Annotated in this window: 60 protein-coding genes (2 of these 60 running past the window's edge); 26 read left to right on the forward strand and 34 right to left on the reverse strand. The window is 68.7% G+C overall.

What is annotated here, in order from left to right:
* Window positions 1–286: the end of a DedA family protein gene (locus ACIBG5_RS19670; RefSeq protein ID WP_396392900.1), read on the forward strand. Its footprint begins 419 nt before the window's first position; the window shows 286 of its 705 coding nt (coding positions 420–705); its start codon lies beyond the left edge, outside the window; it ends in the stop codon at window positions 284–286.
* Here the strand turns inward: ACIBG5_RS19670 and ACIBG5_RS19675 are convergent.
* The 6 genes from ACIBG5_RS19675 to pyrE all read right to left on the reverse strand — a co-directional run bounded on the left by ACIBG5_RS19675 (window position 276) and on the right by pyrE (window position 6990).
* The gene (locus tag ACIBG5_RS19675; RefSeq protein ID WP_396392901.1) at window positions 276–1127 is read right to left on the reverse strand and encodes a hypothetical protein; all 852 of its coding nucleotides are present in this window, start codon (window positions 1125–1127) and stop codon (window positions 276–278) included. The genes ACIBG5_RS19670 and ACIBG5_RS19675 overlap by 11 nt on opposite strands.
* 86 nt (window positions 1128–1213) lie before the next feature.
* Complete coding sequence (locus ACIBG5_RS19680) at window positions 1214–1624, reverse strand: hypothetical protein (protein ID WP_396392902.1); 411 nt, start codon at window positions 1622–1624, stop codon at window positions 1214–1216.
* A gap of 89 nt (window positions 1625–1713) precedes the next feature.
* The gene (locus ACIBG5_RS19685) at window positions 1714–4689 is read right to left on the reverse strand and encodes an AfsR/SARP family transcriptional regulator (RefSeq protein WP_396392903.1); all 2976 of its coding nucleotides are present in this window, start codon (window positions 4687–4689) and stop codon (window positions 1714–1716) included.
* Window positions 4690–4905: 216 nt separating this feature from the next.
* Window positions 4906–5664 carry a LemA family protein gene (locus ACIBG5_RS19690; protein WP_396392904.1) on the reverse strand — a complete coding sequence of 253 codons (759 nt, stop codon included), beginning with the start codon at window positions 5662–5664 and terminating at the stop codon, window positions 4906–4908.
* Between the two features lie 64 nt (window positions 5665–5728).
* Window positions 5729–6445, reverse strand: a complete 717-nt coding sequence (locus ACIBG5_RS19695) for a DUF3137 domain-containing protein (RefSeq protein ID WP_396392905.1) — start codon at window positions 6443–6445, stop codon at window positions 5729–5731.
* The gene (gene pyrE / locus ACIBG5_RS19700; protein WP_396392906.1) at window positions 6445–6990 is read right to left on the reverse strand and encodes an orotate phosphoribosyltransferase; all 546 of its coding nucleotides are present in this window, start codon (window positions 6988–6990) and stop codon (window positions 6445–6447) included. The genes ACIBG5_RS19695 and pyrE overlap by 1 nt, the downstream gene beginning before the upstream one ends.
* A gap of 159 nt (window positions 6991–7149) precedes the next feature.
* Between pyrE and tdh the strand changes: the two genes are divergently transcribed.
* The 7 genes from tdh (at window position 7150) to ACIBG5_RS19735 (ending at window position 13093) form a co-directional block, all read left to right on the forward strand.
* Window positions 7150–8199, forward strand: a complete 1050-nt coding sequence (gene tdh, locus ACIBG5_RS19705; protein WP_396392907.1) for an L-threonine 3-dehydrogenase — start codon at window positions 7150–7152, stop codon at window positions 8197–8199.
* A gap of 11 nt (window positions 8200–8210) precedes the next feature.
* Window positions 8211–9380, forward strand: a complete 1170-nt coding sequence (locus ACIBG5_RS19710) for a glycine C-acetyltransferase (protein ID WP_360450221.1) — start codon at window positions 8211–8213, stop codon at window positions 9378–9380.
* Window positions 9381–9487: 107 nt separating this feature from the next.
* Window positions 9488–10321 (forward strand): SAM-dependent methyltransferase, encoded by an 834-nt coding sequence (locus tag ACIBG5_RS19715; RefSeq protein ID WP_396392908.1) that lies wholly within the window; start codon window positions 9488–9490, stop codon window positions 10319–10321.
* A gap of 62 nt (window positions 10322–10383) precedes the next feature.
* Window positions 10384–10659, forward strand: coding sequence for a ribbon-helix-helix protein, CopG family (locus ACIBG5_RS19720; RefSeq protein ID WP_396392909.1), 276 nt, complete (start codon window positions 10384–10386; stop codon window positions 10657–10659).
* The gene (locus tag ACIBG5_RS19725) at window positions 10659–11069 is read left to right on the forward strand and encodes a type II toxin-antitoxin system VapC family toxin (RefSeq protein WP_396392910.1); all 411 of its coding nucleotides are present in this window, start codon (window positions 10659–10661) and stop codon (window positions 11067–11069) included. Before ACIBG5_RS19720 ends, ACIBG5_RS19725 begins: the two co-directional genes overlap by 1 nt.
* Window positions 11070–11120: 51 nt before the next feature.
* Window positions 11121–12209, forward strand: coding sequence for a winged helix DNA-binding domain-containing protein (locus ACIBG5_RS19730; protein WP_396392911.1), 1089 nt, complete (start codon window positions 11121–11123; stop codon window positions 12207–12209).
* A gap of 59 nt (window positions 12210–12268) precedes the next feature.
* A complete protein-coding gene (locus tag ACIBG5_RS19735) occupies window positions 12269–13093 on the forward strand; it encodes an aldo/keto reductase (RefSeq protein ID WP_396392912.1) in 825 nt (274 codons plus the stop codon).
* A gap of 8 nt (window positions 13094–13101) precedes the next feature.
* Here ACIBG5_RS19735 and ACIBG5_RS19740 read toward each other — a convergent pair whose 3' ends face one another.
* Window positions 13102–14037, reverse strand: a complete 936-nt coding sequence (locus ACIBG5_RS19740; RefSeq protein ID WP_396392913.1) for a LysR family transcriptional regulator — start codon at window positions 14035–14037, stop codon at window positions 13102–13104.
* A 99-nt stretch (window positions 14038–14136) separates the two neighbouring features.
* On the opposite strand from ACIBG5_RS19740, the gene ACIBG5_RS19745 reads away from it, so the two are divergent.
* Window positions 14137–14457 (forward strand): hypothetical protein, encoded by a 321-nt coding sequence (locus tag ACIBG5_RS19745; protein WP_396392914.1) that lies wholly within the window; start codon window positions 14137–14139, stop codon window positions 14455–14457.
* Window positions 14414–15313 (forward strand): LysR family transcriptional regulator, encoded by a 900-nt coding sequence (locus tag ACIBG5_RS19750; RefSeq protein ID WP_396392915.1) that lies wholly within the window; start codon window positions 14414–14416, stop codon window positions 15311–15313. Before ACIBG5_RS19745 ends, ACIBG5_RS19750 begins: the two co-directional genes overlap by 44 nt.
* Window positions 15314–15345: 32 nt before the next feature.
* Here the strand turns inward: ACIBG5_RS19750 and ACIBG5_RS19755 are convergent, their stop codons facing one another.
* Window positions 15346–16110, reverse strand: coding sequence for an SDR family oxidoreductase (locus ACIBG5_RS19755; RefSeq protein ID WP_131363716.1), 765 nt, complete (start codon window positions 16108–16110; stop codon window positions 15346–15348).
* 50 nt (window positions 16111–16160) lie between these two features.
* On the opposite strand from ACIBG5_RS19755, the gene ACIBG5_RS19760 reads away from it, so the two are divergent.
* The 3 genes from ACIBG5_RS19760 to ACIBG5_RS19770 all read left to right on the forward strand — a co-directional run bounded on the left by ACIBG5_RS19760 (window position 16161) and on the right by ACIBG5_RS19770 (window position 19683).
* Entirely contained in the window at window positions 16161–16829 is a 669-nt protein-coding gene (locus ACIBG5_RS19760; RefSeq protein ID WP_396392916.1) for a pyrimidine 5'-nucleotidase, read from the forward strand.
* A 111-nt stretch (window positions 16830–16940) separates the two neighbouring features.
* Entirely contained in the window at window positions 16941–17645 is a 705-nt protein-coding gene (locus tag ACIBG5_RS19765) for a FadR/GntR family transcriptional regulator (protein ID WP_396392917.1), read from the forward strand.
* A gap of 79 nt (window positions 17646–17724) precedes the next feature.
* Window positions 17725–19683 (forward strand): glycosyl hydrolase family 28-related protein, encoded by a 1959-nt coding sequence (locus tag ACIBG5_RS19770; RefSeq protein ID WP_396392918.1) that lies wholly within the window; start codon window positions 17725–17727, stop codon window positions 19681–19683.
* Here ACIBG5_RS19770 and ACIBG5_RS19775 read toward each other — a convergent pair.
* Window positions 19643–21178, reverse strand: a complete 1536-nt coding sequence (locus tag ACIBG5_RS19775) for an MFS transporter (RefSeq protein WP_396392919.1) — start codon at window positions 21176–21178, stop codon at window positions 19643–19645. The two genes, ACIBG5_RS19770 and ACIBG5_RS19775, sit on opposite strands and share 41 nt — an antisense overlap.
* Before the next feature lie 95 nt (window positions 21179–21273).
* Here ACIBG5_RS19775 and ACIBG5_RS19780 point away from each other — a divergent pair, with 95 nt between their 5' ends.
* Window positions 21274–21702 carry a MarR family winged helix-turn-helix transcriptional regulator gene (locus tag ACIBG5_RS19780; protein ID WP_396392920.1) on the forward strand — a complete coding sequence of 143 codons (429 nt, stop codon included), beginning with the start codon at window positions 21274–21276 and terminating at the stop codon, window positions 21700–21702.
* Here the strand turns inward: ACIBG5_RS19780 and ACIBG5_RS19785 are convergent.
* The gene (locus ACIBG5_RS19785) at window positions 21699–22247 is read right to left on the reverse strand and encodes a maleylpyruvate isomerase family mycothiol-dependent enzyme (RefSeq protein ID WP_396392921.1); all 549 of its coding nucleotides are present in this window, start codon (window positions 22245–22247) and stop codon (window positions 21699–21701) included. The genes ACIBG5_RS19780 and ACIBG5_RS19785 overlap by 4 nt on opposite strands.
* A gap of 39 nt (window positions 22248–22286) precedes the next feature.
* On the opposite strand from ACIBG5_RS19785, the gene ACIBG5_RS19790 reads away from it, so the two are divergent.
* The gene (locus tag ACIBG5_RS19790) at window positions 22287–23438 is read left to right on the forward strand and encodes a pyridoxal phosphate-dependent aminotransferase (RefSeq protein WP_396392922.1); all 1152 of its coding nucleotides are present in this window, start codon (window positions 22287–22289) and stop codon (window positions 23436–23438) included.
* Window positions 23439–23561: 123 nt separating this feature from the next.
* Here the strand turns inward: ACIBG5_RS19790 and ACIBG5_RS19795 are convergent, their stop codons facing one another.
* The 3 genes from ACIBG5_RS19795 to ACIBG5_RS19805 form a co-directional block, all read right to left on the reverse strand.
* Window positions 23562–24161, reverse strand: coding sequence for a hypothetical protein (locus ACIBG5_RS19795; protein WP_396392923.1), 600 nt, complete (start codon window positions 24159–24161; stop codon window positions 23562–23564).
* Window positions 24162–24248: 87 nt separating this feature from the next.
* On the reverse strand, window positions 24249–24599 hold the full coding sequence (locus ACIBG5_RS19800; RefSeq protein ID WP_396392924.1) for an ArsC/Spx/MgsR family protein: 351 nt from the start codon (window positions 24597–24599) through the stop codon (window positions 24249–24251).
* 31 nt (window positions 24600–24630) lie between these two features.
* Window positions 24631–25203 carry a hypothetical protein gene (locus ACIBG5_RS19805; protein ID WP_396392925.1) on the reverse strand — a complete coding sequence of 191 codons (573 nt, stop codon included), beginning with the start codon at window positions 25201–25203 and terminating at the stop codon, window positions 24631–24633.
* A gap of 97 nt (window positions 25204–25300) precedes the next feature.
* Between ACIBG5_RS19805 and ACIBG5_RS19810 the strand changes: the two genes are divergently transcribed.
* On the forward strand, window positions 25301–25756 hold the full coding sequence (locus ACIBG5_RS19810; RefSeq protein ID WP_396392926.1) for a GNAT family N-acetyltransferase: 456 nt from the start codon (window positions 25301–25303) through the stop codon (window positions 25754–25756).
* Here ACIBG5_RS19810 and ACIBG5_RS19815 read toward each other — a convergent pair.
* Complete coding sequence (locus ACIBG5_RS19815; protein ID WP_396392927.1) at window positions 25753–26352, reverse strand: hypothetical protein; 600 nt, start codon at window positions 26350–26352, stop codon at window positions 25753–25755. The two genes, ACIBG5_RS19810 and ACIBG5_RS19815, sit on opposite strands and share 4 nt — an antisense overlap.
* 76 nt (window positions 26353–26428) lie before the next feature.
* Here ACIBG5_RS19815 and ACIBG5_RS19820 point away from each other — a divergent pair, with 76 nt between their 5' ends.
* Window positions 26429–26989 (forward strand): dihydrofolate reductase family protein, encoded by a 561-nt coding sequence (locus ACIBG5_RS19820; RefSeq protein WP_396392928.1) that lies wholly within the window; start codon window positions 26429–26431, stop codon window positions 26987–26989.
* Window positions 26990–27036: 47 nt separating this feature from the next.
* Here the strand turns inward: ACIBG5_RS19820 and clpB are convergent, their stop codons facing one another.
* Window positions 27037–29619 carry an ATP-dependent chaperone ClpB gene (gene clpB / locus ACIBG5_RS19825; RefSeq protein WP_396392929.1) on the reverse strand — a complete coding sequence of 861 codons (2583 nt, stop codon included), beginning with the start codon at window positions 29617–29619 and terminating at the stop codon, window positions 27037–27039.
* Window positions 29620–29769: 150 nt separating this feature from the next.
* On the opposite strand from clpB, the gene ACIBG5_RS19830 reads away from it, so the two are divergent.
* Both ACIBG5_RS19830 and ACIBG5_RS19835 read left to right on the forward strand, forming a co-directional pair.
* Window positions 29770–30495 (forward strand): PA domain-containing protein, encoded by a 726-nt coding sequence (locus ACIBG5_RS19830; protein WP_396392930.1) that lies wholly within the window; start codon window positions 29770–29772, stop codon window positions 30493–30495.
* Window positions 30492–30626, forward strand: coding sequence for a hypothetical protein (locus ACIBG5_RS19835; RefSeq protein ID WP_396392931.1), 135 nt, complete (start codon window positions 30492–30494; stop codon window positions 30624–30626). Before ACIBG5_RS19830 ends, ACIBG5_RS19835 begins: the two co-directional genes overlap by 4 nt.
* A 54-nt stretch (window positions 30627–30680) precedes the next feature.
* Here ACIBG5_RS19835 and ACIBG5_RS19840 read toward each other — a convergent pair whose 3' ends face one another.
* From ACIBG5_RS19840 to dnaK, 5 genes are all read right to left on the reverse strand, one after another.
* On the reverse strand, window positions 30681–31217 hold the full coding sequence (locus tag ACIBG5_RS19840) for a GNAT family N-acetyltransferase (protein WP_396392932.1): 537 nt from the start codon (window positions 31215–31217) through the stop codon (window positions 30681–30683).
* A 291-nt stretch (window positions 31218–31508) separates the two neighbouring features.
* The gene (locus ACIBG5_RS19845; protein WP_131363688.1) at window positions 31509–31964 is read right to left on the reverse strand and encodes a heat shock protein transcriptional repressor HspR; all 456 of its coding nucleotides are present in this window, start codon (window positions 31962–31964) and stop codon (window positions 31509–31511) included.
* The gene (dnaJ, locus tag ACIBG5_RS19850; protein ID WP_396392933.1) at window positions 31964–33133 is read right to left on the reverse strand and encodes a molecular chaperone DnaJ; all 1170 of its coding nucleotides are present in this window, start codon (window positions 33131–33133) and stop codon (window positions 31964–31966) included. Before dnaJ ends, ACIBG5_RS19845 begins: the two co-directional genes overlap by 1 nt.
* A gap of 27 nt (window positions 33134–33160) precedes the next feature.
* Complete coding sequence (gene grpE, locus ACIBG5_RS19855) at window positions 33161–33868, reverse strand: nucleotide exchange factor GrpE (RefSeq protein WP_396392934.1); 708 nt, start codon at window positions 33866–33868, stop codon at window positions 33161–33163.
* A complete protein-coding gene (gene dnaK / locus ACIBG5_RS19860) occupies window positions 33865–35733 on the reverse strand; it encodes a molecular chaperone DnaK (RefSeq protein ID WP_396392935.1) in 1869 nt (622 codons plus the stop codon). The genes grpE and dnaK overlap by 4 nt, the downstream gene beginning before the upstream one ends.
* A 282-nt stretch (window positions 35734–36015) precedes the next feature.
* Here dnaK and ACIBG5_RS19865 point away from each other — a divergent pair, with 282 nt between their 5' ends.
* Window positions 36016–36480, forward strand: a complete 465-nt coding sequence (locus tag ACIBG5_RS19865; protein WP_131363682.1) for a GNAT family N-acetyltransferase — start codon at window positions 36016–36018, stop codon at window positions 36478–36480.
* Here the strand turns inward: ACIBG5_RS19865 and ACIBG5_RS19870 are convergent, their stop codons facing one another.
* Window positions 36481–36873 carry a phosphoribosyltransferase family protein gene (locus ACIBG5_RS19870; RefSeq protein WP_396392936.1) on the reverse strand — a complete coding sequence of 131 codons (393 nt, stop codon included), beginning with the start codon at window positions 36871–36873 and terminating at the stop codon, window positions 36481–36483.
* Between the two features lie 678 nt (window positions 36874–37551).
* Here ACIBG5_RS19870 and ACIBG5_RS19875 point away from each other — a divergent pair.
* Window positions 37552–38094: an endonuclease domain-containing protein gene (locus tag ACIBG5_RS19875; RefSeq protein WP_396392937.1), complete on the forward strand. Its 543-nt coding sequence runs from the start codon at window positions 37552–37554 to the stop codon at window positions 38092–38094.
* Between the two features lie 61 nt (window positions 38095–38155).
* Here the strand turns inward: ACIBG5_RS19875 and hutI are convergent, their stop codons facing one another.
* The 9 genes from hutI to hutH all read right to left on the reverse strand — a co-directional run bounded on the left by hutI (window position 38156) and on the right by hutH (window position 48529).
* Window positions 38156–39319 carry an imidazolonepropionase gene (hutI, locus tag ACIBG5_RS19880; RefSeq protein ID WP_396392938.1) on the reverse strand — a complete coding sequence of 388 codons (1164 nt, stop codon included), beginning with the start codon at window positions 39317–39319 and terminating at the stop codon, window positions 38156–38158.
* The gene (locus tag ACIBG5_RS19885) at window positions 39316–40626 is read right to left on the reverse strand and encodes a formimidoylglutamate deiminase (protein WP_396392939.1); all 1311 of its coding nucleotides are present in this window, start codon (window positions 40624–40626) and stop codon (window positions 39316–39318) included. The genes hutI and ACIBG5_RS19885 overlap by 4 nt, the downstream gene beginning before the upstream one ends.
* Window positions 40623–41816, reverse strand: a complete 1194-nt coding sequence (locus ACIBG5_RS19890; protein ID WP_396393012.1) for an allantoate amidohydrolase — start codon at window positions 41814–41816, stop codon at window positions 40623–40625. Before ACIBG5_RS19890 ends, ACIBG5_RS19885 begins: the two co-directional genes overlap by 4 nt.
* Window positions 41813–42742, reverse strand: coding sequence for an ABC transporter substrate-binding protein (locus tag ACIBG5_RS19895; protein WP_396392940.1), 930 nt, complete (start codon window positions 42740–42742; stop codon window positions 41813–41815). The genes ACIBG5_RS19890 and ACIBG5_RS19895 overlap by 4 nt, the downstream gene beginning before the upstream one ends.
* A 99-nt stretch (window positions 42743–42841) precedes the next feature.
* Complete coding sequence (locus ACIBG5_RS19900; protein WP_396392941.1) at window positions 42842–43492, reverse strand: ABC transporter permease; 651 nt, start codon at window positions 43490–43492, stop codon at window positions 42842–42844.
* A 1-nt stretch (window position 43493) separates the two neighbouring features.
* Window positions 43494–44150, reverse strand: coding sequence for an ABC transporter permease (locus tag ACIBG5_RS19905; protein ID WP_396392942.1), 657 nt, complete (start codon window positions 44148–44150; stop codon window positions 43494–43496).
* Window positions 44147–45151 carry an ABC transporter ATP-binding protein gene (locus tag ACIBG5_RS19910; RefSeq protein WP_396392943.1) on the reverse strand — a complete coding sequence of 335 codons (1005 nt, stop codon included), beginning with the start codon at window positions 45149–45151 and terminating at the stop codon, window positions 44147–44149. The genes ACIBG5_RS19905 and ACIBG5_RS19910 overlap by 4 nt, the downstream gene beginning before the upstream one ends.
* Before the next feature lie 149 nt (window positions 45152–45300).
* Window positions 45301–46956 (reverse strand): urocanate hydratase, encoded by a 1656-nt coding sequence (gene hutU / locus ACIBG5_RS19915; RefSeq protein ID WP_396392944.1) that lies wholly within the window; start codon window positions 46954–46956, stop codon window positions 45301–45303.
* Window positions 46957–46972: 16 nt separating this feature from the next.
* Window positions 46973–48529 (reverse strand): histidine ammonia-lyase, encoded by a 1557-nt coding sequence (gene hutH / locus ACIBG5_RS19920; protein ID WP_396392945.1) that lies wholly within the window; start codon window positions 48527–48529, stop codon window positions 46973–46975.
* Window positions 48530–48633: 104 nt separating this feature from the next.
* Between hutH and ACIBG5_RS19925 the strand changes: the two genes are divergently transcribed.
* The 4 genes from ACIBG5_RS19925 (at window position 48634) to ACIBG5_RS19940 (ending at window position 51833) form a co-directional block, all read left to right on the forward strand.
* Entirely contained in the window at window positions 48634–49530 is an 897-nt protein-coding gene (locus tag ACIBG5_RS19925) for a GNAT family N-acetyltransferase (protein ID WP_396392946.1), read from the forward strand.
* Window positions 49527–49721 (forward strand): hypothetical protein, encoded by a 195-nt coding sequence (locus ACIBG5_RS19930; RefSeq protein ID WP_396392947.1) that lies wholly within the window; start codon window positions 49527–49529, stop codon window positions 49719–49721. The genes ACIBG5_RS19925 and ACIBG5_RS19930 overlap by 4 nt, the downstream gene beginning before the upstream one ends.
* Window positions 49722–49745: 24 nt before the next feature.
* Window positions 49746–50504 carry an IclR family transcriptional regulator gene (locus ACIBG5_RS19935; protein WP_396392948.1) on the forward strand — a complete coding sequence of 253 codons (759 nt, stop codon included), beginning with the start codon at window positions 49746–49748 and terminating at the stop codon, window positions 50502–50504.
* Between the two features lie 117 nt (window positions 50505–50621).
* Window positions 50622–51833, forward strand: coding sequence for an SGNH/GDSL hydrolase family protein (locus tag ACIBG5_RS19940; protein ID WP_396392949.1), 1212 nt, complete (start codon window positions 50622–50624; stop codon window positions 51831–51833).
* Here the strand turns inward: ACIBG5_RS19940 and ACIBG5_RS19945 are convergent.
* The 3 genes from ACIBG5_RS19945 to ACIBG5_RS19955 form a co-directional block, all read right to left on the reverse strand.
* Window positions 51830–53251 carry an aromatic amino acid lyase gene (locus ACIBG5_RS19945; RefSeq protein ID WP_360449996.1) on the reverse strand — a complete coding sequence of 474 codons (1422 nt, stop codon included), beginning with the start codon at window positions 53249–53251 and terminating at the stop codon, window positions 51830–51832. The genes ACIBG5_RS19940 and ACIBG5_RS19945 overlap by 4 nt on opposite strands.
* 117 nt (window positions 53252–53368) lie before the next feature.
* Window positions 53369–53617: a type B 50S ribosomal protein L31 gene (locus tag ACIBG5_RS19950; protein ID WP_360449994.1), complete on the reverse strand. Its 249-nt coding sequence runs from the start codon at window positions 53615–53617 to the stop codon at window positions 53369–53371.
* Window positions 53614–54717, reverse strand: a complete 1104-nt coding sequence (locus ACIBG5_RS19955) for a CobW family GTP-binding protein (RefSeq protein WP_396392950.1) — start codon at window positions 54715–54717, stop codon at window positions 53614–53616. Before ACIBG5_RS19955 ends, ACIBG5_RS19950 begins: the two co-directional genes overlap by 4 nt.
* A gap of 74 nt (window positions 54718–54791) precedes the next feature.
* Here ACIBG5_RS19955 and rpmG point away from each other — a divergent pair, with 74 nt between their 5' ends.
* Window positions 54792–54959 carry a 50S ribosomal protein L33 gene (gene rpmG / locus ACIBG5_RS19960; protein WP_131363661.1) on the forward strand — a complete coding sequence of 56 codons (168 nt, stop codon included), beginning with the start codon at window positions 54792–54794 and terminating at the stop codon, window positions 54957–54959.
* A gap of 63 nt (window positions 54960–55022) precedes the next feature.
* Here the strand turns inward: rpmG and ACIBG5_RS19965 are convergent, their stop codons facing one another.
* Window positions 55023–55183 carry the end of a hypothetical protein gene (locus ACIBG5_RS19965; RefSeq protein WP_396392951.1) on the reverse strand. Its footprint extends 682 nt past the window's final position, so the window shows 161 of its 843 coding nt (coding positions 683–843); the start codon falls outside the window, past its right edge; it ends in the stop codon at window positions 55023–55025.

Consider the following 55183-nt stretch of genomic DNA (forward strand, 5'->3'; position numbering starts at 1 on the left):
CGTGGCGGGCGCCGGCAAGATGGACCCGCGCAAGTTCTTCCTCTGGACCGGCATCGGCGCGGTCCTCTGGGCGACCGGCATCACCCTGCTCGGCCACGCGCTCGGCCGGGTCAAGTTCATCCACGACCACCTCGAGTCGGCGCTGATCCTGCTGGTCCTGATCTCGCTGATCCCGATGGTCGTCGAATACATCCTGGCCAAGCGCCGCACCCGCCGCGCCCAGCCCGCCGACGAGACCCCAGCACCCCCGAAACACGCCGCCACCACCAACCACATCAACGACTGACGATCAGCCCCAGGCACATTTCCAGCGGGACCGATGGCGCTCCGAGGCCGAGTGCTCCGAACCGCTCCCCCGCCAGCAAGCGCGCGACGTCCGCGGGTGAGATGGGTTCGTGCCGGCCGACGTAGTCGAGCTCGGACTCGTGGATGCGTAGGTCGAGGTCGGACATGGCGGCGTTGATTCGGGTGGTGCCGTAGAACTCGGGTTTGCCGCCCTTGTCGAGCCAGCGGGCGAAGCCGAGGACGGTGGTTTCCATGGGAATCTTGCGCATGGCGGGTGTGAGGAGGCCCAGTTCCTCGCGGAGTTCGCGTTCCATGCCGGTGGAGACTGCCTCGGACAGGCGGGTCTTGCCGATGATGTCCTTCGGTTCCAGGCTTCCGGAGCCGCTGGGGGCGACCAGACCGGGTGAAGATCGCGAGCCCATGCCCTGGTGGAGCAGGAGCATCCAGCCGTCGGAGGTGAGGGCGACTGTCGAGACGCCGATCTGGTTGCTGAGGTCGTTCTTGCTCAGTGGGATCAGCCGGCCGTCAGCAGTGAAGAGGTGGTGCGTGATGTCGGCGCTGACTCCGGCCGGCGTGCCGGTCCGCCACTGCTCTCCGGCGAGGTAGGTGGACGCCATCGTGTCGAAGTACCGGACCGGCTGCAGGCGGATCTCGCCGCCGGCAGGATCAAGGTCTTCGCTGAGGCCGGCGTTCAGACCGTTGAACGACGGCGCACCCGGACCTGACCGATCCAGCGCGAGGACCTCGGGCTGGATCGCCGCCAGGTCTGGCGGCAGGACGTACGGCTGCTCAGCAAGTACGACGGGCCTGTCCAGGCTGCGGTCGATCGACCGGCTGGTCACCACCGTGCCGCGGCCGCACCGCACGACGCGCCAGTCACCGTCGACGGTGACTGGCTGGTTGATCGGAGTACTCCTCGGTGGCCGAATCAGTGGGCGAACGGGAAGTGCGGGTCCGACCATACCCAGTCGGTGCTCAGGTCGCTGAGCGTAGCGACCTCCACCGACCCGGCGGGCAGCGGACCGACCACCTGACCGGAGCCGACCGCGCAGGCGACCCGGATCCAGTCAACCGCCTGGTACCAGACCAGCGCCCCCCGTGGCGCCGTCCCTTCGTGCAGAAGTGCATGGTGGTCGAGCCACCGCACCGCGTCGGCCGAATCCTGCCAGCCACTGTCGTGCGCATAACCGAAGGCCATCCGCTGGAACTTCAGCGTCCAGTCCTGCCACGCCGTCGATCCCACCCGTTCCAGCTGCCAGTTCAGCGCCGCCTCGGTGTCCCGCGGGTTCGCCACCCGCGGGACGATCCGGCGCTCCACAACTGCCTCCCCCCAGGCCATAGGTTCCATCCCCCGATTCCCCCGAACCCGCCGGCCTGTGCCGTCGTGTGCAAGCGAGTCTGCCGAAGCCGGATACAGCCGCCGTACATTCAGCCGGCGGCTACTCCGGTGTCGAAGGCAGCCAGTTCGCGGCGGCACTCGGCTGCCTGCTCGTCGTTGCCGGCCTGCTGCCACACCCGCGCGGCGCGGTCGAGTGTACGCCGGGCCGAGTCGAGATTGCCCGTGGACACATAGAGTTGTCCGAGTTGCTGCGCGGCCTGACCCTCGACGCTGCGGTCGCCCAACCGGTGTCCGATATCCATCGCATCCAGCAGCATCTTCCGCGCTGCCGCGACTTCACCGCGCGCCACCAGCGCTTTACCGAGCTCGGCCCGCGTGTACGCCGCACAGTGGTCGTCACCCATGCCGTTGAAGATCTCCAGCGCACGCCTCAACTGACGCACAGCCTGGTCGGACCGCCCTTGTTGCGCCCGCAACGCCGCGATCCGGCGCCGTACCTTCGCCTCACGGTGGCTGTCGACCCGCCGTACTGCGAGCAGGAACGCCTGGGCGAGATAACGGCCGGCGGTGTCGGTGTCGTCGCGGCGCAGCCACATGTTGGCGGCTGCGGTCCGCGCCAGTGCCTCGCCGTTCGCGTTGCCTGCCTCGAGGAACGCCTCGATCGCGGCCTCGTACTGCACCAGTGCTTCATCGCCCCGGCCGCGTTCGCGCAGCCAGGTGCCCATCCCCACCGCGGTGACGCCGGTCCCGAGCCGGTTCCCGATCTCGTCGAACACGCGCGCGGCCTCGTCGAGATGGTGCCAGGCGGTGTCCCAGTCGTCCTGATACAGCGCGAGCTGGCCGAGATTGCGGTGCATGATCGCCTCGCCGCGCCGATCCCCACAGGAGATCGCACTGAGCAGGCCCTGATGGTGCGACCCATGCCAGTCGTCGAACCCGGCCCGCATGTCCAGGTACGGCGCCCACGCGCAAGCGATCCGCCAGGCGTAGTCATGCAGACCGTTCTGCGCCGCCGCACGGATCGACGGCACGAACGTGCTGCGCTCGCTGTCGAACCAGGCGATCGCGTCCGTCTCGGTGAACGGCGCGGGATCGGGAGCGTCCAACGGGCCGTAGTGCTCGAGGACACCGAAGTACTCGAAGTTCAAGGCGGCGTTGGCCCGGCGGATCTTGTTCAGGATCGCGTCGAGCACAATCTCGACATCCCGGACCGCCCGCGCCTTCTGCTCGTCGTCGCCGACACCGATCGCATGCAGCCGGAGCAGGTCGTGGACCCGGTAACGCGCCGTACCGCGGTGGTCGACCGAGCTGATCCGGACCAGGTTGACCTCGATCAGGCGATCCAGGCTGCGGCGGACCGAGGCCGGCGAGGCCACCGCCTCCAACGCGCGAGCAGAGAAGACGCCGACGGCGAAGTGACCGATCAGCCGGTACAGCCGGGCCTGTTCCGGACTGAGTGCGTCGTAGCTGAGGTCGGCGCTGGTGCGGACGGCGAGCTCGCCGATGCTCAGCTCGTCCAGGCGCGAGGTCTCGTCGCCCAGCCGCCGGGCGAGCTCACGCAGGCTCAGGTCCGGCCGCTGCGCCAGCCGGCTGCCGGCGATCCGGATCGCCAGCGGCAGGTTCCCGCAGGCGGTCAGAATCTCCTCGGCGGCAGTCGACGTACGGTCGACCCGGCCGGCACCGGCGACCAGTTCGAGCAGCTCGGCCGCCTCGCCGTCGTCGAAGGTGTCGAGCGGCAGACTGTCCGCGCCGGCCAGATCCATCAGCCGGTTCCGGCTGGTGACGACCACCGCGGACGCACCGGTACCCGGCATCAGCGGAGTCACCTGGCCGGCCGTCGCGACGTCGTCGAGGATGATGAGCACCCGCCGGCTGGCCAGCTCGGACCGCAGCATCGCCGACCGGCGCTCCGGGTCGGCCGGGATCGCGAAGTCAGGCAGGTTGAGGCTGAGCAGTACATCGGTGAGTGCTCCGGCCGGATCACGCGGCTGCGTCGCGCCATGCATGTCCAGATAGATCTGCCCGTCCGGGAACGAATCCCGGACCAGATGACCCAGCCGGACGGCCAGAGATGTCTTCCCGGTGCCCGGCGCTCCGGAGATGACGGCGATCGGCGGACGGACCGGATCGCGGCCGCAGACCAGGTCGCGCAGCTGCTCCAGGTGCTCCTCCCGGCCGCTGAAGTCGGCCAGGTCGAGCGGCAACTGACTCGGCGGCCGCTGCGGATCGGTCAGCTCGGGCGCCGCCATCGGACCCGGTTGTGCGATCTCGGGTTCCGCCGTACGGACCGAGGGGATGCCCGGGTTCGGCCAGTTGGCGGAGCGGCCGTTCTCGGCGCGGGCGCCGGCGGCTTCGAGCTCAGGGCCCGGCTTGATGTCGAGCTCGTCGGCGAGGGTCTGGACCGCCTTGCCGTACGCCGCCCGCGCTTCGCCGACACGACCGGCGGCCAGGAGCGCGTCGACGAGCCGACGCCACAGCTGCTCGTCGTACGGGTCCTCGGTAAGTCGCGCGCTGAGCAGGACGGCCGCACCACTCGCGTCGCCGTGCTCCAGGCGCAGGTCCAGCAGGGTGTCCACCAGGCCGCGATGCTGTGCTTCCAGGCGGGCGATCGAGCCCTCCCAGGCGGCGGGAATCGGCAGGCCCTCGAGTGGTCGTCCGCGCCAGAGCGAGTAGGCGCGGGACAGGACCTGCATGGCATGGCGGCTGTCGCCGGCGTCGCGGAGGTGGCCGCCTTCGGCCAGCAGCGTCTCGAACAGGCTGGCATCGAGCTCGTCGACGCCGACCTCGATGCTGTACCCGGCGGCCGAGGTGTCGATCGGCGCCGGCAGCCCGGCCTCCTGCAGGACGCCGCGCAGCGCCCGGACGTACGTCCGGATGTTCGCCACGGCCGACCGCGGCGGGCTGTTCTCCCAGAGCGCGTCGGCGATCAGATCGGTCGAGACGAACCGATTGGGGTGCAGGAGCAACGTTGCCAGCAACTGCCGCGGCTTGGCGGCGCGCAGCGGCTGGCCCTGGACGTGAACAAGGCGCAGGGGTCCGAGGATTGCGTACCTCAGACTGTCCACTGCTGTGCCCTCTCCGTGATGAACCGACCTATGGTGTCATCCCCTGTGCCCGGCGTGAAGGCCGATGTACGCCGGATGTATCTCAGTCGGTCACAGTTGACTCAGGTACCGGGGGGAGGCAGGGCTCGGGAGTGGCGACTTGACCGCCGTCGCACCCGAGCCTGGCACTGGTAGGGAGTCCTGGTTCGGGGGTCCTGGACTACGGGGAACCGGTGCCTAGTGGCCACCGGTGAACGGCGGCTGTCCGTCCTGCGGGCTGGGGGAACCCGCAGGCGGGCCGCCCACCGGTGGCTGCGGCTGGCCCTGATAGTTGCCCTGCTCACCTGGAATCTCCGGCTGGATCTGGCCCGACGACTGCGGCCCGGCCTGCATCTGCGGCGGCGCCTGCTCACCGGCGACCGAGCCGATGGTCCCGAACGACACCTGCGGCACCGACCGCACCTGCTCGTCGCGGACCTCGAAGTACCCGGCCTTCTCGAACTTGAAGCCGTTCGCGATCAGGTTCGACGGGAACGCCTCGACCCGGGTGTTGTAGTCGCCGACGTTCGCGTTGAAGAACCGCCGGCCGGCCGCGATCCGGTCCTCGGTGTCGGTCAGCTCGCGCTGCAGGTTCAGGAAGTTCTGGTTCGACTGCAGCTGCGGGTACGCCTCGACCGAGATCATCATCTGACGCAGCGCACCGGACAGCTCGCCCTCCGCGGCGGCCCGCTGCTCCGGCGGCGCGCCCTGCACGTTCACCGCCTGGGTCCGCAGCCGGGCGACCTCCTCGAACACGTGCCGCTCGTGCGCGGCGTACGCCCGGACGGTCTCGACCAGGTTCGGGATCAGGTCGTACCGGCGGTGCAGCTCGACGTCGATCTGCCGCCACGACTCCTGGATCAGGTTCCGCTGCTTGACGAAGCGGTTGTACGAGACCATCAGCGCGATTCCCAGAATCACGATGATCGCGACGACCGCGATGATGACGAAGGTCATGCCCTGCTCCCGAGTGTCGGTGATGCTGCGTGCGACTCTACGGGTCCTCGGGTCCGCCGTACTGTCAGTAGCCTTGTGGTGGCTGTACGCGAGGGTCGACGCCGGCATAGTCGCGCCAGACGTACGGCGGGACCTGCTCGAGCACCTGTTGCAGCAGGGTGAGGCGGTTCATCACCTCAGTCGGGTTGTGATCGCCCTTGTCCCAGCCGAGCAGCGAGTTGCCCTCGATCCGCCAGCCGATCTCGCCGCGGGCCAGCAGGAGCTCCATCATCCGCGGCGTCACCACCGCGTGCCCGTACCGCTCGTCGTCCGCCTTCACCCGGAACGCGCGGTTGAACTGCTCGCTCTCGAACTGGATGTCACGGAACCCGAGTGCGTTCGCCACCACGCCGCCGAAGATCCCCTCGTGGGTGACCTCCAGGTGCGGCAGCGCGCCCGGCAGCTGCACCACGACCACGCCGAACTTGTGGGTGGTCGTCGTACGACGGCCCTTCGAGTCGGTGGAGTGCGTCTGGTAGCTGTAGTCGAAGGCAACCATCTGATGGCCGTTGTACGCACCGGACAGCACGTTCTTGACCCGCCAGTTGTCACCGGTCTGGAACGGCGTACCCGACCACTGCCCGGCCAGCGCGTTGTTGTCGGGCAGGTAGGACCAGCCCTGCTGCGAGGCGAACCCGGCGAACAGTTCGCGCCGCTTCTTCGCGGCCAGGTAGTTGAAGTAGAAGATGCCGCCGGCGACGACCAGCGCGACCAGGACGATCAGGACCGGGCTGATGTTCATCAGCCGAGGCCCAGGTCCTCGAGCCCGAACACCGCCCGGTACGGCAGCCCCTCCGACTCGACCTTCTCCTTGGCGCCGGTCGAGCGGTCGACGATCACCGCGACCGCGACCACCTCGGCCCCGGCCTCGCGCAGCGCCTCGACCGCGGTGAGCACCGAACCGCCGGTGGTGGACGTGTCCTCGACCGCGAGCACCCGGCGGCCCTTCACCTCCGGCCCTTCGATCCGGCGCTGCAGGCCGTGCGTCTTCTCCGCCTTCCGTACGACGAAGGCGTCCAGCGTCCGGCCCTGCTGCGCAGCCGCGTGCAGCATCGACATCGCGACCGGGTCGGCGCCGAGGGTCAGTCCGCCGACGGCGTCGTACTCCAGGTCCTTGGTCAGCTCGAGCATCGCCGGGCCGATCAGCGGCGCGGCGGCCGCGTCCAGCGTGATCCGGCGCAGGTCGACGTAGTAGTCGGCTTCCTTCCCCGACGCCAGCGTCACCCGGCCGTGCACGATGGCCTTCGACTTCACCTGTTCCAGCAGCCCGTCCCGGTCGTAGCTCATAGGCGTCGAGCTTAGATGACGCGGCAGTTCACGATTTCTCGCTGGCCTTCAGGCGGAACAGTATGCAGTTGAACTGCACAGGCTGTGTACGACGTGTCGATGGACGCCGGTGGTTGCCCGGGACGACGATGTGGACGATCGTCGTCAGTGGAGGTGCGCGTGAAGGCGCTGGTGAAGGCTGAGGCCCGGCCCGGTCTGTGGTTGCAGGACGTCCCGGAGCCGAAGATCGAGGCCGACGAAGTACTGATCAAGGTGCTCCGCACCGGTCTGTGCGGCACCGATCTGCACATCCAGAGCTGGGACCCCTGGGCACAGAAGAACGTGCCGGTGCCGATGGTGACCGGGCACGAGTTCTGCGGCGAGGTGGTCGAGATCGGCGTCGGTGTCCGCGACGTCGCGGTCGGTGACCTGGTCAGCGGCGAGGGCCACCTGGTCTGCGGCCGCTGCCGCAACTGCCGCGCCGGCCGCCGGCACCTGTGCATCAAGACCCGCGGCCTCGGCGTCCACGTGCCGGGTGCGTTCGCCGAGTACGTCGCCCTGCCCGCGAGCAACGCGTGGGTCCACAAGGACCCGGTCGACCTGGACGTCGCGGCGATCTTCGACCCGTTCGGGAACGCCGTACACACGGCTCTGTCCTTCCCACTGGTCGGCGAGGACGTCCTGATCACCGGGGCCGGACCAATCGGAGTGATGGCCGCGGCAGTCGCGCTGCACGCCGGTGCGCGCAACGTGGTGATCACCGACCTGTCGGAGTACCGGCTGGATCTGGCCCGCAAGATCGGCGTCACCCGGGCGGTGAACGTGGGCTCGGAGACCATCGCCGACGCGCAGCGGAGCCTGGGCATGCGCGAGGGTTTCGACGTCGGCATGGAGATGTCCGGGAAGCCGGCCGCGCTGCGGGACATGCTGGCGAACATGACGCACGGCGGCCGGATCGCGATGCTCGGGCTGCCGGCGGACGAGATCGCGATCGACTGGAGCACGGTGGTGCTCAACATGCTGACGATCAAGGGCATCTACGGCCGGGAGATGTTCGAGACCTGGTATTCGATGTCGGTGATGCTGGAACGCGGCCTGGACCTGACTCCGGTGATCACTCACCGCTTCGGGTACGCCGACTTCGAGCGGGCCTTCGACGTAGCCCGGCAGGGGCACTGCGGCAAGGTGATCATGGACTGGACCACTGAATCCCTGGAGGAGAAGCACTGATGTTCGGGCGGATGCGGGACGACCTGACGGCGGCCATCGGCGAGATCCGGGATGCCGGGCTGTACAAGTCCGAGCGGGTGATCACCTCACCCCAGCAGTCCCTGATCTCGGTTGCCTCGGGCAAGGAGGTGCTCAACTTCTGCGCGAACAACTACCTCGGCCTGGCCGACCACCCCGAGGTGATCGCGGCGGCTCGCGCGGCGCTCGACCAGTGGGGCTTCGGGATGGCGTCGGTCCGGTTCATCTGCGGGACGCAGCAGATCCACAAGGACCTGGAAGGTGCCCTGAGCACCTTCCTCGGCACCGAGGACACGATTCTCTACAGCTCCTGCTTCGACGCGAACGGCGGCCTGTTCGAGACCCTGCTCGGCGCCGAGGACGCGGTCATCTCCGACGAGCTCAACCACGCCAGCATCATCGACGGCATCCGGCTGTCCAAGGCCAAGCGCTACCGGTACAAGAACCGCGACATGTCCGACCTGGAGGCGCAGCTCAAGGACGCCGCCGACGCCCGTTACCGGCTGATCGCCACCGACGGCGTGTTCTCCATGGACGGGTACGTCGCTCCCCTCGACGAGATCTGCGACCTGGCCGAGCGGTACGACGCCCTGGTGATGGTCGACGATTCGCACGCGGTCGGCTTCGTCGGATCGGACGGCGCGGGTACGCCGTCCCTGTTCGGCGTGAAGGACCGGGTCGACGTCGTCACCGGCACCCTGGGCAAGGCGCTCGGCGGCGCATCCGGTGGTTACGTGTCCGGCCGGCGCGAGATCGTCGAACTGCTCCGGCAGCGGTCCCGGCCGTACCTGTTCTCCAACTCCCTCGCACCGTCGGTCACAGCGGCCTCGCTGAAGGCCCTCGAACTCATCGGCGGCTCGAGCACGCTGCGCGACAAACTGGCCGCCAACACCAAGCTCTTCCGCACCAAGATGACCGAGGCCGGCTTCGACGTACTCCCGGGCGAGCACCCGATCTCGCCGGTGATGATCGGCGACGCCGCTCAGGCCGGTCGCCTCGCCGACAAGCTTCTCGACCTCGGCATCTACGTGATCGGTTTCTCCTACCCCGTCGTACCGCACGGCAAGGCCCGCATCCGCGTCCAGCTGTCCGCCGCGCACTCCACCGAGGACGTCGAACGCGCCATCGCCGCCTTCATCGAAGCCCGCGCCGCGCTGGCCTGAGGACTACCTTCGATTCAGGAAAAGGTTGACACGCTGCCAATCACGTACTGTCGCAGATCAGCTACGATCGCTCCGTACTCGACAGCACCGGAGTAGGGAGTTTTTGGATGGCCGAGAGCGACGAATCCACCCTGACCGAACGGCTTGGGATGGACCGGCCGCACCCGGCCCGCGTCTACGACTATTTCCTGGGCGGCAAGGACAACTTCGCGGTCGACCGGCAGGCCGCGGAGCATCTGCTGGAGGCGTTTCCCGGGTTCCGTACGGCGGCGATGTCGAACCGGATGTGGATGCACCGCGCGGCTCGCTACGTGGCCGAGCAGGGCGTCACGCAGTTCCTCGACATCGGCACCGGCATCCCGACCAGCCCGAACCTGCACGAGGTCGTGCAGGAGACCGTGCCCGCGGCGCACATCGTCTACGCGGACAACGACCCGATCGTGCTGTCCCACTCCCGCGCCCTGATGACGAGCCGGCCCGAGGGCAGGACGGCGTACCTCGACGCCGACGTGATCGACCCGCAGTCGATCATGGGTTCGGACGAGGTGAAGGACCTGCTCGACCTGAGCAAGCCGGTCGCGCTGAGCCTGGTCGGCGTCTTCCACTACCTGCCCGACGCGCTCAAGCCGTACGACCTGGTCAAGGAGCTGCTCGAGCCGCTGGCGTCGGGGTCGTACCTGATCTTCTCGCACTGCACTCCGGACTTCGCCCCCGACCTGTGGGAGCAGGCGATCCAGGTCTACAAGGCCGACGGCGGCGATGCCCAGGTCCGCAGCAAGGAGGAGGTCTCCCGCTTCTTCGACGGCCTCGAAGTGGTCGAGCCCGGCGTGTCCGCCCCCTTCCGCTGGCACCCCGACGACGAAACCGACGCCCTCGTCGCCAAGGGCGTGTTCACCGACATCTCCTGCAGCCTCTGGGTAGGCGTAGCCCGCAAACCCTGACACCCAACTCAGGTAGAGCTGACCTGGTACCACGGGTATACCACTCGCGGTACCATGCAGTCATGGCGATGAACCTGAGGCTGACCCCGGAAGCAGCGGCAGCGCTCCAGGCGGAGGCTGAGCGCACCGGCCGATCCCAACAGGAGATCGTCCGGGAAGCCGTCGGCCGTCATCTGCACCTGATCGGGGACGAGACTGGAACGACCGATCGAGAGCAGGCGAGGACTTCGCAGGCAGTACGTCCGGCACGAGTGCCCTATCGCAAGGTGATGCCGCGACTCCGCCTCCCGAAGGGCACCACCAGCCTCGACCTGCTCGATCGGGACGATCGCTTCTGATGCGCGTCTACCTCGACAGCAGCGCCCTGATCAAGCGAGTGATCGCCGAGGAGGAGTCCGGCGATCTGGTGGATTTCCTCGACACCCGGCATGCGGAGGGCGACCTGCTGGCGTCGTCGTCGCTCGCCTGGGTCGAGGTCTCCCGTGCGGTCCTCGCGCGGGTCAAGTCGCCGACCGGCGCCGGCACCTTGATCGACGCCGCGATGTCCGGTGTCGACGAACGTCCGCTGACGTCAGATGTTGTCAGCGTTGCCCGGCGGATCGAGCCGCTCGTCCTGCGCAGCCTCGACGCCATCCACCTCGCGACGGCTGTGCTGATCGACGTCGATCTCGTTGTGACGTACGACGATCGGCTGGCGGATGCTTGTCGTCGCAACTCCCTCGCGGTCGAGTCGCCCGGTCGCGGCTGACGCGCCCGGTGGTCGACTGACTTTGTCGATGGGGTCCGGCAGGATGCGGGCATGGTGGTGATGAGTGGGCGGGCTGTGAATCGGGCGACGTTGGCTCGGCAGATGCTGGTTGAGCGGGCGGACGTGTCGGTGGTGGACGCGGTCGGGCGGTTGGCGGGGATGCAGGGGCAGGAGCCGAAGCATCCGTACGTCGGGTTGTGGTCGCGGGTCGGTGGGTTCGAGGAGGGGCAGCTCGACGCGGCGGTGCAGGGGCGTGAGGTGGTGCGGGCGACCATGTTCCGCGGGACCTTGCATCTGGTGACTGCGGCGGACTACCTGCGGTTCCGGACCACCGTCGCGCCGGTGCTCGAGGCGGGGCTGCGGATGCTCGGTGATCGGGGCGAAGGACTCGAGCCGGACAAGGTGGTCGCGACGGCGCGGAAGCTGCTCGCGAAGGAGCCGCTGACATTCACCGAGGTGCGGGACGCACTGCAGCAGAAGTTCCCGGCGGTGAACGAACGGGCACTCGGGTTCTGCACCCGGATGCTGGTCCCGCTGGTGATGTACCCGACCGACGCCCGCTGGAGCTGGCCGGCGAACGCACGCTTCACCCCGGCCGAGGACTGGATCGGCGGGAAGCTCCATGCGAAGGCAGAAGCTCAGGGGCTCGTCACCAGATACCTGCAAGCCTTCGGTCCGGCCACACCCGCCGACTTCCAGACCTGGTCAGGACTGCAGAAGGCGAAGCCACTCTTCGACGCGCTCGACCTGGAGACGTTCACCGACGAGGCCGGCAAGACGCTGTACGACGTACCGGATGCGCCGCGACCGGACCCGGACACCGCGGTCCCCGTGCGGTTCCTGCCGGAGTTCGACAATCTGCTGCTGGCACACGCGAAGCGCGAGCGGATCATCGCCGACGAGCACCGGCCGGCCGTGTTCACCAAGAACCTGCGGATCAAGTCGACGTACACGGTCGACGGCCTCGTCGCCGGGCTGTGGAATGCCGAGAAGAAGCGTGGTGTGGCCACTCTCACGCTGACGCCGTTCGGCCGGACGCTGAAGAAGACGCTGACCGAGCTGGAGCGGGAAGGGACCGCGCTGCTGCGGTTCCTCGAGCCGGAGGCGAAGACGTATGAGGTGGTTACGGCGGGTGAATGAGGTTGTTGTCACACGTCGGATGACTGGGCCAGAACCAGTGGACCCGGTGGAATAGACAAATGAACACAGTCCCCACCATCACTCTGGACAACGGCGTCGAGATCCCGCAGCTGGGCCTGGGGGTCTGGCAGGTCGAGGACGAGATCGTCACCGACGTCGTCACGACCGCGTTCGAAGCCGGCTACCGGCACATCGACACCGCGGCCGCCTACGGCAACGAGGCCGGCGTCGGGCGAGCGATCGCCGCGTCGGACCTGCCGCGCGACGAACTGTTCATCACCACCAAGCTGTGGAACAACGACCAGGGCTACGACACCACCCTGAAGGCGTTCGACAAGAGCATCGACCTGCTCGGCCTCGAGTACGTCGACCTGTACCTGATCCACTGGCAGTCGCTGAAGCGGGACAAGTACGTCGACACCTGGAAGGCGTTCGAGCAGCTGTACGCCGACAAGCGGGTGCGCGCGATCGGCGTCTCGAACTTCCACGAGCCGGCACTGCGGCGGCTGTTCGACGAGACCAGGATCCGGCCCGCGGTCAACCAGATCGAGCTGCACCCGGCGCTGCCGCAGGACGAACTGCGCGCGTTCAACGCGGAGAACGACATCGTCACCCAGGCGTGGAGTCCGCTGGCGCAGGGCGAACTGCTCTCGCAGCCGGCTCTGCGGACGCTGGCGGACAAGCACGGCAAGACGCCCGCGCAGGTGGTCATCCGCTGGCACCTGCAGCTCGGCAACGTGGTGATCCCGAAGTCGAAGACGCCGAGCCGGATCCAGGAGAACTTCCAGGTCTTCGACTTCCAGCTGGACAACGACGACATGGCCGCGATCGCCGACCTCGAGACCGGCGTACGCACCGGCGGCGATCCGGACGTCTTCGGCTGAGCCTGCTCTCAGAGCACTTCCAGGAACCGGGCCAGCGCCGGCGATCGGTTGTCCGGCGACCAGACTACGGAGAGTTGCCAGGGTGGTAGGTCGTCGGACAACTCGCGGTACACGACCGAATCCGGGTTCGAGGGCGGGGTCGGACTGATCAACAACGAAACGCCGAGCCCGGCCGCGACGAGCGAGACGATCGTCTGCACGTCGGCCGCCTCCTGCTCGACCCGCGGCGTGAACCCGGCCGCCCGGCAGAAGCTGACGATCGTGTCGTGCACCGCCGGTCCGCTGGCCCGCGAGTAGAACACGAACGAATCCCCGGCGAGCTCCTCCAGGCGCAAACGCTTGCGCGTGGCCAGCCGATGCCGCGCCGGCAGCACCGCGACCAGCGGATCCGACGACACCACCCGCGACGACAGCCCAGGAGCCAGCTGTACAACGGCCGTCCCGGCAACTCGCTCACCTGACGTTCGGTGCGACGTACCTGCCCCAGCCGCCGGGGTGTTCGGACGCAGCAGGCCGACGTCGATCCGGCCGTCACGTAGCGCCTCGGTCTGGCGCAAGGTCGTCAGCGACTCCAGGTCGAGCACGACCTCGGGGTACGCCGCGCGGAAGGCGCCCAGGATCCGCGGCAGCACTTCGAACGTCGCCGACTGCACGAATCGGAATCGCAGCGTCCCGAGCTCTCCACGTTGCGTGCGTTGCGCTGCCCGCACCGCCTCATCGGCGCGCCGGAGCAGATCCTTCGCCTCGGCCAGGAACGTCTCCCCCGCCGCCGTCATCACGAAGCGCCGCCGGACCCGGGCGAACAACTCGACGCCCAGATCGTGCTCGAGCGCCGCGATCTGCCGGCTGAGCGACGGCTGCGTGAGGTGAAGCCGGATCGCCGCCCGGCCCACGTTCATCTCCTCGGCGACGACCACGAACGACCTGAGTTGGCGTAGCTCCATAAGGAGATCATGCACCAAACACATCAACTCTGCGAAAAGAATCCATTGGACGTATAGAGGGTCTGGTTTCTACCGTTGAAGGGTCGAAAGGAACTCACCATGCACTACGTCCCCTTCTCCGTGGTCAAGTCGATCCACGAGCAGACCCACTCAGCAATGCCGAACGCACCGGTCGTCCCGCACATACGGCGCGGTCCACGCCGGCACCCGCTGCGCGCCTTACGGCGGCTGATGCAGCGGCCGACCACCGTGACCAAGGCGGCACCCGTCGCCGAGGTGGCGCCCGCCGCCAAGGTGGAGGCGCCGGCGTTGACGCTGGTCTCATCCACGGCCGGCCCGAACGGGTCTGCCATGGAGCTGTGCGAAGCTGAGGTTCGTGATCGAGGTACGACGACTGCGAGTGCTGCGCGCGCTTGCTGATCACGGCACCGTGACTGCGGCCGCCGAGGTGCTTCACCTGACGCCCTCGGCGGTCTCGCAGCAGCTGGCCGCACTGGAGTCCGAGGTCGGCCAGGAACTGCTCGAACGTCGCGGCCGCCGGGTCGCGATCACCTCGGCCGGCCGCCTGCTGCTGACCCACACCGACACGATCCTCACCGAGGTCGAGCGCGCCGAAGAGGCGATGCGGCTGCACGCGAACGGCAGCACCGGCGAGGTCCGCATCACCGCGTTCGCGACCGCGATCAGTCTGCTGGTCGCGCCCGCCCTCGCCCGGCTTCGCGCAACGAATCCCGGCCTCGACCTCGTCATCCGTGATGCCGAAGGTCATCAAGGCATCACCCAGTTGCTGGACGGCGACGTCGACATCGCGATCGCGGTCGAACACCGCGGCTCGCCACGCCCCGACGACCGGCGCCTGGTCCGGATCCCCTTGTACGCCGAGCCTTTCGTCGCGGTCCTGCCACCGTCACATCCGGCCGCGGCTCACGACACCATCGAACTGGCGATGCTCGCCGGCGACGACTGGGTGATGACCGCGCCCGGCAATCCGATCCGGGATGTGGTCGTGCTGGCGTGTGAGCAAGCCGGCTTCCAGCCGCGCGTCGTCCATCAGTCCGACGACTTCCGCGCCGTCGCCGCGCTGGTCGCCGCCGGCGCTGGTGTGTCACTGGTCCCACGCCTCGCCGTACCGGCTCCAACCCTTGCCCTCATCCGCCCGCTCCCCGACCCCGTCCCCACTCGGAGGGTGTACGCCGCAGTCCGCCCAGGTCGCGCCGACCACCCACTCGTCACCGCCACCCTCGCCGTCCTCACCGAGGTAGCCGAAAAACTCTGACGCCCCCGAGTCGTTGCCGCAGGCCACCAAAATCAGCGGCGACGGCCGTCCAGACCCACTGTGGAAAGGCGCGCGATGAGCGTGCGTGGGGTGTAGCGGGCGGCGGCCATCAGGAGCTTGTAGCGGAGGCTCGGGATCGAGATCGCCTTCCCGCGCATGAGGTCCTTCCAGGCGGCGTCGACCATGTCGGTCGCGTTCAGCCACATGAACGAGGGAATCACCGACTTGTCCATCCCCATCCGGTCGTGGAACTCGGTGTGCACCAGGCCCGGGCACAACGCCATCACGGCGACCCCCTTGGCGTGCAACTGGATCGCCAGGCCGGCCGAGAAGGTCGTCACCCACGACTTGTGCGCACTGTAGGGACCGCGCTGCAGGAACCCGGCCACCGACGACACGTTGATCACCGCACCCGACCCCCGCTCGATCATCGGGAGTACGGCGGCGTGCGTCAGCCGCAGGACGACGCGCACCAGCAGGTCGAGCTGCTTCTCCTCGGTCTCGACCGAGTTCGCCCAGAACGGCTTCTTCTGCCCGAAGCCGGCGTTGTTCACCAGCACCTCGATCGGCCCGGTCCGGAACCGCTCCTCCACTCTGGCGAGGTCGTCCCGATCGGTCAGGTCGGCCGCGATCACCTCACAGGCCACGCCATGCAGGCGGGTGAGGTCGGCCGCGACCTCCTTGAGCCGCGCCTCGTCCCGCGACACCAGCACCAGGTCGTATCCCTCCACCGCCAGTTTGTCGGCGAAGGCCCGGCCGATCCCGGTCGCAGGTCCGGTGATGAGCGCAGTCGGCACGTTCGATCCTCCCGTCGGTGACGCACCCAGTCTGTCATTACCCTGGCCAGATGCCGCCGGACCTCGACACCTGGATCCTCGACCTGGACAACACCTTGTACCCGGCGGACTCCGCACTCGCCGCGCAACTCACGCACGGCATCCTGTCGACCGTTGCAGGTTTCTACGACACCGACCTCATCGGCGCCCGGCGGATCCAGGCCGAACTGGTCGCGCAGTACGGCACCTCACTGCGCGGTGCGATGATCACGCGCGCCATCGACCCGCACGAGTTCCTCGGTTTCGAGCGGCGGATCGACTATTCGGTGCTCACCCCGGACGCGACTCTTGCCACCGCGTTGCAGGCGCTGCCTGGGCGCAGGTTCGTCTACACGAACGGCTCGGTCTACCACGCCGAGCAGGCGCTCGACCGCCTCGGACTGACGACCCACTTCGACGGCGTCTTCGACATTCTGGCCGGCGACCTGATCCCGAAGCCGTATCCGGAGAGCCTCGACGCGTTCCTGACCCGCTTCGCGATCGACCCCACCCGGGCGGCCATGGTCGACGATCTCGAGGTCAACCTCACCCTTCCGCACGAGCGCGGGATGACGACCGTCTGGATGTCGGGCGAGCCGTTCGCGGACGGGACGCCGTACCGGCGGATCGCGCCCCGACGGTGGCACGCGTGGGATCTGCCAGCCGTTCTCCGGTCCATGGTCGCGCGCGCTGACATCTGACGAGTTGGCGTTGCCCCGCCGTACGACCCCCGTTAACCGGGCGATGTGACCGCGAGTGGTCTGAGGACTTACGCTGCACACCTGAGTCTGCGGGGACAGGGGAGGTAGCGAATGGCAGCCACCGACAAGGCGTTGGCCGGCCTGCGTCAGATGATCGCATCGGGCCAGCTCGGGCCGGGGGCGAAGTTCCCGCCGGAGCCGGAGCTGTGCGACCACCTCGGCGTGTCCCGCAGCTCGTTGCGTGAGGCGGCTCGTTCGCTGGCGGCGCTTGGCGTGATCGAGTCGCGGCATGGCTCGGGCACGTATGTGTCGGCGCTGGATCCGGCGGAGATCATCAGCCGGTTCTCGTTGTCGGTCGAGCTGATCCCACTGGAGGGTGTGCTCGAGTTGCTGGAGGTACGGCGGGTGCTCGAGGCGCACGCCACCGCCGCGGCGGCCGCGCGGCAGGATCCGGAGCTGGCCGCGCATCTCAGCGACATCCTCGATCGCCTCGAGTCGACCACTGACTCGACCGAGATCCAGCATCTCGACGCCGAGTTCCACGGCGCGATCTGTACGGCGGGCGGCAACCCGACGGTCACCGCGCTGACCGGCGTGATCCGGGGTCGCGGCGGTCACTACCGCATCTTCGAGCCGGGCGAGGACTTCGCGGCGATCAAGCAAACCAGCGACCGCGGCCACCGCGCCATCCTCGCCGCCATCGCCCGCCGCGACCCCTCGGCCGCCGCCACCGCCGCCTCGGCCCACATAGCCCAGACCGAACTCTGGCTCCGAGCCCTCCGCCCCGACCCCAAGGTCGAGATCCCCGCCGACTGACAGAAATTTTCTCCCGCCTGTCGACATCTTGCGCAGATCTACATACCCTCCAGACAATTCGTTCGGAGGGGATCCGCCAATGTCCCGATCACACCTGCGCACCCTGGCCGTCGTACTGACGACCGCCGTTCTCGCCGCCGTCCTCACCACCCCAGCGATCGCCACCCGCCCAGCTCCCCGCATCACCCGAGCCGGCCTCGACCCCACCCTCGTCGCCGGTCGCGGCGCGCAGGTCCCGTTCCTCGAGCAGGAGGCCGAGAACGCCTACTTCACCGGCGAGAAGATCGGCCCGAGCCGCGAGGCCTACACCCTGCCGGCCGAGGCCTCCGGACGCACCGCCGTACGCCTGCAACCCAAGCAGTACGTCGAATTCACGCTGACTCGACCAGCGAACGCGCTGACCCTCCGCTACAGCATCCCGGACACGCCGACCGGCGGCGGCCTCCGAGCCCCACTGGACGTCACTGTCAACGGCAAGCACAAGCGCACGATGACACTCACGTCCGAGTACGCCTGGCTGTACGGGATGTATCCGTTCTCCAACGACCCGAACGTCGACCCGATCCCCGGCTGGTGGAAGCCCGAACCGGACCCGGTCGCCAAGCCGTTCCGCCCGAACCACTTCTACGACGAACAGCGGCTCCTGCTCGACCACACCTACCAGGCCGGCGACCGTGTCCGATTCGCCGTACCGCCGAACACCCCAGCCGCCTGGTACGTCATGGACCTGGCCGACTTCGAGCTCGTCGAAGCACCGCTCAAGCAACCGCCCCGATCCCTTTCGGTGCGGCTGTTCGGCGCCGACCCCACCGGCCGGTACGACGCGGCGCCCGCGATCGAACGCACCATCTCACTGGCAAAGCGCCTCGGCCTGTCGGTCTTCATCCCGCCGGGCACCTACCAGGTCAACCGGCACATCGTCGTCGACCAGGTCACCGTCCGCGGTGCCGGCAACTGGTGGACGATCATCAAAGGCAAGGTCCTGCCACTCGACGAACCCGCGCCCGACAAGTCCGTGCACAGCGCCCCCGGCTTCTACGGGAAGTACGCCGCCGATGGCGGCAGCACCGGCGTACACCTGTCCGGCTTCGCGATCGAGAGCGACGTACGGGAACGCATCGACACCGACCAGGTGAACGGGATCGGTGGCGCGATCGGCGGCGGCTCGACGATCGAGAACCTGTACCTGCACCACACCAAGGTCGGCATCTGGCTGGACGGACCGATGGACGGCCTCCTGATCCGGAACAACGTCATCACCGACGCCGTCGCCGACGGGATGAACCTGCACCTCGGCGTATCGAACGTCCGGGCGACCAACAACTTCGTCCGCAACAGCGGCGACGACGGCCTGGCGATGTGGTCGGAGTCGAACCCCGACGGCCTGGTCAACCACGACAACGTGTACGACCACAACACGGTCCAGACGCCGGTGCTCGCCAACAACATCGCCATCTACGGCGGGCGCGACAACGCGGTCACCGACAACCTGGTCGCCGACCCGATCCGCGAGGGCAGTACCTTGCACGCCGGCTCGCGATTCAACGCGACGCCGTTCGAGGGGACGCTGCGGTTCGCGCGGAACACCACGGTTCGGGGTGGTCCGCGCGACCTCAACTGGGATCTCGGCCTCGGCGCGATCTGGCTGTACGCCTTGCAGTCGACGATGTCCGGCACGATCGAGATCACCGACAGCTCGTTCCTCGACTCGACCTACAACGCGATGATGTTCGTCGTCGACTGGCCGGTGAAGGACGACTACGCGATCACAAACGTTGCCGTTCGCAACATCAAGGTCGACGGCACCGGGACGAACGTGGTGAACGCCCGGGTCGGCGGCTGGGCGACGTTCGAGAATGTCGACGCGCGGAATGTCGGCGCTCCGTTCGTCAACAACTGCGGCACGTTCCACTTCGACGGTCCGCCCGAGTTCGACGTACGTCTGCTGGCCGGGAACGACGGCGGGTGGTCCGGCGCGACCTGGTGCGAGGACCGGCCTACCGTCGTACCGCCTCCGCCACCCTCGGCGTGGAACTGACCCGCTGCCGGAAGGCCAGCGTCAGCACGATCGCCCCGGCGAGAGTGAAGCAGGCCGCTACCACGGCGGCTGTGTGCATCGCGTGCAGGAAGGCGTCGTTCGCGGCGCCGACCAAGTCCGGGCGATGGATGACTCCGGCCGCGTGTCGCGTGGCCTCGGCGGAAACCGAGGCCGCGTCCCGCGCGTCGGCCGGCAGACCGGTCAGCGACGGGGCGATCGCGTGCTGGTACGTCGACGACACGATCGTGCCGAGTACGGCGACACCGACAACACTGCCGACCTGGCGGATCGCATTGTTGACCGCCGACCCCGCACCGATGCGATCCATCGGCAGAGTCGCGATCACGGCCGCCGTCGTGGGCGCCACGATCGCACCGATCGCCAGCCCCGCCAGGGCACCGACCACACCGACCCACACCAGCGAGGTGTCGACCAGATAGGTGAGGTTGAGCGCGTGACACAGCGCGAACGCGGCCAACGCCGTACCGCAGACCTTCGCGACACCGAAGCGACCGGCCAGCCGGGCCCCGAGCGGTGAGCCCAGCACGACGCCTGCTGCGCTGGGCAACGACATCAGACCGGCGGACAGCGCACTCATGCCACGCGCACCCTGCAGGTAGAAGGCCAGATAGAAGCTCTGACCGGTCAGCGTCAGGAACACGCCGGCGAGCACGAGGTTGCCGGCCGCGAAGCGGCGGTTGCGGAACAGCCGCGGATCGAAGCTCGGCTCGTGTTCACGCCACTCCGAGTAGAGGAATCCGGCCAGCAGGACCAGACCGGCGGCGATGCTCGCCCATACCTGCCAGCGACTCCAGCCGCCTTGGTGGCCGCCCTCGATCAGACCGTAGGACAAGCCGAGCAGGCCGAGAGTCGACAGGCCGAGGCCGAGCGGGTCGAGCCGGCGACGCTGCGGGCTTCTGGGGTTCGGGAGGACGAGGCGGGCGCCGAGCAGACCGGCCGCGACGATCGGCAGGTTGATCAGGAACACCGATCCCCACCAGAAGTGGTCGATCAGCAGGCCACCGAGCACAGGACCGACGGCCACACCCAGACCGGCCGCCGACGACCAGACGGCGATCGCACCAGCACGCCGCTCGGGCGGGAAGGTCCAACCGATGATGGCCATCGACGTCGGCCCGAGGAGCGCGCCGCCGAGGCCCATGGTGCCGCGGGCGATGATCAGCGAGGTCGGACCGTCCGCCCAGGCCGCCCACGCAGACGAGGCGCCGAACACGACCAGACCGAGCATCAGGACAGTCCGGTGGCCGTAGCGGTCGCCGAGGGCGCCGGCCGCGAAGAGTGCGGTGGCGAAGAGCAGTGAGTAGATGCCGATCGCCCATTGCAGTTGGCCCGGCGTAGCGCCGAGACCTTCGACGGGGTCGGCGAGCCGTTCGAGGGCGATGCCCAGAACGGTGGAGTCGATCCAGATGAGAAGGGACGAGACGACGAGGATCGTGAGGATGCGGCGTTGCCGCGCGGGCTCGATCGAGGACACGAAGTCTCCTATGATTGACAGGACCCTGACGAGGTTTCGAGTCTCTCTCGATTGTCAGGAACCTGTCAATCCTATTTATCGGCAGAATTGGGTTCATGGACCTCGACGACCCGACCGGCTGCGTGACCTTCCTCGTCCGGCACGCCTGGCTGAGCATGCGCTCCGCGCTCGCCGACGCCCTCGACCAGCACGGGCTGTCCGTGCAGCAGTACGGCGTACTCGTGCTGGTCTCGAAGCTGCCGGGGCAGACCGTCGCCGAGGTCGGCCGCGAGGTGGGTACGGCGCGTCAGTCCGCGAACGAACTGATCAGCGGGATGGAGCGCGCCGGGCTGCTCGAGCGGCGGCCGAACCCGAAGGACCGGCGGACCCAGCAGGTCCACCTCACCCCGGGCGGCGAGCAACGCCTGATCGACGTGGGCCCGGCTGTTCGCAAGGTCGAGGAGGACCTGGAGGCGTCGTTCAGTGATGCCGACCGCGCGGCGGCTCGCGCGTGGCTGCACCACATGGTCGAGAACGCCGGCTAGCGGCCGCTGCGGACCAGCAGCCGTTCGAACTCGGTCGACGCCGTCAGATCGGTCGGCGGCCGGAAGCCCTCCTCCGCGAAGGACTCACCGAGCATCCTGGTCAGCCCGGAGTGCGCCAGCGCGACGGTCGCGTCGTCGTACCTGATCGATCGGCCGAGTCCGGTGGCGAGATCCCAGCTGTGGATGACGGTCTCGGCGACGAGTTCCTCGACGAGGTGCCCAACCGGGGTTTCACCGCGGTACGGCAGGTCGATCGTGGCCGGGGCCTGGCTGAGGTGGGTGACCAGGTCGGCTTCTCGGAGGTCGCGGGCCGGGTCGTCGGTGAGGGTGTAGGTCGGCGATCCGTCGGCGAGGGGCGGCTCCTGCCCGACCGCGCAGGCTGCGAAGACCTGTTGCCAGCCGATCACGTGCTCCAGGAGGCGGCGTACGTCGTATTCGCCGCACGGCGTGGGCCGCGTCACGTCCGCGGGGCTGAGGTGGTCGAGCAGTTCCTGCATGATGTGTACGGCGTTCGTCAGGAGGGTCAGCCGCTCGTCGTTCCGCACAGCACGATCTTGCCGCGTGGAGGGGGTTAGGGTCGGGGCATGCGCGAACACGCTGTGCGGTTGGACGGGCTCGGGACGACGATCTTCGCCGAGATGTCGGCGCTCGCGGTGGCGACCGGATCGGTGAACCTCGGGCAGGGATTCCCCGACACCGACGGGCCCGACTCGCTGCTGGAGGATGCGATCGCGGCGATCCGGGCAGGCGCGAACCAGTACCCGCCGGCGCGCGGCATCCCCGCGTTGCGGCAGGCGATCGTCGACCACCAGAAGCGGTTCTACGACTTGTCGTACGACCCGGACACCCAGGTCCTCGTCACCACCGGCGCGACCGAGGCGGTCGCCGCCGCGCTGCTCGCGTTCGTCGAACCGGGCGACGAGGTGATCGCGCTCGAGCCGTACTACGACTCGTACGCCGCCGGGATCGCGTTCGCCGGCGGCCGCCGCATGCCGGTCACGCTCCGCGCCCCCGACTACCGCCTCGACCTCGACGAACTCCGCGCCGCCGTCACGCCGCGCACGAAGGTGCTGCTGATCAACTCGCCGCACAACCCGACCGGCACCGTCCTCACCGACGACGAACTCCGCGGCATCTGCGCGGTCGCGATCGAACACGACCTGGTCGTCATCACCGACGAGGTCTACGAACACCTCGTGTACGACGGCCTACGGCACACCCCACTGGCGTCGTACGACGGAATGGCCGAGCGGACCGTGTCGATCAGCAGCGCCGGCAAGACGTTCTCGGTCACCGGATGGAAGATCGGCTGGGTCACCGGTGCGCCTTCGGTCGTGACCGCGGTGACGACCGCGAAGCAGTTCCTCACCTTCACCTCCGGCGCGCCGTTCCAGCCGGCCGTCGCCAATGCGCTTGCCCTGGGCAACGAATACTTCGACGCCCTGCGCGCCGACCTGCAGTCGCGCCGCGACCTGCTCTGCGACGGCCTCGCCGCCCTCGGCTTCGAGGTCCACCGCCCGGCCGGCACCTACTTCGTCACCACCGACATCCGCCCACTGGGCCACACCGACGGCATCGCCTTCTGCCGCATGCTCCCCGAACGTGCCGGCGTCGTCGCCATCCCCCACCAGGTCTTCTACGACAACCCAGCCCCCGGCCGCCCCCTCGTCCGCTGGGCATTCTGCAAACAACCCGAAGTCCTCAAAGAAGCCCTGACCCGCCTCCAAAACCTCTGAACCGGATCCCGCATGACATCTGGTGCTGCGGTGTGACACACTGTCATCAGCTCACGAGCGCTGCTCGATCGAGAAGTGAGGCTGGGAACCCCTCCGGATGGTGGGACCCAGCCTTCGCGTTTTCTAGCGCACCACAACGTCGTGCCGATTGAGGATCTCCTCCAGCGGCAGCACCCAGCGCGGTTCCCCCAGGGTGGCAGCAGTCACCGCGCCCGCGATCGCGTCCGGGATCCAGAGCATCGGGTCGTCCTTCGGCCGCGCGAACCTGACCACGAGGCTGTCCGGCACCAACCCCTTCCGGCGGGCGCTGTCGATCAGTCTGATGTCCCGGCGGTCGGGCACCGCGGATCGCCATTCCATCCACACGTCGCCGACTCCGAAGACCGCAAGCTCGTGAAGCAACCTCTCGAGGCAGCAGCGTCGTGCGCGTTCCTGCTTCGGGCCCAGCATCGGCGACCCGACGACCACGACGGCGGCCAGGTCCAAGCTCGCGATGAACGCAGTGACCGCATCCCGGCGTTTGGGCGACTCGTTAGCCCAATGAAGTCGCCCGGTACGCCCCAGCGTGAGCGCGCGCAATCGGTCTCTGACCTCAGGGCAGGCGGCGAGATCGGCGACCGCCGCGGCCATCGTGTAGGCCCCGTCCGAACCGGTTCGACCGACAATGACCGATTCGTCGACCCAGGCGGTCAGGGCGAAGTCCGGCGGGAGAGCGGTGTGCACCCACGGATTGTGCAGGAAATGGACGTCTGATCGCGGGCTCTGTCCACAGGTGTTTTGGGGCAGGTGGGGGCAGGCCGGGGCAGATCGTCAGGGGAGGAAGCGGGAGAGGGTTTCTGGGTCTCGGGCGACGGCGGTGGTGGCGTCGTCGGCGGTGAGGATGGGGCGTTGGATGAGGATGGGGTGGGTGACCATCGCTTCGATCCACGCGGTGCGGTTGGCGGCGTCTCGGGGGAGGTCGCGGAGGGGTTTGGCGTCGGGTTCGTTGTGGCGGACAAGGTCCCAGGGCTCGAGGTTGAGGCGAGACAGGACCTCGGTCAGTTCGGCCGCGGTGGGCGGGTCGTCGAGGTAGCGGCGGACCGTGTAGGTGACCCCGGCCTCGTCGAGGGCCTTGGTGGCGGTGCGGCACTTGGAACAGGCCGGGTTGATCCAGATCTCCACGGATGAATTCCTTCGGGGTGGGGCGGACGCGTCAGCGGTGGTGGAACCAGAGCTTGGTCGGCTGCTGGAGCATCAGGAACAGCAGTGTGGCGTGAATCGCCAGCCCGAGGATGCCGCTGGGCAGCGCAACCACTCCACCCACGATGCCGATCGCGGCGACCACGATCAGCATGACTCGGGCCCACGCGCGGCGCTTCCGGACGAAGATCGCCGGCAGGATGTAGACGAAGGCGCAGATCACCGCCGCCGCCACGGCGACGCCCTGCGCATCCTTCGTGCCGGTGAGGACCTCGGAGATCTGCTCACCTGCAGAGGTCAGCGCCAGACCGGCCAGCAGGATGCTCATCACGCCCAGGCCGAGCGAGATGACCGCGGCGATCGTGACCTGCTTGGGCGGAGCCACCGGCGCCTGCGCCGTCGGGCCCGCGCCGTACACACCGCCGTACGCACCAGGCCGATCGCCGTACGCACCAGGTCGGTCACCGTACGGCGTCCCGCCAGGCGACGGCGGACCCGCTACATCTCCGGGTGAGCCGAAGACACCGCGATACGGACCGGGCCCGTGCTCGGCCCGTCCCGGCTCGTCGCCCTGCTGCTCGGTCATGCGCTGAAGACTTCCTTCCACCATCCCCCACCCCTGATCCTCGCAGATCGCCCAAATTCTGTTGCCCGTCAACGGAGCCGAAGGTGATGGTGGCCCTGTGGATGCTGCCGAATTCGAGCTGCGGAGTGGTGTCGATCCGGGACTCGAGGAGGACCTGGTCGACCGACTGGTCGAGTACAACAAGGAACGGTCCGAGGTGGTCCGGGAGCGGTTCGAGCCGGCGAACCTCAAGTCCGAACCGGTGCACGTGTTCGCCCTCGCACCTGACGGATCACTCCTCGGCGGCTGTGCAGGCCGGGTGGAGCGGAGCTGGCACTGGCTCACGATCGACACGATGTGGGTCGACGCGAACGCCAGAGGCCAAGGCATCGGAACCGCCCTGCTGGAGGCGATCGAGGCGCAAGGCCGAGCGCGCGGTTGCCGGTGGGCCGACGTCACCACGTTCGATTTCCAGGCGCCGGACTTCTACCGCAAGGCCGGGTACGAGCAGTACGGCGTCAAACGCGACTACCCACCCGGACACACAAACCACTTCCTCCGCAAGAACCTCTAGGACTCGCTGAGGGTGATGTCGAGGTGGGGGAAGGTCAGGTGGGGGTGTAGATCGGCTGGCGTGAGTGGGGCGAAGGCTGGGGCGTGGAAGTGGACCGAGGTTCCCGTGGTGCCGTCGGAGTCGGCGGGGTCCAGGTCAGTCACCGGTACGCCGTACTCGTAGCGCTGGGTCCACGAGCCGTTGAGGCGGCGGTTGGTGTGGGTGAGGCGATCGCTCAGGGCGGCGACCACTGACATACCGCGGCGCGGGTGCCCGTCGGGGAGGAGCGGCGCGGCCGGGTCCTCGAAGAAGCGAAGGTCCTGCGTGGCCATGACCGGCTTCTTGATCGGTCGGCCGTGCTCGTCGACCCGGGTGTCCGTGCCGCGCCCGTCGTCCGTGATTGTGATCGAGCCGTCGGCGTGGAGCGTGACTGTGCAGACACCTCGCCGGCCGGCGGATTCGGCCTCGTCGTCGGGATAGGCAACGACCTCCAGCACGAGGTGGAGCAGCCCACCAGGCGCGTACCGCTCGATATTGGCCCGGATCTGGGCCAGGTGCTCCCGATCCACCGATCCAGCCCAGTCGTGCGTGGTGTTCACCCATTCAGCCCGTGTCACCGCACCATTCTCTCCGATTCCTTTGCCGCCGCCCCAAGGTCTACACGGGTGAGACGAAACTCCTGGAAGGAGAATCATGCGCAGGATCATCGCGTCGGCCTTGATGACGTTCGACGGTGTGGCCGAGGACCCCGGCGGTTTCGGCGGGGCACCGTTCGGGGGGTGGGCCGGGCCGTACTTCGGTGACGAGGCTGTCCGGCGGTCGATGGAGAAGCTGTCGAGCTGTGACTACTTCCTCTGCGGCCGACGTACCTATCAGATGTTCTCCGCCGCGTGGGGGAACGCCGAAGGCCCGTACGCCGAGGCGCTGAACCGCATCCCGAAACTGGTGGCTTCCACAACGCTGACCGGGGAACTCACCTGGAACGCGTCGCTGCTGGAAGGCGACGCGATCGAGGCACTGAAGCGGATCAAGGCAGAGCCCGGCAGGGACATCATCATGTACGGCAACCCGACGCTCCTGCACAGCCTGCTGCGCAACGGGCTCGTCGACGAGTTGGACATCATGGTGCATCCGCTCGTCCTCGGCACCGGCGCCCGCCTGTTCCCGGACGGCGCACCCCGCACCGAGCTCAAGCTGGTCAGTCAGACCACGCTTCCGACCGGCGTCATCGCACTGTCCTACAGCCCCGCCTGAGCAAACAAATGCTGGGCCGGCACAAGGCCGGCCCAGCATTCAGAGGGTTAGGCGGGGCTGACTTCCAGGGCGTCCTTCGCCTCGTTCAGGGTGACGTTGACGGTGTCACCATCCCGGACACTGCTGTTGAGCAGACTCCGGGCCAGCTCGTCACCGATGGCAGACTGCACCAGCCGGCGCAGCGGACGAGCGCCGTACACCGGGTCGTAGCCGGTCATCGCCAGCCACTCCATCGCGCCCTCGTCGACGTCCAGGGTGATCCGGCGATCGGCCAGACGGCGCTGCAACGCCTTGATCTGCAGGGCGACGATCTGGGTCAGCTCCTCGCTGCCGAGCGCGTCGAACAGCACGATCTCGTCCAGCCGGTTGATGAACTCCGGCTTGAACGACTGCCGCACGACCGCCATCACCTGGTCGCGCTTGGCCTTGTCGTCCAGCCCAAGGTCCGCCAGGTACGCCGACCCCAGGTTGCTGGTCAGGATCAGGATCACGTTGCGGAAGTCGACCGTGCGACCCTGGCCGTCGGTCAGCCGACCGTCGTCCAGCACCTGCAGCAGGATGTCGAAGACCTCGGGGTGCGCCTTCTCCACCTCGTCGAGCAGGATCACCGAGTACGGACGGCGGCGGACAGCCTCTGTGAGCTGGCCACCCTCCTCGTACCCGACGTAGCCGGGCGGGGCACCGACCAGCCGCGCGACGCTGTGCTTCTCGCCGTACTCCGACATGTCGATGCGGACCATCGCGCGCTCGTCGTCGAACAGGAAGTCCGCGAGCGCCTTGGCCAGCTCGGTCTTACCGACACCGGTCGGACCCAGGAACAGGAACGAACCGGTCGGCCGGTCCGGGTCGGAGATGCCCGCGCGAGCACGCCGTACGGCGTCACTCACGGCCTTGACCGCCTCGCGCTGGCCGATCAGCCGGCGACCCAGCTCGTCCTCCATCCGGAGCAGCTTGCCGGTCTCGCCCTCGAGCAGCCGGCCGGTCGGGATGCCGGTCCACATCGCGATCACCTCGGCGATCTCGGTCGGGCCCACCTCCTCGTTGACCATCGCGTCCGGTCCCTCGGCGACCTCGGGCTCCTCCGACGCACTCTCCAGTTCCTTGGTCAGCTCGGGGATCTCGCCGTACAGGATCCGGGAGGCGGTCTCGAAGTCGCCGTCGCGCTGCGCCCGCTCGGCCTGGCCGCGGAGCTCGTCGATGCGCTCCTTGACCTCACCGATGCGGTTCAGGCCGGACTTCTCCTTCTCCCAGCGGGCCTCGAGTGCACGCAGTTCCTCCTCGCGGTCGGCGAGGTCGGCGCGCAGCCGCCCGAGTCGCTCCTGGCTGGACGGGTCCTCCTCACGCGACAGCGCGAGCTCCTCCATCTTCAGCCGGTCGACAGTACGCCGGAGCGAGTCGATCTCGACCGGGGACGAGTCGATCTCCATCCGCAGCCGGGACGCGGCCTCGTCGACCAGGTCGATGGCCTTGTCCGGCAGCTGGCGACCGCTGATGTAGCGGTGCGACAGGGTGGCCGCGGCCACCAGGGCGGAGTCGGAGATGGCGACCTTGTGGTGCGCCTCGTAGCGCTCCTTCAGACCGCGCAGAATCGCGATCGAGTCCTCGACCGACGGCTCACCGACGAACACCTGCTGGAAGCGTCGCTCCAGCGCCGGGTCCTTCTCGATCCGGGTCCGGTACTCGTCCAGGGTGGTGGCGCCGATCATCCGGAGCTCGCCACGGGCCAGCATCGGCTTCAGCATGTTGCCGGCATCCATCGAGCTGTCGCCGGTCGCACCGGCGCCGACGACGGTGTGCAACTCGTCGATGAAGGTGATGATCTGGCCGTCGGAGTCCTTGATCTCGGTCAGTACGGCCTTCAGCCGCTCCTCGAACTCACCGCGGTACTTCGCGCCCGCGACCATCGCGCCCAGGTCGAGGCTGATCAGCCGCCGGCCGCGCAGCGACTCGGGCACGTCACCGGCCACGATCCGCTGGGCCAGGCCCTCGACGACGGCGGTCTTGCCGACGCCGGGCTCACCGATCAGGACCGGGTTGTTCTTGGTACGCCGGGACAGCACCTGGACGACCCGGCGGATCTCGGAGTCTCGTCCGATCACCGGGTCGAGCTTGCCGTCCTTGGCCCGCTCGGTCAGGTCGACGCCGTACTTCTCCAGCGTCTTGGTGGTGCCTTCGGCCTCCGGGGAGGTGATCCGGCGGTTGCCACGCATCTGGTCGAACGCCTGCAGCAGCGCGTCCGCGGTGACCCCGAGCGCGGTCTTGGCGTTGCCCTCGACGGTGGCCAGCGCGATCAGCAGGTGCTCGGTGGAGACGTACTCGTCCCCGAGCCCGAGAGCCCGCTGCTCCGCCTGGCTCAACACGTCGCCGGTCTTCGGCGACAGGCTCGGCGCCTGCACGCTGCCACCGCTCGCCTTCGGCAGGCGGCTCAGCTGCTCGGCGGTCCGGCGGCGTACCGCGTCGAGGTCACCGCCGGCGGCCTCGAGCAGGCCGACGGTCGTCCCCTCGGGCTGCGCCAGCAGCGCGGACAGCAGATGAATCGGTTCGACGGTCGGATTGCCCGCCGAGGAGGTCTGGCGGATCGCGACCGACAGGGTTTCCCGGGCCAGCGTCGTCAACCGCTGAACGTCCATATGGGTTCCAGCCTTTCAAGCTCAAGCAACAGCAAACACTGGGTACAACCTATCCAAACTTGAGTCCATTCCACTCAACTCTGGGAAATCCCCGGGAAATCTCAGGGTCGGGGCAGAACCTTCGGCCTCGATGCGCGGCGCGGCAAGCCAGTGGACCTGAAGGTCAAGGGCCAGTCCGGTCTGACGGCTCGCGAGCGCGGTACGGTCTACACCCGGTTCAACACCGCGGGGATTCCCACCGGCGGCAACTCCATCAGCACCACCGGCGCACCGCGGGTCTTCACCGCCACTCCGGTCGGCAAGCCGGCCACCGGGACGAGTGAGTTCGCCGCCGCGTCGCGGCTGGAGGTTCCGCCGTACCGGATCACGGCCGGCAAGGACCAGTACGCCGTACTCGACTACTACTTCGGTCCGCGGTTCACCGGGGCGAAGGACCTCCAGGTCAGCGAGGACCCGCAGGACGTGCACGGGAAGCTTGCCGTGATCAAGTTCAAGGACGAGGACTGGAACGGCAAGCTGGTCAAGGCCGCCCAGGACGCGGGCGCAGCAGCCGCACTGCTCTACAACCCCGATGTGGCAGGCGATAACGGGGTCAACGGCTTCTGGGCGACCGGCGAAGGCGAGGCGGCCACCATCCCCGCGATGCGCACCTCTCGGGAGACGGTCCGTCGCCTGCTCGATCACCAGGGCACGGTCCGGATCGCCGGACAGGCTGCGACGCCGTACGTCTACGACCTGGCGATCCCCTGGCGGAACCAGGTGCCCGCCAACCCGACAGTCACGGCGCAGCCCGACCAGTTCGCCCGGGTCGACGAGGTGTTCGGGTCGCACGCGGACGGCATGCTGACGGTCAGCTGTGGACCCGACTGCCGTTGAAGCAGACCGGTTCGGCCCAGTACACGACGACCGTCACAGCCAAGCAGTCACCGTCGTTCCGCATCACGGCTGTTGATGCCAAGGGCAACAAGCTGGTGCAGGAGATCACCAAGGCCTACGGCCTGAAGTAGTGCGAATGGGGGTGGCTCGCGGCCACCCCCATGCATCGCTGCCCGGCTACTGGTTCACTTGCCGAACTCGGCCGCGCGGATGCGGTACACCTGGAGCGTCAGGTCGTAGTACTTGTCGGTCTCGCCGACCCACACCATCCCGAGCCGGGCGGCGGTCGCGATGGCGCGCTTGTTGTTCGGGCGGGCGACGGCGAACAGTTCGTCGGTCGAGCCGTCCTTGAACGCCCACCGCATCAACGCGCGACTGGCCTCGGTCGCGTACCCGTTGCCCCAGGCGCTCGGCCGCAACTGCCAGCCGATCTCGAGATCCTCCTCGTACGGCGGCAGCAGCCGGATCAGCAGGCCACCGACGACCTCGCCGTCGTCGCGGCGGGTGATCGCCCACCGGCCGGCCGGTGGGACGAAGTTCGGCTGGGCCTCGATCCAGGCCTGCAGGATCATGCGCATGGTGGCCACGTCGGTCACCTTGTCGATGGCCGGCGACAGCCAGGGCGCCACGTCGGGCGAGCCGTAGATCTCGAGCGCGGCGTCGGCGTCGTCTTCTTCCCAGTCCCGGATCAGCAGCCGGTCCGTCTGCAGGCTCAGCGTCACCCCGCCAGGGTATGCCGCCGGGCCAAGGGAAACGAGGGTCGCGGGTGACCGGCAGATGAACGCGAGCAGCCCCCGGACCAGCCGGGGGCTGCTGCTGCGATCGAGCCGCAGGGCGGTCCTGGAACGGACCACCCTGCGGGGGCCGAAGGGTGCTGGGGGAGCACACCTTCGGCGGTGGAGGCGTCGGGGGGACGACGGCCTCCACGGACCGGAGGCTCCGAGGGGGGAGTCGGAACATCTCCGGTGGTCGGAGGGGGTCAGCGGCTGACCGTGGCCGGGTGGCGGCGCCGGTCAGCGCGGTCCCAGCTCGAGCGGCTGGGTCCGGATCCATCGGGTGGTGGTCTGCTGCCGACCCATGGCGATCACGTCGCCGGCCGGGCCGGCCGAGAAGACCCGGCTGCTGCTGCTCTGCCGGGACACACCCACACCCCGCTGGACTTCTGCCAGTAGCTGGTTGACCCGCTTGCGCAGGTCCTCCACTTCGGACTGTAGCGCGAGAATGTGCCGAATTCCCGCCAGGTTGACGCCCTCTTCCTGGGACAGGTGCTGCACGTAGCGCAGCTTCGCCACGTCGTACGCCGAGTACCGCCGCCCGCGGCCGGACGCCCGGCTCGGCGTGACCAAGCCGAGCCGGTCGTACTGGCGCAGGGTCTGCGGGTGCATGCCGGCCAGTTGGGCCGCCACCGAGATCACATAGATCGGGGTGCGGTCGTCCCAGGTCGGCACCTGGCTGAACGGGAGGCCCATCAGGAACTCCCGAACAGCCCGGCCCGCAGGTCAGGGTGTTCCGAGGCCGAGTTGAACTCCTGCAGCTTGGCGCGCTGCTCCTCGGTCAGTTCGTGCGGCACCTGCACCTCGATGGTGAGCAGCAGGTCGCCCTTCGTGCCGTCCCGCCGGACGGAGCCCTTGCCACGGACGCGCAGCTTGCTGCCGTTCGCCGTACCAGCAGGGATCCGGACCGTGACGGGCATACCGTCCAGGGTCGGCACCTTGATCTCGGCACCCAGTGCCGCCTCGGTGAAGCTCACCGGGACGTTCAGCGTCAGGTGCTCGCCCTGGCGGCCGAAGATCCGGTGGGTGTGCACGTGCACGGTGACGTAGAGGTCGCCCGCGGGGCCACCTCGCTCGCCGGCCGCGCCCTTGCCCTTCAGCCGGATCCGCTGACCGTCCTGCACGCCCGCCGGGATGCGGACCTGCATGGTCTTGCTCGACTGGCCGCGGCCGGAACCGTGGCAGGTCTCGCACGGCTGGTCGACGACCAGGCCGCGGCCCTTGCACTCGGTGCACGGCTCGGTCATGGCGAACACGCCGCCCTGGACCGAGGTCTGCATGCCCGTGCCTTCGCACTTCAGGCAGACCTTCGGCACCGTGCCGTACTTCGCGCCGGTACCGCGGCAGGTCTTGCACGGCTCGTCACTGGTCATCCGCAACGCCACGGTGACACCGTTCACGGCCTCGGCGAACTCGATCGACGCCTCGGTCTCGATGTCGGCACCGCGCCGCGGCCGCGCCGTCGACGAGGTGGTCGTGGTCCGGCCGCCACCGCCGAACATGCCGCCCAGGATGTCGCCGAGGCCACCACCGCTGCCTCCGCTGCCGCCGCGGTTGAACAGGTCGCCGACGTCGAAGTTGAACCCGCCGCCCTGTCCGCTGCCACTCGGCATCCGGAAGCCGCCGCTGCCGAACAGCCGGCGTGCCTCGTCGTACTCCTTGCGCTTCTTCGGGTCGCCGACGACGTCGTACGCCTCGGAGACCTCCTTGAACTTGGCCTCGGCGCTGGCGTCCCCGGCGTTGGAGTCGGGGTGGTACTTGCGCGCCAGCTTGCGGTAGGCCTTCTTGATCTCATCGGCCTCGGCGGTCTTGGAGACGCCGAGAACCTTGTAGAAGTCCTTCTCGAGCCAGTCCTTCGTGCTCATCCGACGCCTCCCCTCCAGCCGTGTCGCCTACTCCGCGGACTTGTCCGCGGCCTGGTCGTCATCTGAACTCTCCACCGGTACGCCGTCCTGCGCGGCGTCACCAGGTAGTTGCTCGGTCGGTTCCGAGACGGCCACCCGGGCCGCCCGCAGGACCCGCTCCCCGAGGCGGTAGCCCGGCTGCATGACCATCGTCGCGGTCGGGCCGTCCACCTCGTCGGAGTAGTTGTGCAGCAGGGCCTCGTGGATGCGCGGGTCGAAGGTGTCACCCTTCTCGCCGAACCGCACCAGGCCGAGCTTCTCGGTGACCCGCTCCAGCGACTCCGAGACCGCCTTGAACGCGCCCTCGAGTTCGCCGGCCTCGCGGGCCCGGCCGACGTCGTCCAGGATCCCGAGCAGCTCGGTCAGCACCGTGCCGATGACGAGCTCGCGGCTCGCCTCCCGGTCCCGGTCCACCCGGCGTTTGTAGTTGACGTACTCGGCCTGCAGTCGCTGCAGGTCCGCCGTACGCTCGGCGAGCGCCTCGGTCAACAGAGCCTCCTGGGCAGACGGGCCGATCAAGTCCGAGGGATCCCGCGGCGGCTGTGCGCCCGGGGTGCCCGGCATGCCCGGCTGGGGGCCCGGTGCGGGAGCCTCGGAAGGCTCCCGCAGCGCGCCGGTGTCCGGGTCGATCCGGCGCTTGTCCCGGACGACGGGCTCGCCGTCGCCGAACTCGCTGCCAGTCGGTCGATCCGTCACTTGTCCTCCGTCTTGTCCTGCGGCCGGTCCTCGTCCACGATCTCGGCGTCGACGACGTCGTCGTCGTTGCTGCTGTTGTTCGCCGAGTCGTCCGCCGTCGCGCTCTCCTCAGAGCTGCCGCCGGCAGCCTGGGCGTTCGCGTACATCGCGGCACCCATCTTCTGGCTGGACTGGGCGAGCTTCTCCGACGCGGCCTTGATCGCGTCGGCGTCCTCACCCTCGAGGGCCTTCTTCAGCTCGGCGACGCCGTCCTTGACCTCGGTCTTGACGTCGTCGGGGACCTTGTCCTCGTTCTCGGACAGGAACTTCTCGGTCTGGTAGACCAGACCCTCGGCCTGGTTGCGGCTCTCCACCGCCTCGCGGCGCTGGCGGTCCTCCTCGGCGTACTGCTCGGCGTCGCGGACCATCTTGTCGATGTCGTCCTTCGGCAGCGCGGAACCGCCGGTGACGGTCATCCGCTGCTCCTTGCCGGTGGCCAGGTCCTTGGCGTTGACGTGCACGATGCCGTTCGCGTCGATGTCGAAGGTGACCTCGATCTGCGGCACGTTGCGCGGCGCCGGCGGCAGGCCGGTCAGCTCGAAGTTGCCGAGCGACTTGTTGTCGCGCGCCATCTCCCGCTCGCCCTGGTAGACCTGGATCATCACCGACGGCTGGTTGTCCTCGGCCGTGGTGAAGATCTCCGAGCCCTTGGTCGGGATCGTGGTGTTGCGCTCGATGATCTTGGTGAACACGCCGCCCTTGGTCTCGATACCCAGGCTCAGCGGGGTCACGTCGAGCAGCAGGACGTCCTTGACCTCACCCTTCAGCACACCGGCCTGCAGGGAGGCGCCGACGGCCACGACCTCGTCCGGGTTCACGCCCTTGTTCGGGTCCTTGCCACCGGTCAGCTCCTTGACCAGGTCGGCCACCGCGGGCATCCGGGTCGAACCGCCGACCAGGATGACGTGGTCGATCTTCGACACGTCGATGCCGGCGTCCTTGATGACGGCCTTGAACGGGGCACGGGCGCGCTCCAGCAGGTCGTTGCTCATCTTCTGGAACTCGGCCCGGGAGAGCTTCTCCTCCAGGTGCAGCGGGCCCGACTCGGTCAGGCTCAGGTACGGCAGGTGGATGGTGGTCTCGGCCGCGGCGGACAGCTCGATCTTGGCCTTCTCGGCGGCCTCGGTGAGGCGCTGCATGGCCATCTTGTCGCCGGACAGGTCGGTGCCGTTCTTGTTCTTGAACTGGGTCACCAGCCACTGGACGATCCGGGCGTCCCAGTCGTCACCACCGAGGTGGTTGTCACCGCTGGTCGCCTTCACCTCGAAGACGCCGTCGCCGATCTCCAGCAGCGACACGTCGAACGTGCCACCACCGAGGTCGAAGACCAGGATGGTCTGCTCGGTGCCCTTGTCGAGGCCGTAGGCCAGCGCGGCCGCGGTCGGCTCGTTGACGATCCGGTGCACCTTCAGACCGGCGATCTCGCCGGCCTCCTTGGTCGCCTGGCGCTGCGCGTCGGAGAAGTACGCCGGCACGGTGATGACCGCGTCGGTGACCTGCTCCCCGAGGTACGCCTCGGCGTCCCGCTTCAGCTTCTGCAGCACGAACGCGCTGATCTGCTGCGGGGTGAACTTCTTGCCGTCGATGTTCACGCTCCAGTCCTCGCCCATGTGGCGCTTGACGGAGCGGATGGTGCGGTCGACGTTCGTGGTGGCCTGGCGCTTCGCCACCTCGCCGACCAGGACCTCGCCGTTCTTGGCGAAAGCCACCACCGAGGGCGTCGTGCGCGCTCCCTCGGCGTTGGGGATGACGGTGGGCTCGCCACCTTCCAGTACGGCGATGACGGAGTTCGTCGTACCGAGATCGATACCGACCGCGCGGGCCATGTGCTTACCTCCACACTGAGTGAGTCCGGGGGACGACCCCCGCAACCCCCGGAAACTTGAGTGATGCAGACTCAATGTTGCCGTTCGACCGCCTCGGATTCAAATCCGTGACTGAACAAACTTGAGTACACCTGGCTCAACATTGCACAACCCGTGGGTCATTCCCAAGATGAGCCCCGATTTTCCGGGTCACGGCCAGGGACGGGCCAGGGTGCACCCGAACTGACCCCTGCCGTGGACAAGGCTTTCCGTGGGAGGGTGTTCACCGTGAAGCTCCGCCCGATGACAACCGCTGACGACGCCGCGGTGCTTGCTTTGAATGCCACCGCGGAAGGGTTGGTCGAGCCGCTCGGACCTGCCCGGCTGGACTGGCTCCGCCTGATCGCCGCTCATGCTGTCGTGGTCGAGGAGGACAGCCGCCCGGTCGGCTTCGTCCTCACCTTCACGCCGGGGTCCGCGTACGACGGTCTCGAGTTCGAGTGGTTCGCCGCGACGTACGCGGACCGGTTCCTGCTGGTCGAGCGGATCGTGGTCGCCGAGGAGCGCCGCCGCCGCGGGATCGGTACGGCGGTCTACCGCGCGATCGAGCGGGCAGCGAAGCCGTTCGACCGGGTTGTCGCCCGCGTCCGCTCCGACCCACCCGACCCGGCCGGCCTCGGCTTCCACGCCTCGCGTGGGTACACCGAGGTGGGCAAGCAGCGCCTGCCGACCGGTGCCACCATGGCGCTCATGGCCAAAGACCTCTGATCACAGCGCCCGGACGTTGAGCAGCGCCCGCAGTGGGAGGTCGTGGCGCAATCTGGCATCGGTGAGGCCATCGACGATGCAGGCCGCACCGATCCACTGCGCGCCGCTGTCCTCCACCAACTGGCGGGCAGTGACCGCGGTTGCCCCCGTATCCGCCCAGTCGTCAACCAGAAGCACTAGGTCACCAGCCCGGACCAAGTCCCGCCGGAAGCCGAACACGACGTGGCGGTCGCGGTAGTCCGGTGCCGTCGTCCGCTGCACCCATCGATCGCTGTCGGTCGCCGGCGCGGCGTTCTTCCGCATCTCCACGAACCCGACCCCAAGAGCCGCCGCCGTCAACGCGCCAACCAACGCACCACGCGAAACCGGCCCCACCACGACCGTTGGCGTCACGTCGTACAGGCTCCCCAACGCAGGTCCAAGCTCCCGCAACAACCCGGCATCCCGCCACCACCCAGTGACGTCGGCGTAACTACTTCACACGCCCCGATCCGTCCGCCACCGGAACGCCGACCGCAACCGCAACCGCAGCTCCCTGTCCATCCCCCCAGGGTGACGGCTACCGCTTTGGCGCGCATCTGATTTGCGGACCGCCACCACTCAGTAAGTCGGCCGACGCGTCCAGTCGTACGCTCGGCGCTGGCGGGATCAGGCAATGTAGGGCGCCTTGGTGAGTGTGGGCGGTCCGCCTGTGGACAACCCAGGCCTCCGCGCGCCGCAGCCCACCATCATGGAGTCGTGGCAGACGTGGCCGAGGTGCTCGGCAGACGCGGTGGGAGTTCGACCTTCGCCGATCTACGCGCCCTCATGTCCGCACGGGCCATCCGGGATGCGTTGGCTGCGGGACAGATCCGCCGCGTCGCGAAAGGTGTCTACGCTCTGCCGGAGGCGCCACCCGCCTTGACGGCCGCACGCAGCCACGGAGGCGTCGTGTCTCATCTGAGTGCGGCGGAGCACTGGGGCTTCGGGGTGATCAACTTGCCACCACTGCCGCATGTCACCCTTCCTCCGGGCCGGGTCCGACGTCGGACAGGACTCCCGTGCGTCTTGCATTGGGCAGACGTACCTGCCTTGAACGATGCGACGACTCCCGTCCGGACCGTTCTCGACTGCATCCGCACCTTGCCGCTGGCCGAGGCACTCGCGGTAGCAGACTCTGCCCTACGTGCCGGCGGCGTCGACCAGGACGAGATCCTGGATGCGGCGGCGAAGCTCCGCGGACCACATCGGTGCCGGGTCCAGCAGGTCGTCGCTCTCGCCGACGGGCGTGCGGAGTCTGTGCTGGAGTCAGCGCTACGCGCCTTGCTGATCCAAGCTGGGTTTGACGGCTTCGTCCCCCAACTGGTGGTTCAGGACGATGAGTTCTCGGCGCGGTTCGACCTCGCGCATCCCGGTCTGCGGATCGGCCTGGAGGCCGACGGGTTCGAACATCACGGCACTCGCCGGGCGCTGGTCAGGGATTGCCGCAGGCACGTGAACCTGGCCGTCCGAGGTTGGCGGATCCTTCGCTTCAGCTGGGAGGACGTGATGTACGACGGCGAGTGGGTGGTGGGCGCCGTCGAGCGGGCGAGCGGGCACCCGCCACTCACCAAGCGCGGACTCCGCGCAGCTTGAACGCGGATCCGAGCGTGCCGCCTCTGTCGCCGGAGCAGTTGGTGAGTGGGGGCGGTCCGGCTCAGACCGGCCGGCCGGCCGCGAAGGTGCGTGATACGAGGGGGACGGCGGGGCGGTAGGAGAGGTGTAGGTGGGTGGGGGCGTCGAGGACGGTGAGGTCGGCTTGGGCGCCTGGGGTGAGGTGGCCTATGTCGGTGCGGCGGAGGGACGCGGCGCCGCCGGCGGTGGCGGACCAGAGGGCTTCTTCGGGAGTCATGTGCATCTCGCGGACCGCGAGGGCGATGCAGAAGGGCATCGAAGAGGAGTAGCCCGAGCCTGGGTTGCAGTCGGTCGCGAGGGCGACGGTGACTCCGGCGTCGATGAGGCGGCGGGCATTCGGGTACGGCGACCGCGTGGAGAACTCGATCGCCGGGAGGAGCCCGGCGACGACACCACTGGACGCGAGGGCGTCGACGTCCGCGTCGGTGAGGTAGGTGCAGTGGTCAGCCGCGGCAGCGCCGACCGAGCAGGCCAGCTGGACACCGGGGCCCTCGCCGAGCTGATTCGCATGCACTCGGGCTCCCAGACCGCGCGCCAGGCCGGCCTCGAGGATCGCCCGGCCCTGGTCCTCGTCGAACGCGCCGCGCTCCACGAACACATCGATCCATCTGGCAGGTCCGGCGGCCGCCTCGAGCATCGGGCCGGTCACCAGCGAGACATAGCCCGCCGGGTCGTCGGCGTACTCGGCCGGTACGACGTGCGCGCCCAGGTACGTCGTCTCGTCCGTGAACTGTCCCGCGATCTCCAGCGCCCGCGCCTCGTCCGCAACGGTCAGCCCGTACCCGGACTTGATCTCGACCGTCGTGGTCCCCTGCCGCCGCATCTCGGCGACCAGCCGGGCGACGTTCGCCGTCAGCTGCTCATCGGTCGCCTGCCGGGTCGCCGCGACCGTCGTCCGGATCCCGCCGGCGGAGTACGGCGTACCTGTCATACGGGCCGCGAACTCCTCGGCCCGGTCACCGGCGAACACCAGATGCGCGTGCGAGTCGACGAACCCCGGGATCACCGCGCGCCCGCCGACGTCGATCGCGCCGTCCGCGGCCGGCGCCTCCCGCCGCGACCCGACCCACGCGATCGTGCTGCCTTCGATCACCAGCGCGGCATCTCGCACCTCGCCGAGCAAGCCACCCCGAGCAGGATCGTTGGTCACCAACGAACCGATGCCCGTCAGCAGCAGCGAGGTCATTCCGTCACCGCCGCGATCGAGGTGGTCAGTTCGGCCGCCACGTCGATCGTCATGTGCTTGCCTCCAACAACTACACGCCGGCCGCCGGTGATCACGTCGGTCACGTCCGCGGCCGACGCCGCGAAGACCGCCGTCTCCACGGTGCCTCCGGTGCCCGCCGTACGGGCGCTGTCCAGCCGTACGGCGACCAGGTCGGCGCGCGCACCCACCTCGATCACACCGGCGTCGGCGAACCCGAGCGACCGGTGACCATCGGCCGTCGCGGCCTTCAGCAGCTCCGACGCGGACCAATGGCCGCGCTCCCGGGAGGCGAGCCGTTCGTCGAGCTCTACCGCGCGCATCTCGTCGAACAGATCGATCACCGCGTGGCTGTCCGACCCGAGCGTCAACGCTGACCCGGCATCGCGCAGCGCCACCGACGGGCCGATGCCGTCGGCCAGGTCCCGCTCGGTGGTCGGGCAGAAGCAGGAGTACGTCGCCGAGCTGCCGAGCAGGCCGACGTCGACATCAGTCAGGTGCGTCGCGTGGACAGCACTCGTCCGGCCACTGAGGAACCCGGCTTCGTCGAGCACCTGCGCCGGCGTCCGGCCGTACGCGTCCAGGCAGGCGGCGTTCTCCCCCACCTGCTCGGACAGATGAATATGGAGTGGTACGTCGGGGAACGCCGAGGCGACCGCGCCGAGTTGCTCCTGCGGCACGCCGCGGACGGAGTGAGCGGCCGCGCCGATCACAACGTCGTCGGATCCGGCGAGCAACGAGACGCGGGCAGCCCAGCTCGCGGCGTCGCCGTCGCTGAAGCGCTCCTGGACCGAGTTCAGCGGCTGGTCGATCCCACCGGCGATGTAGCACGTGTCCAGCAGGGTGATGCGCATGCCGACGTCGCGGGCCGCCGCGATCAGCGCCGTACCCATCGCGTTCGGATCGTCGTACCGGCGGCCGCCAGGGGCGTGGTGCAGGTAGTGGAACTCGCCGACGGCGGTGATGCCGGCGAGCAGCATCTCGCCGTACACGGCGCGGGCGAGGGCGTAGTACGACTCCGGGGTCAGCATCGACGCGACGGCGTACATCTGCTCGCGCCACGTCCAGAACGTCCCGCGCTCGGTCTGCGTGCGGCCGCGCAGCGCACGGTGGAAGGCGTGACTGTGGCAGTTCGCGAGGCCTGGTAGGACGAGGCCGTCGAGCCTGGTCGCGTCGCCTGGGTCCGCGCCGGCCTCGACCGACGTGAAGCGTCCGTCGGCGATGGTCACCAGCACCTTGTCGGCGATGCCGCCCGGGAGCAACGCGTGCGCGCACCAGTACGACGTCACTTCGCGAGGTCCCTCAGTACGGCAGCCAGGGCCTCGACGCCGGCCAGACAGTCGTCCTCTTCCGCGTACTCGGCCGGGGAGTGCGAGATGCCGGTCGGGTTCCGCACGAACAGCATCGCGGTCGGGATCCCGGCGGCCGAGAACACGCCGGCGTCGTGGCCGGCGCCGGTTGGCAGCACGGGTGCTCCGTTCAGTACGTCGACCAGGCGGTCGCGGAGGCCGGCTGGGAAGTCCACGATGGATGAGACGGACTCGGGTGTCACGGTGAGCGTCGTACCGTCTCGCTCGGCGCGTTCGGTGGCCTGCTTGGTGATTGCCGCGAGCAACGAGTTCAGGGTTGCGTCGTCTGCTGCTCGGGCGTCGAGCCAGGCGGTCACCTGGGACGGTACGGCGTTCGTGCCGTTGGGCTCGACGGAGACCCGGCCGAAGGTGGCGCGGGCACCGGCGAGGCGGGCCTGCTTGTTCGCGGCGAGCGCGGTCATGGCGTAGGTGAGCATCGGGTCGTGCCGGTCCTCCATCAGCGTCGTACCGGCATGGTTGGCCTCGCCGCTGAACGTGAACCGGTAGCGGCCGTGCGGCCAGATCGAGCTCGCTACACCGACCGGCGCTGTCAGTCCGCGGCCCTGCTCGACGTGCAGCTCGATGAACGTGCCCATCCGGTCGAGGAACGCCGATGGTCCGACCCCAGCCGGATCCGTCCCCGCCGCTTCCAATGCCTGCGCGAGAGTCACGCCGCTGCGGTCCTTCAACCCCAGTGCCTTCTCGGCAGGCAACACTCCAGCCGCTACCCGAGACCCCAGACAAGGCATCCCGAACCGCGACCCCTCCTCCTCGACGAACGCCCCCACCCCGATCGGCACCGACGGCGTGAACCCGTCCTTCCTCAACAGATCCACAGCCGCCAGCGCCGACACCACCCCCAAGGGCCCATCAAAGGCCCCACCATCAATCACCGAATCCAAGTGGCTCCCGGTCACGATGCCTGGCTGGCCGGAAGGACCCCACCAGGCGATGAGGTTGCCTACGCCGTCGGATTCGAGGGTGAGGTTGCGGGCGGCGCACTGGTCCCGGAACCAGTGCGTCGCCGTGCGTTCGGTGGGGGTCCAGCCGCCTCGGTGGTACCCGCCCGTGGACGGGTCCTTGCCGATGGCAGCCAGCGCCGCCCACATCTGTTCGAAGCTCAAGGTCAGGACAACGGGTTCTGCGCCAGCCAGTCCTTCGCGACCGCGTCCGCGCTCTCCTTGCCGACGTCGATCCGCTTGACCAGTTCGGTCAGGGAGTCGGTGGTGAGCTTGGCCGAGACCGCGTTCAGCGTGGCCGCGACGTCGTCGGACTTGTGGTCGGTCCGGATCAGCGGAACGACGTTGTTCGGCGGCAGGATGTTCTCCGGGTCCTCGAGCTGGACCAGTCCCTTCTCCTTGATCACCGACTGCGTGGTGAACAGGTTGGTCAGCTGGATCTTGTTGTCCAGCAGCGCCTTCTGGCTCAGCGGGCCACCGGCGTCCAGCGGCAGGTACTGCTTGAACTCGACGCCGTACTTCTCCTTCAGGCCCTTCAGACCCGCGTCACGGACCTTGAACTCCGAGCTACCGCCCGCGACCATCTCCTTGCCGACCGGCTTCAGGTCGGCCAGCGACTTCAGGGAGTACTTGTCCGCGGTCGCCTTGGTGACCACGATGGTGTCCTCGTCGGTGGCCGGGGACTTGTCCAGCACCTCCAGACCCGGGGTGACCGCCTTCTTGAGCGCGTCGTACGCCCCGTCCTCGGTGGTCTCGGTGGAGTTCTTGTCGAAGTACGCCAGCGCGGCGCCGGTGTACTCCGGCACCAGGTCGACGGAACCGTCCTTGATCGCGGCCATGTAGGTCTCGCGGTTGCCGATGTTCGGCTTCTTCTTGACCTCGATGCCCTTGGCGGCCAGCGCCTGGCCGTAGATCTCGGCCAGCAGCTGGCTCTCGGAGAAGTCGGCGGAGCCGACGGTGATGCTGCTCACCTTGGACGGCGCGGGCGAGGACCCCGCGTCGTTGTCGCCGAGCTGGTCGCCCCCACCCCCACAACCGGCCAGGCCAAGCACCGCCACCCCGGCGATCGCAGTACGGATGAGTGTGGATCTCAACACGAGAGCCTCCAGTGTCTCGTCAGCCACCGGCAGGTGCCGGTGGATGTTTCGATGGGGCGGTTCATCAGATTCGTCCAGTTCATCAGATACGTCGGACAGTCAGTCGGCCTTGAGGCCGTCGGACACGGCGACCCGGCCGATCAGTGCGAAGAGCGCGTCGATGGCGATGGCGAGCAGGGCCACCAGCAGCGCACCGGTGAACATCTGCGGGAAGTCGCGGAGCTTCAGCCCGTCGACCACGTAGCGGCCGAGACCGCCGAGCGCCACCAGCGCGGCGATCGTGGCCGTGGACACGATCTGCAGGGCGGCGCCGCGCAGACCGGAGATGATCAGCGGCATCGCGATCGGGATCTCCACCTTGGTCAGGATCTCGCGACCGGTCATACCCATCCCCCGGGCGGCGTCGATCGTGGCCGGATCGACACCGGACAGACCGGCGTACGTCGAGGCCAGGATCGGCGGTACGCCGAGCGCCACCAGGGCGATCAGCACCGGCACGAAGCCGATCTGGTCGGTGATCAGGACCGCGAGCATCAGCAGGCCGAGGCTCGGCAGCGCGCGGGCGGCGTTGCCGAGGTTGATCGCGAGGAACGCGCCCCGGCGGGTGTGCCCGATCCGCAGCCCGATCGGCAACGCGATCACCGCGGAGATCCCGAGCGCAGCAAAGGTGTACCAGAGGTGCTCCAGAATCCGCGCCCAGATTCCTTCGTTCCCGGACCAGTTGTAGGCGTCGGTCAAGTAGTCCCACATGTCAGCCCACCTCCACCGGAGTGGCGGTGATGTGTGCCCACGGCGTCAGCAGCCGTTGCGAGGTGACCAGAACCACATCGGCCACCAGGGCCAGCAGCAGCGAGAGGACCACGCCGACGACGACCGGGGTCAGGAAGTCCTTCTGGAACCCCAGGGTGAACAGCTCACCCAGGCCACCGATGCCGATCACCGCACCGATGCTGACCATCGAGATGTTCGCGACGGTGACGACGCGCAGACCGGCGAAGATCACCGGTACGGCGATCGGCAGGTCGATCGCCATCAGCCGGTGCAGCGGGCTGTACCCGACCGCGACCGCCGACTGTCTGACCTCGACCGGAACGGAGCGGAGTCCGTCGATCACGTTCCGGATCAGCAGTGAGACCGTGTAGATGGTCAGCGCGATGATGATGTTGACCGTGGACAGCACCTTGGTGCCGAGGATCGCCGGGATCACGATGAACAGCGCGATCGACGGCAGTGAGTACAACACGCCGCCGAAGGCGATGAGCGGGTTCGCCAGCCAGTTGAACCGGACCGCGATGTAGCCCAGCGGCACCGAGATCAGCAGCCCGAGGATCACCGGGACGATCGACAGGTAGATGTGCTCGCGCAACTGTTCCCAGATCAGCCCGAGGTTGTCGCCGATCCAGGTCATGGGCGTAGGGCCTCTGCGACGATCGCCTGGTCGACGACACCGATCGCGCGGCCGGCGTCGTCCACGCAGACGCCGTAGCCCGACGGCGAGGTGAGGACGGCGTCGAGGGCCGCGCGCAGCGAGTCACCGCGGGTGAACACGGCACCGAGCGGCTGCATCTCGTCCGCGGTCTCGATCCGCCAGCCGACCGGCACGCCGTCGTCGTCCAGGATCAGGTCGGACGGCACCGGTTTCAGCGGCAGGTCGTCAGGGTGCACGAAGGTCAGGGCGCGGTAACCACGGTCCTGCCCGACGAATCCCCGGACGAAGTCGTCGACCGGGTTGGCCAGCAACTCGGCCGGCGGAGCGAACTGGGCGAGCTTGCCGCCGGTGCGCAGTACGGCGACATTGTCGCCGAGCTTGATCGCCTCGTCGATGTCGTGGGTGACGAACACGATGGTCTTGCCGATGTCGCGTTGCAGCCTGAGCAGTTCCTCTTGCAGCTGGTTGCGCACGATCGGGTCGACGGCGCTGAACGGCTCGTCCATCAGCATGATCGCCGGGTCGGCCGCGAGTGCGCGGGCAACGCCGACTCGTTGCTGCTGGCCACCGGACAGCTGGCTCGGATACCGCTCGGCCAGCTTGAGGTCGAGGCCGACGCGCTCCAGCAACTCCATCGCGGTGGCGCGGGTCTTGCGTTTGTCCCAGCCGAGCAGCTTCGGCACGGTGGCGACGTTGTCCACGACCGTCTTGTGCGGGAACAGCCCGGCGTGCTGGATCACGTAACCGATGCCGCGCCGCAGTGTCACGGCGTCCTTGCTGTTGATGTCCTCACCGTCGATCGAGATGCGCCCACCGGTGCGCTCGATCGTGCGGTTGATCATCCGCAACGACGTGGTCTTGCCGCAGCCCGAAGGCCCGACGAACACGGTGATCTGACCGCTCGGGATCCGCAGGGACAGGTTGTCGACGGCCACGGTGCCGTCCGGATACCGCTTGGTGACGTCCTCGAACTCGATCATGGCGCCCCTTCGCGCTCGTCGTCGGTCGCCCGAAAGACCCTAGCGGAACCGGAGACCGAAACCACGCGGCCGACCGGTTTCCGGTTCCCCGGGAAAGTGCACCATAACGGTAGAGAATGCCATGGTCGCACGCTGTCACATGATCCGGCTCAGGACTCCTGCATCGGAACCCTGACGCCTTGCTCGGCCGCGACCTCCGCGGCCTTGTCGTAGCCCGCGTCCACGTGCCGGATGACACCCATCGCGGGGTCGTTGGAGAGGACCCGTTCCAGCTTCTGCCGGGCCAGGTCGGTGCCGTCGGCAACCGATACCTGGCCGGCGTGGATGGACCGGCCGATGCCGACGCCGCCGCCGTGGTGGATCGACACCCAGGACGCGCCGCTGGCCACGTTCACCATTGCGTTCAGCAACGGCCAGTCCGCGATCGCGTCCGAGCCGTCGAGCATTCCTTCGGTCTCGCGGTACGGCGAGGCCACACTGCCGGTGTCCAGGTGGTCCCGGCCGATGACGATCGGGGCCTCGAGTTCACCCGAGGCGACCATGTCGTTGAACCGGACGCCGGCCTTGTCCCGCTCGCCCTGGCCGAGCCAGCAGATCCGGGCCGGCAGACCCTGGAACGCGACCCGCTCGCCGGCCATCTTGATCCAGCGGGTCAGGTGCTCGTTGTCTCCGAACAGATCGAGGATCGCTGCGTCGGTCTTCGCGATGTCGGCCGGGTTGCCCGACAGCGCCGCCCACCGGAACGGGCCCTTCCCCTCGCAGAACAACGGCCGGATGTACGCCGGCACGAAGCCGGGGAACTCGAACGCCCGGGAGAACCCGGCCTTGCGGGCCTCGTCGCGGATCGAGTTGCCGTAGTCGAAGACTTCAGCCCCCGCGTCCTGGAAGCCCACCATCGCGGCGACGTGCCGCGCCATCGAGGCCTGAGCCCGCTCGGTGAAGCCGGCCGGGTCCTTCTCCCGGGCGGCGGACCAGTCGTCGAAGTCGATCCCCACCGGCAGGTACATCAACGGGTCGTGCGCCGAGGTCTGGTCGGTGACGATGTCGATCGGTGCGCCCAGCTCGAGCAGCTCCGGCACGATCACCGCGGCGTTGCCCAGGACACCGATCGACAGCGGCCGGCGGGCCTTCTTGGCCTCCTCGGCGAGCCGCAGCGCGTCCTCGAGCGAGTCGGCGCGAACGTCGAGGTACCGGTGCTCGATCCGCCGGTCGATCCTGGAGGAGTCGACGTCGATGCAGATCGCCACACCGTCGTTCATCGTGACAGCCAGCGGCTGCGCGCCGCCCATGCCGCCGAGTCCGGCGGTCAGCGTGATGGTGCCGGCCAGCGTGCCGCCGAACTTCTTCGCCGCGACCGCCGCGAACGTCTCGTACGTGCCCTGCAGGATCCCCTGGGTGCCGATGTAGATCCACGACCCGGCCGTCATCTGGCCGTACATGGTCAGCCCCAGCGCCTCGAGCCGGCGGAACTCCTCCCAGGTCGCCCAGTCGCCGACCAGGTTCGAGTTCGCGATCAGTACCCGCGGCGCCCACTCGTGCGTCTGCAGTACGCCGACCGGCCGGCCGGACTGCACCAGCATCGTCTCGTCGTCCTTCAGCGTGGTCAGCGTCCGGACCATCGCGTCGAACGAGTTCCAGTCCCGGGCCGCCTTGCCGGAACCGCCATACACGACCAGCTCGTCGGGGTGCTCGGCGACCTCGGGATCGAGGTTGTTCTGCAGCATCCGCAGCGCGGCCTCCTGCTGCCAGCCGCGGGCGGTCAGGGTGGTGCCGCGGGGCGCGCGCACAGGACGGGGTCCGGACATGGGTGATCCAGCCTTTCTATGACAGGGGGCCGGTGACGGCCTCGACTGCGGACAAATAGGTGCCGTCGGCAACAAGGCGGACGGAGTGCTCGATTTCGGGAGCGAGGTGCCGGTCGGTGCCCGGCCCTTCGACGTACTCACGCAGGGCGTCCCGGACGGCGGCGGTGGCCGGAGCCGGGGTCAGCGGTGCGCGCAGGTCGAGCGCCCGCGCGCCGGTCAGGATCTCGATCGCAAGGACCCGCTGCAGCCCGTCGATCGCCTTGCGCAGCTTGCGCGCGGCCGACCATCCCATCGAGACGTGGTCCTCCTGCATCGCACTGCTCGGGATCGAGTCCACGCTGGCCGGTACGGCGAGCCGCTTCAGCTCGGACACGATCGCGGCCTGCGTGTACTGCGCGATCATGTGGCCGCTGTCGACACCGGGATCGTCGGCCAGGAAGGCGTTCAGCCCATGGTTGCGCGCAACATCGAGGAAGCGATCGGTACGGCGTTCGCTGATGCCGGCCACGTCCGCCACGGCGATCGCGAGGAAGTCGAGCACGTACCCCACCGGGGCGCCGTGGAAGTTGCCGTTCGACTCGACCCGGCCGTCGGGCAGAACGACCGGGTTGTCGATCGCGGCGGCCAGTTCGCGGCCGGCGACCGTGGCCGCGTGGTCAGCGGTGTCCCGGGCCGCGCCGTGCACCTGCGGCGAACACCGCAGTGAGTAGGCGTCCTGGACCCGGTTGCAGTCCGGGCCGCGATGGCTGGCCACGATGGCGCTGCCGGCGAGGATCACTCGCAGGTTGGCGGCGGCGAAGGCCTGGCCGGGGTGCGGTCGCAGCGCCTGCAGGTCCTCGGCGAACACCCGGTCGGTGCCGAGTTGCCCCTCGACGCTCATCGCGGCGGCGATGTCCGCGGTCTTGAACAGGCGGTCGAGGTCGGCCAGCGCGAGCACCAGCATGCCGAGCATGCCGTCGGTGCCGTTGATCAGCGCGAGGCCTTCCTTCTCTGCCAGCACAACCGGTGTGAGTCCGTGCGCAGCCAGCGCCTCGCCCGCTGGAAGAAGGTTGCCCTCGGCATCACGAACCGGGCCTTCGCCCATCACCGCGAGCGCGACGTGGGACAGCGGCGCGAGATCACCGGAGCAGCCAAGACTGCCGTACTCGTAGACCACTGGAGTCAGGTGTGCGTTGAGGAGGCCGGCGTACGCCTGGGCGGTCTCGACCTTCACGCCGGTGCGGCCGGTGGCGAGGGTGGACAGGCGCAGCAGAGCGAGCGCCCGGACGACCTCGGTCTCGACCTCGGGTCCGGAGCCGGCCGCGTGCGACCGGACCAGGCTGCGCTGCAACTGGGCCCGCAACTCGGGCGCGATGTGCCGGGTCGCGAGCGCGCCGAAGCCGGTCGAGACTCCGTAGTGCGGAGTGTCCGCGTGGGCCAGAGCCTCGATCGCCGCACGCGACTTCGTGATCTCTTCCAGCGCCTGGTCGTCGATCCGTACCCGCGCGCCGTACCGCGCCACCGCAACCACGTCGGCGGGAGCCAGCGGTCCGGTGCCGACGATCACCTCGGCTGTGTTCTTCACCTCGTTCACCTGCTCATTGCACCGCGCGGCACCCGGAACCGACAGCAGCGCCGTGCACTTTCTGTCTCGAATCTCAGACATCCATGGACCCCGCGTCCCACTAGAGTCGAGGAATGGTGTTCGAGATCCGGACGGCGGGGCCGGAGGATGCGGCAGGAATCGCTCGGGTCTGGGCCGTTGTGATGCCGCAACTGGTGATGACTCCCCGCGGTGTCGAGGCCGGGCTACGCAACAGCTCGACCAGGGTCGTGCTCATCGCCGTCGACGGACCGGACGTGGTCGGCTACGGGAATGTGTACCTCCCCGATCCTGAGCAGGAGAAACCGCGGGTCCGGATCACCGTGCACGTGCCGCCGGAGCATCGCCGGCAGGGCATCGGTTCCGCGATGGCCGACGCGATCGGCGCCGAGGCGGCGCGCGTCGGTGCCGGGTCCCTGCTGATCGTGGTCAGCGACGACGACGCGTCGAAGGCGTTCGCGACCAAGCGCGGTTTCGTCATCGGTCGCCGGATGAGCGGTTCCAGCGCCGAACTGAGCGCCGTACCCGAGCCGTTGCCGGCGCCCGACGGTTTGCGGGTCGTCGACTACGACCAGGTGGACCCGCGGCAGATCTGGCTCGCCTCGACCGCCGTCGCCGATGGTGACCCCAGCGGCTTGTCGGACTCACCGGCGTACGACGAATGGCTGGCGGCGCAATGGGATCACCCGGACCTGCGACGCGACCTGAGTGTCGCGGTGCTGGACGGCGACACCGTCCTGTCCTTCGTGACCACCACCGCGGACCCCGAGCGGCGGGTGATCTGGTCGAACCTGACCGGCACGATCCCGGCCGCGCGTGGACGTGGGCTGGCGAAGGTGGTGAAGTCGACGGCGCTGGCGCGAGCCCGGGATGCGGGGTTCGTCACCGCGCACACCGGGAACGACGCCGGCAACGCTCCGATGCTCGCCGTGAACGAGTGGCTCGGCTACCGGGTGACGGGTGCCTCGTGGACCGCGGAGAAGGCGCTGTGAACCGGCCGATCATCTCGCTGTCGTTCTTCGCCGTACTGTCGGTCGGCGTCGGGATCATGCTGTCCGGGGCCGACGAGGACATCGACTGGGCGATCACCGGCGGACTGTTCGCGCTCGCGGTCGCCGGCGAGGCAGTGCGGTTCTGGCTGAAGCGGAGCCGCGCCAAGAAGCACCAATCATCCGGGATCTGAGACCAGGGCGGCTACGCTGCCGTTGTGAGCGGCAACGTTCCCGCCTCGACCCGCACTCTGCGGGTGCTGACGTTCCTGGCCACCCAGCCCGGTCCGGTGCCGATGGAGCGCATCGCCTCCGCGGTCGGCCTGCCGCGCTCGTCGACGTACCACTTGCTGCGGGCAATGATCGACGAGGGCTTCGTGGCGCACCTCCCGGAGGAGAAGCGGTACGGGCTCGGCGTCGCCGCGTTCGAGATCGGGTCGGCGTACCTCCGCCACGATCCGCTCGAGCGGCTGGCGCGTCCGCTGCTGATCCAGCTCGTCGCCGAGGTCGGCCAGACCGCGCACCTCGGCGTGCTGCACGGGCGCGAGCTCGTCTACCTGCTGAAAGAACAGCCGCCTCGTCCGGTCACCCTTGTCACGGACGTCGGCGTACGCCTCCCAGCCACCCTCACCGCCTCCGGCCGCGCTCTGCTCGCCGAGCTCCCGCCGGCCCAGGTCCGCGCACTCTTCCCCAACCCCGAGAGCTTCGTCCGCCGGACCGACCACGGCCCGCAGACCCTGACCCAGCTGCGCCGGCTCCTCGCGGATGAGAAACGCCAGGGCTACGCGGTCGAGGACTCCTTCATCACCCCCGGCGTCGCCTCCGTGGCCAGCGCCGCCGTCGACCACGCCGGCCACCCAGCCGCCGCCATCAGCGTCACCTTCCGCACCGACGTCGTACCCTCCTCCGAACGCCACGTCCTGGCCCACCGAGTCCGCCAGGCAGCCACAGCCCTGACCCGCCGCCTCCACGGCTGATTTCTCCGTCCAGCGCAGCGGTTCGACCGTTCGCCGATGACCGGTTGCTCCACGACGGTGACTGCGGGTGAGATCGAAGGGAACACCTCACGTATCCGCCCAGACGAAGGTGGTCTCATGCGTCGCGTCAAGCAGTTGGTTGTTGCGGTGGCTCTGGTCGTTGTTGCGGTTGGTCCTACGGCCTCGGCCGCGGCGCCCGCGGACTGGGTTGGGAGTTGGTCGGTCGCTGTGACGCCGCCGGGTACGTCGGGGATGTCGGCGACCGGGGTCACGGATACGACGTTGCGGCAGGTGGCGCACGTGTCGGTCGGGGGCTCGGAGCTGCGGCTGCGGTTGTCGAACGTCTACGGAACGTCTCCACTCGTTGTCGGCAAGGCGACCGTCACCCCCCGGGCCGACGACCTCGCCGGTACGCCGACGGTCGAGCCGAGCAAGCTGGTCCCGGTGCTGTTCGGCGGCCGCGCGTCGGTCACGATCCCGGTCGGCGCGGAGTGGGTGTCCGATCCGGTGCACGTCGTCGTACCGGAGGACACCGATCTGGTGATCAGCACCTACTTCCCGGGCCCGACTGGCCCGCTCACGCAGCATCCGGCCGGGTTCGCGACCGGCTTCTCCGCGACCGGTGACCAGACCGCCGGCGACGGATCGCAGTACCAGGCGATTCCGGGCGCGGCGCGCTACATCATCGAGGGCGTCGACGTGAAGAGCCAGGTGCGTGGCTCGGTGGTGCTGTTCGGCGACTCGATCACCGACGGCGTGGTGTCGCCTGTCGACCAGAACCTGCGGTACCCGGACCAGCTGGCCGACCGGCTGCTGGCCCAGCCGGTGTCCCGCGAACTCGGCGTCCTGAACGCCGGCATCAGTGGGAACCGCCTGCTCAGCAACGCGGGTACGGCGGATGACTCGACGCTGGCGCGGTTCGACCGCGACGTGATCGCGCAGGCCGGCGTACGGACGGTTGTCCTGCTGGAAGGCATCAACGACATCGGTGGCAGCCGCGGAGCGACCGACCCGGCCGACCTGATCGCGGTGCACCGGCAGTTCATCCAGCGGGCGCATCAGGCCGGTTTGAAGGCGATCGGCGCGACGCTGACGCCGTACGAAGGTGCGGGCTACTACTCGCCCGAAGGTGAGGCGGATCGGCAGGCGCTGAACACCTGGATCCGGACGTCAGGTGAGTACGACGGCGTGGTCGACTTCGACAAGGCGGTGCGTGACCCCGCGGCGCCGACAAAGATGCTGCCGGCGTACGACGTCGGCGACCACCTGCACCCGAACGCCGACGGCTTCAAGGCGATGGCCACCGCGTTCAACCTGACGCAGCTCTAGCCGGACTCAGCGGGATGCTCGACCTGGCGATCGCCCCATTGCGTCATCAGACCGCGGGCGATCTCCAGGTCCTCCCGCAGCGACCGGTCGGTCAGATCGGGCGGCAGCGCGGCGAACGCGTCCGCCAGCCACGGTCCGACCGCCGCCGGTGCGAGGTCTTCAGGTGTCAGCCCAGCCAGCCGGATCGCCCGCACCGCGGTGACGAGTTCGCAGGCCAGCACTTCCCGGAGCGCGTCGAGAAGCTGAGCACTCAGTACGGCGGCCTGTGGCGCGAAGCTGGCGTGATGCTCGGCTCCGCGTGACAAGGTCGCCGTACCGAGAGTCGCCGGCTGGGCCGCGGACCGGACCCCGGCCAGCGCGTCGTGGGCGACGTACTCGATCATCATCACGCCTGAGCTCGCCTCCGCACCGCTGGCGAGGAACCGGCTCAGGCCGGTGTACTCCGGGTCGACCAGGTTCGCGACGCGCGACGTGGACAGGGTGGCGACGCTGTGCAGGCTGAGCCGGAGCGAGTCGAGGGCGAGGGCGATCGGCATCGCGTGCCAGTTGCCGTTGTGCAGCACGGTGTCCTCGGCCACCAGCGGGTTCTCGGCGGACGCGTTGATGTCGATCCGCAAGCTGTTGCCTAGGGCATCTACGTGGTCGACGGCCGGGCCGAGCACCTGCGCGAAGGCGCGCAGGCCGAAGGGGTCCTGGATCCGGGCCGACGGGATCGGCAGGCCGTCCAGCAGCCCGCGCATCCGCCGGGCCACGCGCACCTGACCGGGTTGCGGGCGGGCCTCGTGCACGCGGACGTCGTACACCTCGGCGTTGCCCCGGAGCGCGACATGCGACAGCGCTCCGACCAGGGGTACGACGTTGATCAGCGTGCTGGCCTCGACGTACGCGAGACAGCACTCGGCCAGGGTGATCGCGTTGCTGGACAGCAGGGGCAGCGCGCTGGTGCCGTCGATGACCTCGCCGAGTGCGAGCCCGAGTTCGGCCAGCGGCCCGAGATCCCCGGTGCCGATCGCACCGCCGCGATGCAGATCCGGCAACTCACCATCGTTGAGCAGGGCAACGATCGCGTCGGCGACGTCCGGATCGAGCCCGGACCCACCGGCCGCCAACTGGTTGATCCGGATCAGCAGTCCGAGCCGGACCACGTCCTTGGGGTACGACGTCGTACCGGTGGTGGAATGGGATCCGAGCAACCGGGCGCCGTGCTCGGGGTCCGTGGTCAGCACGTCCCGGTTGGCGCCGACCCCGGTCGTCCGCCCATACACCGGCCGCCACCGGGCCACCTCGACAACGGCCGCCGCGGACTCACTCATCCGCTTCCGGGCGTCGTCGCTCAACCGCACGGCCGTCCGGCGCTGCGCGAGCGCGACGGCCTCCAGCGGCGTCAGCCCAGCACCCGAGAGCTCCACCGGTTCCACAGCCCCAGTCTGGGACCTGACCGCTGGATTCAGCGTGCCGCTGACGGCGCTTTCTGTCTCGTATTCGAGACAAAAGCCCGCCGCCTCAACGAGGCGACGGGCTGGAAAAGACCAGAGTTACTTCTTCTGGCCGTAGCGCTGCCTGAACTTCTCCACCCGGCCCTGGGTGTCCATCACGCGCTGCTGGCCCGTGTAGAACGGGTGCGTCGCGGACGAGATCTCGACGTCCACCACCGGGTAGGTGTTGCCGTCGTGCCACTCGACCGTCTCGTTGCTCTCGCGCGTCGACCCGGTGAGGAAGCTGAAGTTGCCGGACTTGTCCCGGAAGACGACCCGGCGGTAGTCGGGGTGGATGTCTTTCTTCATGCTGCCGCACTTCCTTCCAGATAAGGGGCGAACGGATCGGTCAAGGGGTGGACCGGTTCATCCGCACGAAGGAGACAACCATCCAGGCGCTCCCGTAATTCCCGGACGTCCAGACCGATGCCGGTGAAGGACAGGTACGACGCCCGGTCGCCGTGCTCGGGGTGCCACTCGAGGGCCGAGCGGGCTTGATGGTGCTGCCCAACCGTGGACCACCGGTCGGCCGGCAGATCGGCCAGCCACGGACCCAGTACCCCGATCGCGATGTTCGTGCCGAAACTGTCCCAGCTGAGCCGGTGGCGGTGCTGGGTCGCGATCCACACCGTCCCCCGGCCGCGCGCCGTACCGGCGACCAGATCCTCCAGGGCGTCGTACAGCCGCTCGGGGTGGAACGGCCGGTCCGACTGCCAGACGAGAGTCTGCACCGGCCCACCCTCCAGCGGCGCACTGATCGCACCGGGCTCCGCCGATGTCGCCGCGTCCGGATCATGCAGGCGTACGCCGAGCAGCCCGGCGGGTGTGGTCCGGATGAGTAGCCGAGGGTTGACAGCCTGTACGAGCGCTCGAGCCGTCTCGTCATCGCCACTCAGTACGGCGGCATCCGCGTACTCCAACTGACGCACGATCACCTCGGCGATCGCCCGGCCGTCCTCGGCGGCGGTCGGGATGCCGCGCTCCTGGATTAACTGCTCCCCGGTCAGGTCGCCGACCACACCGGCCGCGTCGATCGTCGTGATGATCGACACCGTGAGCAGCTCCCCGGCCGCGTCCCGAGCGATCTCAGCGGCCAGTGCCTTGGTGTCCCCGGCGCCCGGGACGGACACGATCGCGACGTCGTACCGCTCGACCGCGGCGATGCTGACCAGCAGCGGGACGAGCGAGTCGCGCATCGCGCAGGACACGCACGGATGATCCATCCGGATCACCTCGCGGTCGATGACTCCGTCTGCGGTCCGCGCGATCCGGACGACCGACCCACCGGCCAGGCCGCTGACGTCGTACTCGACCAGCACACCGGGCCGGCCCGCGGCGGCCAGCAGATTGCCGGCCACGGCGGCCCGGAACGGCTCGTCGATGCCCGTCAGCAGCGTCACCGGAATCATTCAGCGTCCCGTCTTGTTGAAAACGATAACCAGCCCAAATTATCCTGAGCTGCGCCGGTAGGAAAGGAACCAGTATGGCCAAGCGCAACGACCTCCGCCCGATCGTCAAGCTCCGCAGTACGGCGGGGACCGGGTTCACGTACGTCACCCGGAAGAACCGGCGGAACAACCCCGACCGCCTGGTGATGCGCAAGTACGACCCGGCGGTTCGCCTGCACGTCGACTTCCGCGAAGAGCGGTAACGATACAAACGTCAACGGCCCTCCACGAATTTCGTGGAGGGCCGTCGTGCGTTGAAGGGCCGGTCAGAGCCGGCCGTAGGCCTTCAGTGTGCTGAGTGCGCCGACGGTGAGGATGCCGCGGTACGCGAGCGTGGCGGCCTGGCTCGGCGGCTCCCAGGTGATCGCCCAGCCGCCGTCCGGCTGCTGGTCGGAGATCAGGCGGTCGAGGTGGGCCTCGATCTGTG

The sequence above is a fragment of the Kribbella sp. NPDC050241 genome, assembly GCF_044459685.1.
Classification (GTDB): Bacteria; Actinomycetota; Actinomycetes; order Propionibacteriales; family Kribbellaceae; genus Kribbella.

What these genes read in the sequence shown, in the direction of transcription:
- dnaK (WP_396392935.1), bottom strand. Translation starts at nt 35,733, where the DNA reads ATGGCCCGCGCGGTCGGTATCGATCTCGGTACGACGAACTCCGTCATC.
- ACIBG5_RS19735 (WP_396392912.1), top strand. Translation starts at nt 12,269, where the DNA reads ATGAACACAGTCCCCACCATCACTCTGGACAACGGCGTCGAGATCCCG.
- ACIBG5_RS19720 (WP_396392909.1), top strand. Translation starts at nt 10,384, where the DNA reads ATGGCGATGAACCTGAGGCTGACCCCGGAAGCAGCGGCAGCGCTCCAG.
- ACIBG5_RS19925 (WP_396392946.1), top strand. Translation starts at nt 48,634, where the DNA reads ATGGTGTTCGAGATCCGGACGGCGGGGCCGGAGGATGCGGCAGGAATC.
- ACIBG5_RS19690 (WP_396392904.1), bottom strand. Translation starts at nt 5,664, where the DNA reads ATGACCTTCGTCATCATCGCGGTCGTCGCGATCATCGTGATTCTGGGA.
- ACIBG5_RS19905 (WP_396392942.1), bottom strand. Translation starts at nt 44,150, where the DNA reads ATGACCTGGATCGGCGACAACCTCGGGCTGATCTGGGAACAGTTGCGC.
- dnaJ (WP_396392933.1), bottom strand. Translation starts at nt 33,133, where the DNA reads ATGAGCACGAAGGACTGGCTCGAGAAGGACTTCTACAAGGTTCTCGGC.
- ACIBG5_RS19730 (WP_396392911.1), top strand. Translation starts at nt 11,121, where the DNA reads ATGGTGGTGATGAGTGGGCGGGCTGTGAATCGGGCGACGTTGGCTCGG.
- ACIBG5_RS19760 (WP_396392916.1), top strand. Translation starts at nt 16,161, where the DNA reads ATGCCGCCGGACCTCGACACCTGGATCCTCGACCTGGACAACACCTTG.
- ACIBG5_RS19695 (WP_396392905.1), bottom strand. Translation starts at nt 6,445, where the DNA reads ATGAACATCAGCCCGGTCCTGATCGTCCTGGTCGCGCTGGTCGTCGCC.
- clpB (WP_396392929.1), bottom strand. Translation starts at nt 29,619, where the DNA reads ATGGACGTTCAGCGGTTGACGACGCTGGCCCGGGAAACCCTGTCGGTC.
- ACIBG5_RS19910 (WP_396392943.1), bottom strand. Translation starts at nt 45,151, where the DNA reads ATGATCGAGTTCGAGGACGTCACCAAGCGGTATCCGGACGGCACCGTG.
- ACIBG5_RS19780 (WP_396392920.1), top strand. Translation starts at nt 21,274, where the DNA reads ATGGACCTCGACGACCCGACCGGCTGCGTGACCTTCCTCGTCCGGCAC.
- ACIBG5_RS19715 (WP_396392908.1), top strand. Translation starts at nt 9,488, where the DNA reads ATGGCCGAGAGCGACGAATCCACCCTGACCGAACGGCTTGGGATGGAC.
- ACIBG5_RS19710 (WP_360450221.1), top strand. Translation starts at nt 8,211, where the DNA reads ATGCGGGACGACCTGACGGCGGCCATCGGCGAGATCCGGGATGCCGGG.
- ACIBG5_RS19740 (WP_396392913.1), bottom strand. Translation starts at nt 14,037, where the DNA reads ATGGAGCTACGCCAACTCAGGTCGTTCGTGGTCGTCGCCGAGGAGATG.
- ACIBG5_RS19805 (WP_396392925.1), bottom strand. Translation starts at nt 25,203, where the DNA reads ATGACCGAGCAGCAGGGCGACGAGCCGGGACGGGCCGAGCACGGGCCC.
- pyrE (WP_396392906.1), bottom strand. Translation starts at nt 6,990, where the DNA reads ATGAGCTACGACCGGGACGGGCTGCTGGAACAGGTGAAGTCGAAGGCC.
- ACIBG5_RS19765 (WP_396392917.1), top strand. Translation starts at nt 16,941, where the DNA reads ATGGCAGCCACCGACAAGGCGTTGGCCGGCCTGCGTCAGATGATCGCA.
- hutI (WP_396392938.1), bottom strand. Translation starts at nt 39,319, where the DNA reads ATGACCTCGCTGCTGCTGACGGGCATCGGTTCGTTGGTGACCAACGAT.
- ACIBG5_RS19745 (WP_396392914.1), top strand. Translation starts at nt 14,137, where the DNA reads ATGCACTACGTCCCCTTCTCCGTGGTCAAGTCGATCCACGAGCAGACC.
- ACIBG5_RS19940 (WP_396392949.1), top strand. Translation starts at nt 50,622, where the DNA reads ATGCGTCGCGTCAAGCAGTTGGTTGTTGCGGTGGCTCTGGTCGTTGTT.
- ACIBG5_RS19820 (WP_396392928.1), top strand. Translation starts at nt 26,429, where the DNA reads ATGCGCAGGATCATCGCGTCGGCCTTGATGACGTTCGACGGTGTGGCC.
- ACIBG5_RS19955 (WP_396392950.1), bottom strand. Translation starts at nt 54,717, where the DNA reads ATGATTCCGGTGACGCTGCTGACGGGCATCGACGAGCCGTTCCGGGCC.
- ACIBG5_RS19725 (WP_396392910.1), top strand. Translation starts at nt 10,659, where the DNA reads ATGCGCGTCTACCTCGACAGCAGCGCCCTGATCAAGCGAGTGATCGCC.
- ACIBG5_RS19680 (WP_396392902.1), bottom strand. Translation starts at nt 1,624, where the DNA reads ATGGCCTGGGGGGAGGCAGTTGTGGAGCGCCGGATCGTCCCGCGGGTG.
- ACIBG5_RS19865 (WP_131363682.1), top strand. Translation starts at nt 36,016, where the DNA reads ATGACAACCGCTGACGACGCCGCGGTGCTTGCTTTGAATGCCACCGCG.
- ACIBG5_RS19950 (WP_360449994.1), bottom strand. Translation starts at nt 53,617, where the DNA reads ATGAAGAAAGACATCCACCCCGACTACCGCCGGGTCGTCTTCCGGGAC.
- ACIBG5_RS19900 (WP_396392941.1), bottom strand. Translation starts at nt 43,492, where the DNA reads ATGTGGGACTACTTGACCGACGCCTACAACTGGTCCGGGAACGAAGGA.
- ACIBG5_RS19845 (WP_131363688.1), bottom strand. Translation starts at nt 31,964, where the DNA reads ATGGGCCTCCCGTTCAGCCAGGTGCCGACCTGGGACGACCGCACCCCG.
- rpmG (WP_131363661.1), top strand. Translation starts at nt 54,792, where the DNA reads ATGGCCAAGCGCAACGACCTCCGCCCGATCGTCAAGCTCCGCAGTACG.
- ACIBG5_RS19770 (WP_396392918.1), top strand. Translation starts at nt 17,725, where the DNA reads ATGTCCCGATCACACCTGCGCACCCTGGCCGTCGTACTGACGACCGCC.
- hutU (WP_396392944.1), bottom strand. Translation starts at nt 46,956, where the DNA reads ATGTCCGGACCCCGTCCTGTGCGCGCGCCCCGCGGCACCACCCTGACC.
- ACIBG5_RS19790 (WP_396392922.1), top strand. Translation starts at nt 22,287, where the DNA reads ATGCGCGAACACGCTGTGCGGTTGGACGGGCTCGGGACGACGATCTTC.